The sequence below is a fragment of the Colwellia sp. MB02u-9 genome (assembly GCF_014077085.1).
Classification (GTDB): Bacteria; Pseudomonadota; Gammaproteobacteria; order Enterobacterales; family Alteromonadaceae; genus Cognaticolwellia.
This window is the reverse complement of record NZ_JACGVF010000069.1, coordinates 57,672-115,342: the sequence shown is the minus strand read 5'-3', so window position 1 is coordinate 115,342 and position 57,671 is coordinate 57,672. Positions and strand designations below refer to the sequence as shown.

The following is a 57,671-nucleotide window of genomic DNA, read 5'->3' as shown; positions in this document are numbered from 1 at the left end:
TTATAGTGACAAAACGCGTTTTCAACAACTGACTTTTACCAAAAGAAATATGGGCCCTGAAGAAGGCAGCATTATTAACTTTTATTTAAATGGCCGCTTACAGTTCTCATCCTCAGATGAATTTATTTACCACAGTTATCTTGTTAGCCCAGTATTAGCCGGCTCAGCACGCCATGACAACATTCTCATTATTGGTGGCGGTGATGGCCTAGCATTAAGAGATGTTTTACAGTGGCAACCTAAAAAGGTCACCTTAGTGGATTTAGATGCGCAACTCATTGAATTATTTAAAAATCCACATGAGAAATTACCTCTGAGGCTGGCTAATGCCATTGAAGACTTAAACGCAGTAAGTTTGCGCGATGAGCGTGTTGAAATTATTGCCGCTGATGCTTTTATCGCTATCGACCAACTATTGCAAAGCCATCAAACCTTTGACGCGATTATTGTTGACCTACCCGACCCCAGCCATCCAGATTTAAATAAACTTTATTCAGTTAATTTTTATGCCAGATTAAAGCAACTACTGGCGGGCGATGGCTTAATTGGCATTCAATCGGCCAGTCCTTATCATGCTAAAGACGCCTTTATTGCTATTGGTAAAACGGTGCAAGCCGCCGGATATTCAACGGTTCAGCAATATCATGACAACGTACCTAGTTTCGGCGAATGGGGTTGGACTATTGCCAGTAAAATGGGCGCAGCGCCTTTAACAAGATTAAAACGCTTACCTCAATTGCCTGTTGCTCACCATTGGCTAACCTTACCTATGGTGACTAATGCCTTTGAATTTTCTCGAGATTTTTATCAAGACAGTGAAACCGTACCAATTAATTATCTTGGCAGTCATGCAATTTATCAATTACATCAAAAAGCATGGCAAGATCAACAAGGCTTGAACAATGCTCATTTACAGTGAGCACAATGAATACAGATAAACTGCAACGGCATTATTGATCTTTTATTTAGCACCAAGACGTTTGGTATAGCTTAAGCTAAGATAAAATAAGAAAAATGAAATAAGCACTTGACATAATATGTCATGATGCTAAATTAACCCAATACGACATATTATGTCGTTAAGTAAAACAGTATCACTGATTTTACGCTACTTATTCGAGCATGAGGAATAACATGAATATTCATAAAATAGCTGACTACCTAAATACCTTGGCTGATGATTCAGATACTGGGATGGTGTTTGATTGCCAACCCATTTCAGGTGAAGTCGATGTATTACAAATTTCGGTATTCGGCCGTGAAGAGTTACCTATTTTTGTGTCGGTAACGGATGATCAAATTCTTTGTATCACCTACCTCTGGGGTGAAGAAGAAGTTAAATCAGACAAGATAAATGAAATGCATGTCAGTATGTTAGAAATGAACATACCTATGCCATTATCTTCATTTTCAAAAATTGGTGATAAATATGTCATTTTTGGTGCGCTAGCGATTAGCTCAACATTTGATGATATCGAACACGAACTAGCGGTATTGAGCAATAATGCGCTAGAAATTATTGATGACATGAGTGATTACTTAATTTAAGCAACCACCTTAGGAGTATTATAATGAGTATTTTTAAAAAAATTATGACCGCTATTCGCGGCGGCGCAACTGAAGTCGGTGAAAACATTATTGACTCAAATGCAACCCGTATTTTTGAACAAGAAATTCGTGACGCAGAAAATCACCTCACTAAAGCTAAACGTGACCTAACCGGTGTTATGGCACAACAAATGTCGTCTAGCCGTGACGTTGAGCGCATTAAGCGTGAAGTTACTGAGCATGAAGGTTATGCCGTTCAAGCCCTAGAAAAAGGTGACGACGAACTTGCTTTAGCCGTTGCTGAAAAGATATCAGCACTTGAAAATGAACTCGCCACACAGCAACAATCACTTGATAGCTTTCAAGGCAGTGCTGAACGCTTGAAAGAGTTAGTGAAAAAGAGTGAACGTCACGTAGCTGAATACAAACGTCAATTGTCTATGGTGAAAACCACAGAAAGCGTGCAAAAAGCCACCTCGGCAATTACCGATAACTTCTCATCAAGTAACTCTAAGCTATTAAGTGCCAAAGACTCATTAGAGCGCATTAAAGCTAAGCAACAGAAATTTGATGATCGCATGAAAGCCGCTGAAGTACTTGAGTCAGAAAACTCAGATAACTCACTTGAAGCTAAGCTTAAAGAAGCCGGCATTGGCGCTAGTGACAACAACGCAAATTCAGTATTAGAGCGTTTAAAAGCTAAAAAGAAGTAACTTACAAGTTACTACCACCGCTTTGTATCCATGATGCAAAGCGGTTTTTTAGTTTAATTAAATGCCAGTTTAGCCATTGATATTCGGAGCAAATAGTGAGCTTTTTTAAAAATATATTTAAGAAACCAACGCCAGAACGTAAACTCAATAATGTAAAAGAACTCACCCTAGGTGACATCATTGTGCTATCAGACAGTTTTGGTTTGCCCGCAGCACTAAGAGCGCAAGAATTTCAAGTAACGGCCGTTAACAGCTATGAATTTGAAAATAAAACTCAAGCAGAATGGGTTTTGCAGGGCGGTGACAATACAGAGTTGTATTTAACTTTGGACGTTGATGATAAAACCTATCTAAAATTTTCCCTGAAAATATTGCATCAAGATGTTGAAACACTGTTTGATCTTGAGCAATTTGCTGAAGTTTTCGATGAGCCGGGTCAAGCGCAATTAGAGCGCATAACAGACAGTAGCACCACGTCAGGCTGGAGCAGCGAAATATATCGACAAAGCAGTTATGCCCAAGTAGGTTACTTTCATCGCAAAGATTATCGAAAAGATGAACTCTCAGCTTACCAAGGCAAAGACAGTGGTGAGCAATTTGAGCTTTATTCGCTATTTGATGAAGATCAAGATAAAGGCGTCGATATTGAAGTATGGCAAGACGGCGATACCGAAGTATTTTTAACCTTATTTAAACCCACCACAGATATTGTTGATATGTATCCAGGGAGTTAATTGTGTCACGAAAAATTCCCGACAAATGGCAATCATCCGTAAAAGCGGTCAAAGCAGTGCAAGTTGCTTTTGATATGGATGAGAAAATTCAACTCGCCATTAGAAAGCAAGCGTTAGAGGCTGGTATCAGCCCGTCAGAGCAAATTCGAGATATTCTGGGCTTACCGATAAATAAGCGCCCTAAACGTCCAAGATTAACCGTAAGCTTGTCAGCTGACGATTATGCCTTACTGGCTGAAAAATATGCTTTATCATCAGAACAGCAACTTGAAATTAAGAAAAAATTAATGGATGATTTAATTAATTATGTCAATAATAGCCTTATTGACTAAAGCCGAGCTAAGTTTACCCCGATTAACTTGTTTCATAAAAGCCCATAGATAATGTAAGAGATTAAAATGATAGTCGTTCAAAAAGCAATGGAGAAAACTAATTTATACCGTGTTGATGACTTCGGCATAAAAAATTACAACTACGGCTTTATTGGCATTGCCTCTTTCCTCTTATTTTTAACCTTAAACTTATCCTTGGGCTATATTACTTATCAAGCTGAGTATGGGCTTGAAGGCTCAAACATAAAAAGCTATAGCGATGCTATTTGGCTAATGGTGATGTCTTCTACCACGATTGGTTTTGGTGACGTTTACCCCATCACTTTTATTGGTCGAGCGTCTGTTTTTATTATGTTTATACTCGGCGTAGGTATACTGGGTGCTATGGGGGCGATGTTTATCAACAAAATATTTGGTTTTGCCGATACCAACATTAAAAACAGAGAGCTGAGAATGCAAAATGCGCAAATTATTACTCAAAATACCGCCATCACTGAAAAGCTAACGCAATTAGAAGAAAAACTTGAGTTCTTAGCCAAAAAGCTTAAGTAATTTACGCTGAGTTTAAGGTTAAAGCCTTTAAAAATCTCATTTCTGCTAAAAATTTCGCGTATCCACCGCTTAATTATCACCATAAAGAAGTTGACCAGACCAAGGTTAAGCTAGAGTTATGACCGTAAATATTGAGTTAGCCCTTGGCTGATAAATTAATTTTTCAACAGCTTGCCCTTATCTACCCTCCACTTTATTTTTAGGGCTAATAGCCCGTTAAACTTGATAACGACCTGATAACGACTTGATAACGAAAAGTGTAGACTTAAAAAAAATTAGCGTTGCATAATCCCCTTACCTGCTGCCACTAAGACAAAACATGATTAAAAACACCTCTGACTAAACAAGAAAAACGATCATAAAAACTACCGTGAAAATATTAACCCATTGTTTTATAATAACTTATAAGCTTATACATCCTATTAACCATTACGTGTAATTTTTATCTCAATAATGCTAATCAAGATTTTAACCGTTAAATTAATTTGATAAAAAAATTTGATTAATAACCGCAAAATAATTCACTTTCCAATTTTAAATTAACGGCCCATTATCAGCTTGAAAACACAAATATGATTTTTTATAAGGTAAAGAAATGAACATTGATACATATGCAGATACTGATATAGATGTTGATGATGATTCAAATTTTGATACGGGTATTGCTAGTTTTGAAATTGACTCTGGCTCAACCAATAAAAAAGCAATTAGAAAAACAGCGAAACAAAATTATCAAATCAGACAAAGGTTAGATTCATTAAATGAAAAAAGATTTCTTGATAGAGAGCTTAATTCTTTAAGTGACTATTGGGACATGTAATGAAACATCAACGAGATTCAATATGAAAAAATTAATTTTAGCATTAGCTGTACTGACATTAACCTCAAATTTAGCATTTGGCCAAGAAGATGAAACCGAATTAATGGCAGCACCTTCAGAATATGTCGTCAGCCTTTTAGCAGAATGTAAAAATGACGCTGTAGAAGATGAAATTACTACATCAGACATGAACAGTTACTTATTAAACTGTATCAATGATGAGCTAGAAGCTAGCTATTATATGGCGATTAAAGTTCTACCTGAAGAGAACTGAAATTTATAATTTATGATTTAGAGTCTTTAACGTTAAGTCACTCAAATTACTTAGGCCATTTAATATAGTGGGTTGGTTAATTTGAGTGTGCTTATTTAATCAAATTCGTATTACTTCTCTCAATACTAAATTATTCACTTCAGCTGCTGTTAGCTCATAGCCGTTTTATCACCTTTGGTCACTAGCGTGTCACTTAATACAACTAACTCAAGCAAACACTCACCATCTTGCCACTGCCCTGCATAAAGCCGACATAAGTAAAATAATGTTTAAATGCTGAGCAAGGCTAGCATTTATTTTTCGCTATTGATTAGCGTAAAATTGTATTTTTTGAAACAATGAATTCGCCACACTGTAATCACCACGATTAATATCTCCATCATCAACTTTATTATAATATTTGATTAATGATAAAGGGTTTGCTTAACTCGAACGATTACATTAGATTGACTAAGATGCAATCGATCAGCACTAATGGATGTTAACCTCATGAATAGGGATTAAATTAGCTTGCTAGATACAAATAATGTACTTATTAGAAATAATGTTAAATTAATTGGCCAAGGCAGTAAAACCCTGTTTCTTGCCCATGGATTTGGCTGCGATCAAAATATGTGGCGCTTTTTAACGCCAGAATTGTCCAAGCACTTCACTATTGTATTATTTGATTATGTTGGCTCAGGTGCTTCTGATATATCTCAATACAGTAAAAAACGTTACAGTAAACTTGAAGGATATGCTGACGATATTATAGAAATCTGTGACACTTTAGAACTATCTGATGCTACTTTCATCGGACACTCAGTCAGCTGTATGATTGGTGGGATTGTTAGCATCCAACGACCTGAGTTATTCTCTAAGTTAATAATGATCTGTCCTACGCCCTGTTTTTTAAATTTTCCTCCTGAATATTTTGGTGGTTTTGATAAAGAAGATCTAAAAGAATTACTAAACCTTATGGATAAAAACTATATTGGCTGGGCTAATTATTTAGCGCCATTAGTGATGGGCACAACTAATTCAGATGATCTTATTGGCGAGCTATCCGGCAGCTTTTGTTCTACCGACCCAGTTATTGCCAGAAATTTTGCTGAAGTAACATTTTACTCTGATTATCGTCATCTTTTAAAAGCGATTAAACAGCCATCCTTAATTTTACAAAGTGAAAATGACGCACTGGCTGCAATTTCTATTGGTGAGTTCATGGCTCGTGAAATGCCTGATAGTAACCTTAAAGTGATAGCCGCTGATGGCCATTGCCTACATATGACTCACCCTGAAGCTATTATGAATTCGATAATAGAATATGCCAAATGATTAAGGTGGAGAAAAATCACATTGAGCATAACAAGGTAGTAAATTACTCTCTTGATAGCTTTCCATGTGGTGCTTTAGTCACTAATTCCTCAAGAGTTATTACCTATATTAATTCATACTTTACCAAGCAACTATTGTGGCAGCCGAATGATCTTATTGGTAAAAGTGTCGATGTTCTGTTTACTCAATCCTCAAAAATATTTTTTCAAAGTTATTTAATTCCGACACTTTTACACGAAAAAGTGTGTGAGGAAATGCAGCTCATTATATTTCATGCCGATGGACGACGTATTCCTATCACAGTGAATGCTAGTTTGAGTGCTGATGGTGGTATTTATTGGAGTTTATTCAATGCTTCTAAACGAGATAAACTCTATGAGGAGCTGATAAAAACCAGAGAAACACTTGAGATACAAGCTGAGAAATTGAAATTACTGGCCTCAACTGATGAGTTAACCGAGTTATTAAATAGAAGAGAAATGAAATATCGAAGTAGCTTAATGCTAGAACAAGCAGCAAGATCTCATTACTCAGTAAGTTTATTAATGCTAGATGTCGATCATTTTAAAAAAATAAATGACACTATGGGCCATTTAGAAGGTGACCGAGTACTGAAAAAACTCGGACAGTTATTACAAGGATTTGGCCGAAAAACAGATCTTATCTCCCGTTTTGGCGGAGAAGAATTTTTGATCATGTTACCCGATACCAACAAAAGTGATACCTTATTACTATGCCGTAGACTACATAAGTTAATCGCTGAAATTAAAGTAGGCGACAGTTCGCTGACCGTAAGTATTGGCGTGAGCATTTGTGATGAGCAAATATCATTTATCGATTTATTTACTCAAGCGGATAATGCGGTATATAAAGCGAAATCGCGGGGAAGAAATAGAACCGAAGTTCATCTGAACAATAGTTAAACAAGAGCTAAACACATCAATGCTTGAGCTAAACCTCAAATACCTCAGATCAATGATGTGATAACAAGTATTTAAAATTCGCCACTTCCCTATTTAAACACTCGCTGCCTTTGTAACTTTCGCGCAATAATATAACCAGCACAATGCGTGTTAGTGGTTACCCTGATGTCTGAGTTATTTAAACCAAACTTTGCCACCAATAAATTTATAAGCAGGTAAACCGCGGATCAAAGTATCTCGGGCAAAAGGTTTATAGCATTTTGGGCAAAGGCAAGGTTCAACCGTATAATCTTGGCTGATCCGTTCTTTAAAGCTTTTTACTAAGGCTCCTTTGCCGCCCTTTCGGTATTTAAATAACAAGGTATTACAGCCCGCACAAAAAATATCGATGGTTTTTGTTGGGCCTTTTTTATTCGGTTTTGCCATAAATTATGTCAGCGTACTTAGTCATTTTTAGTCTGTAAATCACATGAATATTTCATGCTAATGGTTATATTTTATAACAATAAAAAGCTACTATCTAAACTTAATAAGCTAGTTAGCTCACCATAACAGAAATGAGCCTGTTTTATACCTGCTCGACATAATTACCTAATAACCTTTTGTATCAAGCTACTTGCAGATAGATAACAGATGTCAAATCAATGCCCTCTTATTCCGGTCAATTCCCATTAACTTAAGCTAACTCAATTGGACCAGAGTAAAGAGTACAAAAGTACAGCCTTCGCTTTCCATCGCTGGCGGTTGGTAGGTTAACCCCAAAATAAATCATCATTATTTGCAGATACCCTCAAGGCTGAATAACCTCAAATAATAAACCAAAACTGCGCAATGGCTTTTATCAGTAAGCGCTTGCTCATTGAGAAAATAAACGATAGCGTAAAGTATAAATATTATTTTACCCTTTAATATAACCTTCAACCCTAGATAGCATTTTTATACTGGGTTATAGACAGGAATAAGACATGAACATCAGTAAAAGAACTTTTTTAAAAGCCAGTGGTGCAAGTATTGCCACCCTGTCTATTGCTGGGCAAACCCTGACGTCATCTGCCCTTGCTGCTTCAGTAAATAATCAGCCTGATATCAAGGGCCAAAGGAAAGGCCAAAGGCCAGCACTTAAATCGATTACAGGTACGGTAACAGGCATTAATCCAGTCGAGCGATTGGAGCGTATAGCCAAAGCACAAAAATTAATGCAACAACTTGAAATATCAGCCTTGATACTTGAACCCGGCGCCGCGATGGATTATTTCTCAGGTATACAATGGCGGCGCAGTGAACGCTTAACGGCGGTTATTATCCCACGTGAAGGTGAAATTTCTGTTGTTTGCCCTTTTTTTGAAGCGCCAAGCGTACGCGAGAGTTTAGCGGTGGGTGATGACATTCGTGTTTGGCAAGAGCATGAAAGTCCATTCGTTTTAATTAAACAAATACTGAAAGACTCAGGATTAAATAAAGGCAAAGTCGCCTTTGAAAATTCAGTGCGTTATTTTGTTATGAGTGGCGTTATGGCCCAACTTTCTACTATGCAGCATGTTAGTGCCGAGCCAGTAACGCTGGGTTGTCGTATGTATAAAAGCCAACATGAGCTTGAGTTAATGCACAAAGCTAATGAAGTGACTTTACTTGCCTACGCTCATGTTTTCGCTCAACTAAAATTAGGCATGAGCCAAAGTGATGTAAAATTATTAATGCACACAGCCCAAGGGCAATTAGGCGGCAAAGGCGCATGGAATATGGCGCTATTTAATCAAGCCAGTGCTTACCCGCATGGCACTAAACAAAAGCAAATACTAACTGAAGGTTCGGTGGTATTAATGGATTGCGGCTGCAATGTTTATGGTTATCAATCTGATATCAGTCGTACTTTTGTTTTCGGTGAAGCAAGTAAGCGCCAGCGTGAAGTTTGGCAAACGGTTAGACAAGGTCAAGAAATTGCTTTTGAACAAGCAAAAATTGGTACACAAGCGGGCTTAGTTGACGATGCCGTGCGTAAATTTTATCAAAGCAAAGGTTTTGGTCCTGGCTATAAATTGCCCGGATTGTCGCACAGAACCGGGCACGGTATCGGTATGGAAGGACATGAAAGTGTCAACTTTGTTCATGGCGAAACTGAACGTTTAAAACCAGGCATGTGCTTTTCTAATGAGCCAGGTATTTATATTCAAGGTGAATTTGGTGTGCGACTTGAAGACTGTATTTACCTGACCAAAAATGGCCCACAATGGTTTACTATGCCGCCAGCATCCTTGGACGATCCGATTGGAAAGTTAATTCAGCTGCAAACGCTTTAGCTTTTAATATACTAATGTCCGCTCTACCCCATAAGAGTCGTTCAGTTAGAGATAGCTAGTGAGCTTTTCACCCCAAGTCCCTACGCTATAGTGACTTAGGGTGATTTTTTATCCGTCAAAGACCTCCTCCCGTCCCGCTATTGATTTGGTGTAATCCAGTCTAATGTAGGCCTCATCACATGAGCTAAGGTGCTGCCATATTTAACCAAGGTGATTTTGGCTCTGACCAATAAAGCGGCTTAATCATTTTATTGGTGTTTTTGTGTAAATTTTCTGTGAATTTCTGTGAATTTCTGTTAATTTCTGTGAATTTCTGTGAATTTCTGTATGCAAGGTGCAAAATCAATGTATTATAAATAATATACAAGAGTGCAGTACATATTATAGTCACAGTGTAATATAAGAACCCACAGGGAATTGTCCTAAATGTGGAAAGGATTTGTATCTAAAAATGCCCATTATAAAGCATATCAAAAAGCTAAAGCTGCTGCTCAAAGATGCTAAGGCCAGCACAAACCAATTGCCGAGCAAGTTAGTAGTATTACCCGCCAAAGATAAACTTCTGCACGAACTCCAAGTACACCAAATTACATTGCAGATGCAGAACGAAGAGCTACAACGTACACATGCTGAATTAGAAAATGCCAAACAACGTTATGCAGATTTGTATGAATTTTCCCCCGTTAGTTATCTCACAGTAAACCACGAAAGGGTAATCACCGCAGCGAATATTTCTAGTGCAGAGTTGCTGTGTGAACCTAGGCAGAAATTGCTTGGTCGTCCCTTATCCCACTATATTAGCCGCGAAGACCGCGACCGTTTGCATCTACGTATTATGGTTGCGTTTAAAACAGGTGAATCGTTGCATTGTGAACTTAAAATGCAGCGTGCAGACAATTCTATTTCCCATGTTCTCTTAGAATCTAAAAGCAATGAGATTGATGACAAGACGAGCTTACTCATTACGCTGACTGACTTCACTGAGCGTAAACAAGCAGAAGAAGCGACCCAAGCCGCCTTGCAATATTCTCGTAGCCTGATTGAAGCCAGCTTAGACCCATTAGTCACCATCAGTGCCGAAGGTAAGATTACTGACGTGAACACCGCGACTGAGAAGGTGACGGGTGCAGAGCGTGCCAGCCTCATTGGCAGTGACTTTGCTGATTACTTCACCGATCCTAAAGAAGCCCGTAAAGGTTACGAGCAAGTATTCTCAAAAGGCTATGTCACCGACTATCCGCTAGCGATACGTCATGTATCAGGCAAGCTCACCGACGTACTCTATAACGCCAGTGTATACAAAGATCTCGAAGGCAATGTGCGGGGGGTTTTTGCCTCGGCACGCGATGTGACTGAGCGTAAACAAGCAGAAGAAGCGACCCAAACCGCCTCGCAATATTCTCGTAGCCTGATTGAAGCCAGCTTAGATCCATTGGTCACCATCAGTGCCGAAGGTAAGATTACTGACGTGAACACCGCGACTGAGAAGGTGACGGGTGCAGAGCGTGCCAGCCTCATTGGCAGTGACTTTGCTGATTACTTCACCGATCCTGAAGAAGCCCGTAACGGTTACGAGCAAGTATTCTCGCAAGGCTATGTCACAGACTATCCGCTAGCAATACGTCATGTATCAGGCAAGGTCACCGACGTAATCTATAACGCCAGTGTGTACTACAATGCAAAGGGTGAGGTTGCAGGCGTTTTTGCCGCGGCACGCGATGCAGAACTGGCCTTAACTGCCACCATTTTCGAGTCTCAAGAAGGCATGTTTATCACTGATGCCAATGCCGTGATCCGACGCGTTAATAAAGCCTTTACCGATATTACGAGTTACACAGCTGAAGATGCTATAGGCCAAAAATTTGAGATGCTTAGGTCAGATTTTCATGATGAAGCTTTCTACACCAATAAGTGGGATATTATCAATAACACCGGCATGTGGACAGGTGAAACTATGGGTAAGCGTAAGAATGATGAAGTCTATCCACAGCATCTAAGCATTACGGCAGTGAAGGATATTAAGGGTATTGTCACTAATTATGTGGCCACGTTGACCGATATTACCAAGAGCAGAGCCGCCTCCGATGAAATCAAGAATCTGGCGTTCTATGACACATTGACACACCTACCTAATCGTCGCATGTTAATGGATAGACTGAAAAAAACCTTGGCTGCTAGAAGCAGAAGCGGCGCTGTACTGTTTTTGGATCTTGACCAATTTAAATCTCTCAATGACACATTGGGACATGACATGGGTGATGTTCTGCTACAACAGGTGGCAAGTCGCCTCAGCAACTGCTTACGAGATGGCGATACCGTAGCACGTTTAGGTGGCGATGAATTTGTCGTTTTAATAGAAGACGTAAGTGAACAGCCCATTGAGGCGGCAGCACAAACCGAAATGATTGCTAAAAAATTACTGAACGCACTGAACCTACCTTATCAACTGGGTACGTATGAGCATCGCAGCACCGCGAGTATAGGGGCCACACTATTTAGTGATCATGAAACAGGGTTAGATACCATCATCAAGCAAGCCGATATTGCTATGTATCAAGCAAAAACGGATGGAGGTAATACCATGCGTTTCTACGACCCAAAAATGCAAGAGGCCATTTCCGACCGCGTTGATATGGAACGTGATTTACGCCAAGCTATAGAGCAACAGCAGTTTCAGCTGTATTACCAAATACAGGTAGATAGCTCGGGTCATCCATTGGGAGCAGAAGCCTTAATCCGGTGGAAGCATCCTGAACGCAATATGATTTCACCTCTACAATTCATTCCGTTAGCAGAAGAAACAGGACTGATTTTACCGATTGGACAATGGGTGTTAGAGACGGCTTGCGCTCAACTCGCCGTCTGGCAGAAAAATGCTCATAGCAAACACTTGGTACTCTCGATCAACGTTAGCGCCAAACAGCTGCATCAAGCAAACTTTGTGACACAAGTACAGGAAACGATACAGCATCACGGAATTGACTCAACAAAACTCAAGCTAGAACTGACGGAGAGTATGTTGGTTAAAGATATTGATAGCATTATTAATAAGATGAATGTACTCAGCAAGATAGGTGTTCGGTTCTCATTGGATGACTTTGGTACCGGCTACTCATCACTGCTATATCTGAAAAAACTGCCTTTATCTCAATTGAAAATAGATCAGTCATTTGTGCGCGAAATTGTTGTCGACGAAAACGACCTCACCATAGTAAGTACGATTATCGCCATGGCGCATAGTTTGAATTTGGGGGTGATTGCTGAAGGGGTTGAGACCGAGGAGCAAAGACAACTACTTATGAACAATGATTGTTTGCAATTTCAAGGCTATTTGTTCGGTAGGCCAATGCCGATTGATGCATTTGAGGCTTTGCTTAGTTTAAGTTGATTGGTATCGATGGTCGGATAAAAGGGCTTAGGTACAGATTTTAAACGTATTACACCTCTACTTAACGGCCTAGTTATGTGCCTAGTTATGGGCCTAGTTATGGGCCTCTAAAGAGGTTTAGCTTGCTATCACGACTAAATACTTTAATAACTTGTTAAGACTGATATTTAATGGCTCATTGATGGGTACTATACCCGTGAGCAATGAAGGTGCTTGATTTAGTCTGATTTGAGGATTAGACGTACACATGATTGATATTTCCCTCACACCCGAGTAAAAATCGGCGCTAGAAGCACCCATACGAAAGCACGTGATAAACGTCAGGTAACCGTATTAAAGCGGTGTTGTTACGTAGTGAAGGGGAAAATTGCACAAGCACTACGTAAAAGTGAAGCCAGTATTACACGGCATACCTGTAATTATGCCTAAAACCTAAAGCTCAAGCCTGCGGGTGGTGGCTCTGCCAGACATTTAAATACTGAGCAAACCCAGCAATTAGTTGCACACTTGTCAGATATCACTTACTTGCACACCCATCAAGTATAGTCTACATCCAAAAGACGTGGAAGGTTACCTATACTCCGACACCTTTCCTTTTAATAACGTAAAAATCTATCGGGGAAGCGTTTACCAATCACTGCTTCACCAAAAATTGATAAGTGATCTCCATCATCCCACAATATTTTTGTGCAGCTCATAAAGTTTTGAGGGAATTTATACTTTGACATCTGATTTTGATAATAATAAAGCCAATGTCCGTACATTAAGTATCAGGTATGAGCTTCAGCGCTATACCTATCTCAAAAACCGATCCACCTTCATTAGAAAGGGTCTAGCTCTATATTGTAATGATCATGATCACATTGCAATACATGGTTTTCATACTTTATCTTTGCAACCGACCTGTCGGTCGGTTAAACTAAGGCTATTATGTTGTAAGATATTTTAAGGTAAGCCCATGAGAGACCCAGAGCAAACCCGGCAAAAAATACTAGAAGTTAGCGCTGATGAAATTCATCGAAAGGGTTTCAACGCCACTAGCTTGTCTTGTATTTTAGCTCGCTGTGAAATATCTAAAGGGGCGTTATATCATCATTTTACTAATAAAATGGAACTTGGCTATGCGGTATTTGAGGAAGTTTATGCCCCCGCTTTTATTGCGCTTTGGCAACCGCCCGTAGAGGCTGAAGATCCCATTCAAGGCTTATCTGATTTTTTCAGTTCCATGTCTAAAGAGATGAGTTGTGATGAACTAGTCTGTGGATGCCCTTTAAACAACCTATGTCAGGAAATGTCAGGCGTAGATGAAGGCTTTCGTATTCGCATACTGGCGATGCAACAACAGTTAAACTTATTAATTGCCACTAACCTATCGCGGGTTAGCAGCCAGTTACAACCAGGCCTTGATTTTAGCCAGATCGCTTACTTTATTGTCTCAACCTTTCATGGCTCTTCCAGTTTAAGTAAAAGCTCATTAAACAAAGAGCTGTTTGACAAAGTCATCAAAGAGCTTTGCCGATACATGGGCCAATTAAAACGTTAATGCTAAATTAACGCCTCACTGAGTTAACATTTTTTAACACTTTATCTTCTATCTTAAGCCTAAAAAGCATTTACATACCGCACGGTCGGTATGTATAATGACTGCAATTAAAATTAACTATATCTTACAGGGTCATCATGAAAAAGCTCTTAATGCTGTTGGTGTTATTCACTAGTTTTGTCCAAAACAGTATGGCAGTTGAAGCTACGCCATCAGTTTCTCCTTATCAAGTCATCGCTGTAACAGGTAATAACCTATTTACTAAAATTGCCAACAATCAAGATGCTTTGAAAAAATTTCCAGATCTGATGCGAGATATTGTTGAAGAAGAATTAATGCCATCTATTGATTATCAATATGCTGCGTTTAAAATTTTAGGTAAACATTTGCGACAAACAACGTCAGAGCAAAGAGTAAAATTTATTACTGCCATGCGTGCTTATTTGGTTCGCACTTATGCCAACGCTTTAACGCAATACAGTAATCAGAAAGTGTTATTTGAACCAGAAAGTCAACTGAGGGCGAATGTGAGATCAGCTTCTGTTGATGTCAAAATTATCGACACGGGTAAACCAGATATAAATATTACCTTTCAAATGCGCAAAGACACCAAGTCGCAAGAATGGAAAGCCTACGACATGATTGTTGAAGGTATATCGTTAATTAGTAGCAAACAATCTGAAATTAATCGTAGAATATCAGATTTAGGCTTAGATCAAGTGACCTTAGAGCTTGCTTCAATCACCAGCTAACTTTGCTCACTGATGCTATTAGCGCTAATAAACAGCCAGCATAACCTTTAAGGTTACTGCTGGCTTTTTTTTACAACGCGCTAATTGTTTACTCTGGAGCAGAACTAATCGTCATTTCAGAGACTTTATTAGCTTCAATATCCGCTTGGGTAAAGCGCAAAGGTCTCAATTGTGGTTGTTGTGAATAGAGCAAGGTTTGGTCTATGCTATGATCGCTGCCATATTCATGAGATTGAGAATAACTCAATAAACCTCTAGCAACTGGGCCATCATCGGTAAAGTTCACTACTGTCATCCAGCTGCTACCATAATTAATATGATAACCACCACCTTCAGCACTTAGTATAGAATCGCTATTTTGTGCCGGATAAACATGGCGAGGCAACAATGAACCGTCATTACCTGTGCGGGTATCAAAGACATTAAAGCCTCCTTCTATATTGTGAGAGCCTGCCCAAGGAATTTTGATACCTGAGGCACTGCCATCAGCTAAACTGCGCTCAACAAACTGCACTGAACCCAATGTAGCATCTAATGCTAACCCCGCTGATTCAACATTAAGCTGAGCTTGGGCAAACTGTTCCAGTGTTGTGGCATTATTTATTAAGCCACTAGGTGTGGTCAGCACATTATCTGCAGAAAAACTGTGTTGCCACTGCGGTTTTTGATTAAATAAAAAGGCAAACTCTCGAAATAAATGTGCCGCACTACTATTTTTATTAAAAGTACCATCCCAAAGCGCTAATGCCGCACAACCGTCACTGATATCAACGTCCTGTGTTTCAAGGCTAACCACTGTACTGCCTTGTGCTTGGCAAATGCTTAAAAGATCAGTCAGAATATTTTCAGCCAAATAGCTGCGATTACTTAATAAGGCTTGTTCGACCTCTGCCGGATTAAATAAACCATCACTACCGGCACTATCTACCAATAACTTCTGTGCCAAGCGAGAACGCAAAGACTGCTGATTATCTACCGCACCATATAAAGGTGAAACACCTGTTATAGGCGCATTAATATTGGTAAGCCAATAGCTATCATTTGAATTTTGTACAGAGTCGGTGCCAGAGTACTGGGGTGCATTTTCATAGGGTACAGCGCGGTCAAAATCAAATGCGGATAAAAATCCCGGTAAAATAGTAAAGCCCGCAGCTTGCTTAGCACCAACAAGCAATGGATTTGTGGTCATTTCATTAATTGCGGTAGCGGTTAAATTGGGCACCGTTGAGTCATCAATATAGAAAACATTACCGTCACTATCTGCTGACATAGTATTGTTAAAAATCACCCCATCATAATCAACAAAGGCTTGTTTAAATTCAGCGATATTACCCGCTAAATTCATCGCTAACCAGTGGTCGATAATATCAACATTACCCAAGTTAGCATCTTTTATGGCAAAGGCACTGCCACCAGGGCCCCATGCAAAATTTCCCGGTACAACAACCATAGGGCCATGATGGGTTGAGTAAGTCATTTTTGCGAGTTTAATCGTTTGGCCTGGCCCCACAGCCACATCAATGGCGATTTCTTTACCTGTGATTAAACGGTTTGCTCCGTCAATCACTTGCGACATTTGTGCCGGATCGTTTGGATTTAATGTCAACTGATAAACCACAAAGTGCTCAGCTGATGAAAAAGTATGGGTCCAAGCGACATTTTCATTAAAACCAATATTTACGACTCCTGGCATGCCGGTAAGCGAACTCCCCATAACATTCAAATGCTCAGGAATAGTAATATGGAATTGCCAAAAGCGTAAATTTCCCGTATGTGGAAAGTGCGGATTCGCTAACACCATGCCTTTACCGTTTTCAGTTTTATCTTTACCTAAGCCCCAACCGTTTGAACCCAAATCACTTGGGTTCTTTTTAGGGAGTGTAACAACCGGATTTGAATTAACTTTATACTGATTAACATCAGCACTTTGTGGGTAAGGTGCGAAACTTTCTCCTGGAGGAGCGGCTAAAAACATCGGGCCAAGAAAGTTTGCGGCTCCTGGTAACAAAGCAATACCGAGTGTGTAAGTCAGCATATCAATATCACTAATCGGCTGTACCCAAGGCATGTTGGCACATGAGCCATCAATATTAGCAACACCCGTATCGGCTAAGTATTTATTATAACCTTGTGCATAGCCTGACAATAAAGCTTGGCTATTGCTTGAAAGTGACTTTATATTTTGTGCTGCATGCGCTCTAATTCCTAAGGTTAAAAAACCAAAGTCATTAATTAAATGCGCTGAGTCACCTGAACTAGGCACGATATCAGGGCCGTAATACTTTGCGCGTTGTGAGTTATATTTTAGGATTTGATCGGCAAGCATACAAATATTATCTTTAGCGAATGCATAACCCACGCCATACGACATACTTTCTAAGTTGTCGGCGGTAATGTGCGGTACACCATAATCTGTCCAACGAATATTTGCTGATAATACGCCATCGCCATCAAATGAAGGTACAGGTGTAACGACAACTGGCGGCGTAATCGGCTCTGGTGTTTCAGGTTCTGGCGTACCAATATAGGTGTAGTCACCACCCCCACATGCTGATAACATTGAAAATAATCCTATGATTGACATAGGTTTTATTATATTTTTAATTGAATAATTCAAAACAAACTCCTTTTTAGTTCTATTATTTTTTATCATACCTAAACTATTTTCCCCCTATCATATTTGCACAATAAACAACCAACCTCAAACCCTTATTAGCAAAATCGCTGTAGTGAAATACTACAAAAAAGTCTTTTTTATTAATTTCAGTCAATAAAAAGTAAAAGCATTTTTCTTTCACTATTAAATAGCACTATACTCACTAAGTGGTCATCAATTTGCGTATAAATAATGCTTGCACCTAGTCTACCAAAAAATGAAAAATGTCGATTAGCGTCGTTAGATGCTCTGAACATATTAGATACTGATCCTGATGAGCGATTTGATCGTGTTACTCGCCTAGCTAAAAAACTATTTAATGTGCCTATTGCACTGGTTACTTTAGTTGATAAAGAGCGCCAGTGGTTTAAATCTTCAATTGGCTTAGACGCCAAAGAAACCCCCAGAGATATTTCTTTTTGTGGCCATGCAATTCACCAAAACAATACATTTATTATTGAAGATGCCTTACAAGACGTGCGTTTTTTTGATAATCCTTTGGTTGTCGACCTACCTGATATACGTTTTTACGCTGGTCATCCCATTGCCTCACCAAGCGGTGAAAACATAGGAACCTTATGTATTATAGACACAAAAACAAGAACCTTAAGCGAGGATGAAATTGCTTCGTTAACAGAGTTGAGTGCCTTAATAACGGATGAGTTTATTTCATGGCATTGGGCTACTATGGACGAACTAACCAATATAACGAATAGAATAGGTTTCAAACGTTTAAGTCAACATTCTATTGATAAGGCTGTTAGACAAAACAATGACTGTCATCTGGCTTATTTTGATCTTAATGACTTTACATTACTCAATGACAATTATGGCCATATGATTGGCGATCAAGTATTAAAACTATTTGCTGAACAATTAAAAGTCAGCTTTAGAGTGTCTGATGTTTGTGCCCGAATAGGCGGTGATGAGTTTGTGGTATTGCTGAGCGATACAGAGCTTGAAACAGCTAAACAAGTGATAAAACGTTTTGCTTATAATTTAATTTCTGTCAGTAAACACCTAGATCTACCTTACCAAATATCTTTTGCGCATGGCATTGTATCTTTTGATCAAAAAAAGCATATTAATATTGAGCATCTGCTTAGTGATGCTGATCAGGTGATGGATGAAAAAAAAGCAAAAAATAAACATTATTAGCCCAACATCGTGGTACAAAAACCCAGTCACTGAACAGCGTTAAATTCATCATATTAATTTAACGCTTAACGGTATTTAAACAAAACCTTACACCAATTTACTCCCATCAAAAAATTTATCTCACACAACTTTTCTGATTTAACCTGATGTTTATATAGTATTTTCAAATAAATAAAATCATATGATGTTGATTAAATTATGCTGCTAATGGTGATGGTTTGTTGGCGATTAGCTTTACAAATCTATTATTGCTCGTCATCACTTAACAATATCCTTTAACCTTAATAACTTAAATTTGTACAACATAAGATTTTACGACATAGGCTTTTTAAATAATTTTTTGCCTTCGGTTAATAAATGTTGCACCCCTGGATGTTTTACTTTCCGTTCAGGGGATATTAAGTAGTAATGCTCGATAATATCGTTAGTTCTACCAATAATTTCAACGTCAAACTGCTCAACAACATGATTTTCAATCATAGTAGGCGCACAAAAAATACCGTATCCCGCCTGGCCAAAATATTTAGTTAACACTGAATCATCAAACTCGCCAATTACCTTGGGGGAAATATCTAATTCATTAAACCAAGACAAGACGTTTAAATGTTGGTTTGAGCCTTCGCCAGCGGTAAAAAAAGGCATACCATCAAGTGACATTGGAAAGTCGTCTGTTAATGATTGCGCTAATTTTTTGTCAGCAAAAAAACTTAAGCCACATTTACCTATCAAGTGACTATAGGCTTTTAATGGTGAACCTGTCGGCAGTGGAGTATCACTTAATACCGCGTCCAATTTATTCATCGCAAGCTCTCCAAGTAAAACATCTAAGCTAGTTTCCTTACACACCAGCTTGATAGAATTGTCTATGTCATAGATAGATTTCAATAAATTAAATGAAAAAACTTTCGCGATAACATCGGTGACGCCAATGGAAAAACGAAAAGAAAAGTCAGTTGAATGATTTTTTAATGAATGCAGCAGTTCATCGCCTAAACTAAATATCTCCTGGGTATAACGAAAAGAAATACGCCCCATGTCATTAAGGACCAAACGCTTACCTTTACGTTCAAATAAGCTATAGCCTAATTGTTCTTCTAATAAATTGAGTTGAGCGCTCAGGGTTTGTGGTGTGATATGCATAACCTTTGCCGCCTGAGCAATACTGCCATGTGTTGCTATTGCATGAAAATACTGTAAGTGATGATAATTAAGCTTAGCCATATAACCTCTTTAATTTCCCTGTCACTGTTTAGCCTTCTAGCACTATACCTTAGCAACTTTTTATTGATAAAAACACAGCTACAGTCGACTTTCATTGCGTTGAATTATTAGCTATAAATGTGTCATACAAGTTTAATTAATTTGCGGGGCTATTTTACACCTAGGGAAAATGACCAAATACAAGGCATTGATTTTAATAACGCGTTGTTCAGCACAATAGGCTCCTACATGGTCTAATCAGTTGTATACATGCAACGATAATTATTAAATAAATAACGCAGGAATGGCTGGTTTTAACCAGGTGAAATGAGCAGAAAATTAGTGATATTGGTATGAGCTAGATCAAAGGAGATTTTATGGCAGAAAACATTATTGTTCTACGTTGGAAACAATTTATCCAAACTGATGCGAGTTCTGGCATTATTTTAGTATTAGCCGCAGTACTGGCATTGATAATGGCTAACAGTTTTTTTAGTCAGAGTTACAATGACTTCCTTGAGTTCCCCGTGAGCATTACGTTAGGCACCTTTGCTATCAGTAAACCCTTAGTCTTGTGGGTCAACGATGGTTTAATGGCGTTATTTTTCTTTGTTGTTGGTTTAGAGATTAAGCGTGAATTATTTTACGGTCAGTTGTCACGTCCTGATCAGGTGGTATTACCCTTTTTGGCCGCTATTGCCGGTATTATTTGCCCGGCATTAATTTATGTGGCTTTTAATTATCAAGATGCGGTTGCTATGAATGGTTGGGCGATTCCTTCAGCAACAGATATCGCTTTTGCCTTAGGCATTTTTATTTTATTTGGCAAATACTTACCCCCTAGTTTAAAGCTGTTTCTGTTATCTGTTGCTATTATTGACGATATTGGTGCAATTATTATTATCGCCATATTTTACTCACAAGAGCTAGCCACCAACTCGCTTATTATCGCGGGTATAGGTTTAGTGACACTCTTTATTTTTAATCGACTTCAATTAGAGAACAAAGCGCCTTATATATTACTGTCAATTATCGTTTGGGCTGCGGTATTAAAATCAGGTGTACATGCAACTTTAGCCGGTTTTGCCGTCGCTTGGTTTATTCCTATCGCCCGTGAAAAGTCACAGTCTATGTCATATCAAATTGAACATGGCTTGCATCCATGGATAGCGTTTTTTGTGCTACCACTTTTTGCCTTTGCCAATGCGGGTGTGGGCTTAACCGGGGTTTCAGTTAATGAACTTTTCACACCCATATCCATAGGTATTATTGGTGGATTATTCATCGGTAAACAATTAGGTATATTCGCGGCTTGTGTTATTGCCGTGAAACTAAAACTATGTCGCTTGCCCAAAGACGCCACTTGGACACAATTATACGGCGTATGTTTACTTTGTGGCGTAGGCTTTACTATGAGTTTATTTATTGGCTCACTCGCCTTTGAAGAGCAGGGTTTGGCTTATCAAACCCAAGTAAAAGTTGGCGTGTTAGTTGGTTCATTAATATCAGCCGTTGCTGGTGCTTGGTTAATCAGTCGATCTTCAAACAAATTAACCGTAACAAAAGGACAAAAAAATGAAAAATTTAAAACTTCTAATACTTAATATGGCTGCAATTGGGCTATTGGCTATGTCTACAGTAGTAAAGGCTGACTTTAAGTCTGACATTATCAGTTCTTGTAAAGCTTACCAACAAGGTGACGACAAAAGTGAAATAAATGCCTGTAAGCTATATATAGATGGCTTTATTGACTCGTCATTACTCAACGATGATGGTGTGGTAAAACCCAAGGCAATGATTGAGCGCACAGCTCCTGAACAAAGCGATTTTTTAAAGCGAGCTTATCGAACACGCGTGTTAACAACATCTTCCATGTTGAGTAATGAAGAGGCGTACCAATTTTGTATTCCACGTGAGTATGACAGAAAAGAAATTGCTTCATCGATTGCTAAATCTATGGATATTAATCAATTAGCTGATAAGCAACTTAAACAGGTGATATTTGAAACTCTGATTGCTGACTTTCCTTGTTAGCACTATTGATATTGCTTTAATCCAACAGCAGATCTTGTTCACAACACCTTGTTATGAACAAGATAAATTCGATACTTTTCAAGCAAACATGAGTTATGTTTGCTATTTATACTCCAAATGGTAGACGGTTTTCAGGACCACTAGAAGCACTTCATCAAGTTGAAAAGTCTCAATTCGTTAACCATACCTGAAAACAACATGAGGTTGATGATACCCCACCTTTTGCCAAGAAATATTATGCATTGCCGCCTAAAGCGATCCATGCTTTTAGAGCGGCCATCAACCAACCGAAAAATCGTGGCTTAATGCTTAATGCCTATCAAGTTATCACAACTCCCGTGCAAGTAATTAGCCTCGACCCGCCTTTATCACTATGGGGTTAGTTAATATGCCACACGCACAGCAATGATTAAGCTATAAAACTAATCCTTTTGATTTATATATCTTATTTTTAATTACCCTTGATATAAATGCTCAAAATTTGGAATGTTACTTTCCCAAATAGGTGTGGTTTTACCAATATATTCTCGAACCGCATCAAAGAATAGTCGCGTTCTTACTGGCAGATCTCGATGAGGATATATCGCATACATGGCGCTATAATCTGACAATTGTATATCTGTCAGCAGGGGGACTAACTGTCCATCAGCAACTTCATTGCCAAGGGTCAACGCCGGCACTACCACAAATGCAGTGCCAGACAGCGCTTTTAATAACAATACCTCGGCATCATTCGCTCGAAAGATACTTTTTATAGTTTTTTCACGCCTATCGCCATGTTGATCAATCGTGCTAATACTCGTGACTCGTAGCGAATTACTGGTATAGCTTGCCGCTGGCAATAGTGCGAGTTCATCGATAGTTTTAGGCATGCCATAGGTCTGGATAAATTCGGGTGACGCCAAAATAATCATGCGATTACGGGCCAGTTTTCGGGCAATCAAGGTCGAGTCTTTAGGTTCGCCAATACGAAAAGCCAAGTCAAAACCTTCGGCAACAATATCCATCACACGATCGTCTAAACGTAGTTCCACTTCAACTTGCGGAAAACGTTTTTGAAAATCATTGATCACAGGTTGTAAGTATCGCTTAGCGATGATGGTTGGCGAGGTGATTTTTAATACCCCTCGTGGTTCTTGATGATAATTTTCCGCCAACCTAACGGTTTGTCCCAGTAACTCACGCAGCTCCCGAGATTTTTTTATCATTTCAGCACCCGCAGCAGTCAGTGAAAAAGACCGGGTTGTTCTATTTAATAGCCTGACACCCAAATCGTCTTCAAGTCGGCTAATTTGTTTTGAAATAACCGAGCGGTCAATGTTCCTGCTTTGCGCTGCGCTGGTAAATGAGCCAAGTTCGACCACATCTAACAACATTAATAACCGGCTTGTTGTATCCATTATTTATTCCGTATCACACCAATTGGTGCAATTTTGGCACTAATGTATTTAAAAATCTATACTTTTTGTCCACACATTAGTTACGTATCATGCACGCCATTATCCTAGAGTATTATTTTGAGCAAAACGAGAATCATGATGAGTAAAAATATTTTTATGGCCGCTATCCTCACCCTCAGCTTAGCAATAACCGGCTGTGCAGAAGAGCCAGAGCAAAAAAAAGCAGCACAACCTTTGCAAGCTATTGATGTTGCGGAGGTGTTGGTTAAACCTGTACAAAATTGGCATATTTATACTAGCCGTTTAGAATCTCCCCAAGACGTCGCTTTAATGCCACGAGTTTCAGGTGTTATTAACCACATCGCTTTTAAAGAAGGCGATGATGTCAAAGAAGGCGACTTATTATTTCAACTTGACGATCGCCCTTTTGCCGCCGTTGTTGCTAGTTTGGAGGCACAAATTCTCAGTGCAAAGGCCGCATTAGGTCAAGCGAAAAGTGAAGCCAAACGTGCAATACGCTTAACAGCGCAAAAAGCTATCTCTGAAGAGCAAGCTGAGTCTCGCACCTCGATTTTACACCAACGTGAAGCACAGCTAGCCGCATTGCAAGCACAACTTACTTCCGCAGAACTTGATTTAGCGTTTACCGCCATTCGATCACCTATTAATGGTGTAATTTCACGCGCGAATATCACCCGTGGTAATAACGTACTTGCCGGCCAAAGTATCCTCACGTCAATCGTATCTAATCATGAAATGTATGCTTATTTTGATATTGATGAACGCACTTGGAATAGTTCATTTGCTGATATCACTGCAGCAAGTAAACAACAAGTGGTAATGCAAAAACTCGGACAGAAACACTTTAGCCATGAGGGTTACATTAATTTTATTGATAATCGCATTAATCCGTCAACGGGTACATTAAGAGTGCGCGCCATTTTTGAAGGTAAACATAAGCAAGTAAACGATCAACTACGTGCGGGATCTTTTGCCCGCATTAAGCTCGCAGCTAATGCCATCACTAAGCAAATTATTATACCTGAACGTGCCATAGGTACAGATTTGAAAAATCGTTTTGTGCTTACGGTAGATAAAAATAACATTCTAGAGTACAAATTAGTTGAAATGGGTGAAGGTTACGGAAAGTTACGTGCCATTACCGCGGGTTTGAGCAAAGGGGATATTATCGCAGTTAACGGCCCAGCCCGTGTTGGACCTGGTATGCCAATCAAGCCAAGAACTGTTGCCATTGATACGAGCGATATCGCATTTACTTTGTCTGCAATGGGCGATGTTAGCCTTATTGCTAAATATTAAGAGCTTTTGATGAATTTTTCTCACTTTTTTATTCAACGGCCTATCTTCGCGGCCGTCTTGTCACTTATTATTTTGATCGGTGGCGGTATTTCATTATTTCAATTACCGATCAGTGAATACCCTGAAGTGGTACCTCCAACCGTTGTGGTCACCGCTAATTACCCTGGTGCTAACCCAACCGTTATTGCACAAACAGTAGCAACACCGCTTGAGCAAGAAATAAATGGTACTGAAAACATGTTGTATATGTTTTCGCAAGCCACTAGTGATGGTCGTATGACATTAACCGTTACTTTTGCCTTGGGTACCGATTTAGATCGCGCACAAGTACAAATACAAAACCGTGTTAACAGTGCTTTGCCACGTTTACCAGAAGAAGTACAACGCCTTGGCGTAGTGGCAGAAAAGTCATCTCCGGACCTGACTATGGTGGTGCATCTTTATTCGCCCGAAAAAACGCATGATACAACTTATTTATCTAACTATGCTGATTTGTATGTTAAAGACGAAATTGCTCGCTTACCCGGTGTCGGTGATGTGAAATTATTTGGTGGCGGTCAATATGCGATGCGAGTGTGGTTAAATCCAGATGCATTAGCTGCCCGTAAATTAACCGCAATGGATGTGATAAGTGCATTACGCTCGCAAAACCAACAAGTGGCCGCCGGTAGCTTAGGTGCACAACCTGCATCTAACGATAGCCAATTTCAAATTCTACTCAATGTTAAAGGTCGTTTAAATAGTATCGAAGAGTTTGACCAAGTCATTATTAAAGTGGGCGAGCAAGGTCAGTTGATCCGCCTTAAAGATGTTGCTCGGTTAGAGCTAGGTCAAAATAATTATGCATTAAGAGCCCTGCTAGATGGCCAACCTGCCCTGGCTATGCCTATTTTTCAGCGCCCGGGTTCAAATGCCATTGAGTTATCCGACCAAGTACGTGCAACCATGGCACGGTTATCAGAGAAATTTCCTGCTGGGGTTGAGTATGACATTGTTTATGACCCTACCGTTTTTGTTCGTGACTCTATTGATGCGGTGATTACCACCTTATTAGAAGCTATTGCCCTAGTCGTGATTGTTGTGGTGGTATTTTTACAAACTTGGCGTGCCTCAATTATTCCATTAATTGCCGTGCCGGTATCATTAATCGGTACTTTTGCTGTTATGCAATGGCTGGGAATTTCTATTAATACCTTGTCGTTATTTGGTCTGGTATTAGCCATAGGTATCGTCGTTGATGATGCCATCGTAGTGGTAGAAAATGTTGAACGTAATATCGAGAAAGGTTTATCGCCTTTAGAAGCCACCCGTGTTGCTATGACTGAGGTTACCGGTCCTATTATTGCCATTGCCTTAGTATTATTAGCGGTATTTATTCCTACGGCCTTTATCTCTGGTTTATCGGGGCAGTTTTATAAACAATTTGCTTTAACGATTACTATTTCAACCGTGATTTCAGCCTTTAACTCACTGACATTATCGCCAGCATTAGCTGCGCTATTATTGAAATCGCATGACAGTAAACCCGACGCCTTAACACGCTTTTTAAATGCTATTTTTGGCCGCTGGTTGTTTAAACCTTTTAATCGCTTGTTTGACCGTGGCGCAAAGGGTTACCAAAAATTAGTGCAAAAGCTAATACGTATGAGCATAGTTGTGCTCGTCGCTTATGTCGCTTTATTAGGTGGCACAGTGACCTTATTTGATGCTGTACCTGGCGGGTTTATTCCTGCGCAAGATAAAAAATATTTAGTGGCTATCGCTCAGTTACCCGATGCGGCGAGTCTTGATCGTACCCAAGACGTTGTACAAGAAATGGAAGCCATTGCCCATACCATTGATGGCGTTGCCCATACGGTAGCATTTCCTGGTTTATCAGTGAATGGTTTTACTAACAGCCCTAATAGCGCGATTGTTTTTGTCACCTTAGACGCTTTTGAAAAACGTGAAGATGTTAGCTTGTCAGCTATGGCTATTGCCGGACAACTTAATCAACGATTTAGTGTGATTGATGCGGCCTATGTTGCTGTATTTCCACCACCACCTATTCAAGGCTTAGGTACAACCGGTGGTTTTAAACTGCAAATTGAAGACCGAGATAACAAAGGTTTTGAGGCGCTATTTAATAGCTTGCAAAAAGTCATTGCAAAAGCACAACAAGACCCTGCCCTCGTTGGCTTGTATTCAAGTTTTCGTATTCAAACACCACAAATGGATATTGATATTGACCGTGAACAAGCCTTGATACAAGGCATTGCATTAGATGAAGTATTCAACGCCTTGCAGATTTACTTAGGGTCAGTTTATGTCAATGATTTCAATTTATTTGGTCGTACTTATCAAGTTAAAGCACAAGCAGATGCTGAATTTCGCAAAGATCCTGAACAAATCTTGAATCTAAAAGTACGTAACAACTTAGGTAATATGGTGCCACTAGGCTCAGTATTAATGGTTACACCGACCACAGGCCCTGATCGCGTAATGCATTACAATGGTTACCCAAGTGCCGAGCTCAATGGCAGTCCTGCGCCCGGTTATAGCACGGATCAGGCTCAGCAAGCCATTGAGCTGATACTGGCCAATACGCTACCTCAAGGCATTGCTTATGAATGGACCGATGTAACCTTCCAGCAAATTATTGCTGGCAATACCATGATATATATATTCCCCTTAGTCGTATTGTTAGTTTTTATGGTACTTGCTGCACAATATGAAAGCTTACGCTTACCTTTGGCTATTATTCTGATTGTGCCCATGACCATATTTTCAGCATTGTTAGGGGTTTGGTATGTCGGTTCAGACAACAATATTTTCACTCAAATTGCCTTAATAGTATTGGTCGCCTTAGCCTCGAAAAATGCGATTTTAATGGTGGAGTTTGCCAAAGATCAAAACCAACACGGCATGTCTCATTTTGACGCTATTATGGCGGCATGTCGTATGCGCCTTCGGCCAATTTTAATGACCTCAATTGCTTTTACTGCAGGCGTAATACCCTTAGTATTAGCCACAGGTGCTGGGGCAGAAATGCGCCATGCCATGGGTAATGCCGTATTTTCTGGCATGGTAGGCGTTACTTTCTTTGGTCTATTGTTTACGCCAGTGTTTTATATCTTAGTGACTAAAGGCAGTAATGAGAAAAAAGTGCCGACATTAAAATAATATCAGCGCAGTATTATGCTGGCTAGAACCTTAAGGTAGCCGTTGGAACATCCTGGCGATTAGGCACAAAGCAAGGTAGCTAAGAACACTGCGCTAAAGCGCGTTATTCATAGCTTATCAATGCTTTTTGCCTGCAGGTGCTATAGAGCAAGTAGGCCAAAGGCTTGACTTGGCGTTGTTAGATGCTCGACAGAATGCTTTAATAGTCCAAGAGAATGCTGTAGACGCAGTTATTGCGTCATTGCTGGCAAAAGTTAATTTATATCATGGCTTTAATGCTTGCTGGAGTGATGCTTTAACCCGCTTTTAATGATTGAGTTTACCTATGTTTGATACTGAATTTTCACCACAAAAAGATATTTCAAAAACAATGCAAGCTATTGTTTTACGCGAAGCTAACGAAGAAATTCGCTTGGAGAATATTGAGCTTAGTGTGCCTAAATGCAACGATAACGAACTCTTAATAAAAGTAGAATATGTTGGCCTGAATCCCTTAGATGCAGAATATGCCAAAACAGGGTTTTGTCATTGGCAGTACCCACATATACTGGGTTTAGATGCGGTAGGCATAGTTGTTAAAGCGCCAAAAGGAGTTTATCCCAATATAGGCGCACGTGTTATGTGGCATGCCAGCATGGGCGCACAAGGCGTACTGAGTGAGTACGCCAAAGTAGCAAACTATGCGGTTTCTGTTGTACCTGAAAGCGTCAGTCCCGAACAAGCGGCTGCACTGCCTTGTGCGGGTATGACAGCGTTAATTGCACTCGACCGATTACAACTTGTTGAGGGTGATACTTTATTGATTGAAGCGGGCGCAGGTGCCGTTGGTCAAATTGCTATTCAATTTGCTAAACAACGCGGCGTAGATGTATTTACCACAGCAGCAAAACATAATCATAAATTAGTCAAATCGTTAGGGGCTGATGCGGTATTTGATTATCAGGATAAAAAACTTTGTGAGAAAATTCGCCGTGAATTAGGTCCGCAAGGTTTTGACGCGGTACTTGACTCCATTGGCGGTGATGTCACGGTGCGCAATATTGAATTAATGCGTTTTTGTGGTCGTATTGCCTGTTTAAAACCATTACCTAGCTTTGAGCAAGAACTGCTGTTTAGAAAGGCACCTAACATTAGCATTGTATCGCTTGCTGGTGCTTGGCTAGCTAATAGTTTGTGTGCACAGCAACGTATGAGTTTTATGAGTAATTTATTGCTTGATAGTGTAGAAAAAGGTGATTTAATTGTACCTAAAGTTAACCTAGTTAACTTTAGCGCAGCGAATGTTTCCACCGCGCTAAACAAACAGTTAGCCGGCGGTTTTACCGGTAAACAGGTGGTGAAACTTAATACGGCTTAACGATATTGCTTAAAGCTATTACTTAAAGGTGTGGTTTAAAGATATTGCTTAAAAATATTGATAGCCTAGCTAGATACTTGCCTAGCGTTAACTTAAGTTAGCTGTATCGGCATTAAGCGATTTAAAGTTAATTGCCCCTGTTTAAAAGAAAACGTTTAAAGTCAGTATCCAGTAGCGGTTTTGCAATATAATAGCCTTGTCCTAAATCACAACCGATTTCTTTAAGCTTTTGATATTGCGCTTTAGTTTCAATACCCTCTGCTGTGGTTTTTATTTTCAATGCTTTAGCTAAATTAACCACAGCGTCTAATATCAAGACCTTACTGCTCACTTCATTGATGTCATCAACAAAGCTTTTATCTATTTTCAAATAATTTAAAGAAAATTGATGTAAATAACTCAGCGACGAAAAACCCGTACCAAAGTCATCTAAGGCGACTGAAATATTAAGACTTTTCAAAATATCTAGATGTTTTTTCACGGCATCAGCATTTAGAATTAGACTTGCTTCAGTAATTTCTACGCATAATCGTTCAGTAACACCTGCAGACTCAAGGTGTTGTTCTTGCAAATAATTAATAAAATCTTGTGACGCAAAACCTGATGTTGAGACATTAACATTGAGCTTAAATTTTTCTGGCAGCCAATCTGCCCAAAGCTTGAGGTTGTTCACCGCCAACTTCAGCATATAAAGATCAAGCTGCACTATTTGCCCTGATCTTTCTAAAATAGGAATAAAAATATCTGGAAATAACAGGCCTAATTTAGGATGCTGCCAACGTACCAAAATTTCAGCACCAATAACATCACCGGTATCAAAATCAATTAGCGGTTGATAATTGCCGATAAACTCAAGATTTTTAACGGCATGATCGAAATCGTACTCAACTTTAACATTGGTTGATTTATTTTGTTCTTCAAGTGCTTCAAAAAAGACATACTGATTACGGCCTTTGAGCTTAGCTTTGTACATAGCATGATCAGCATCAATCAATAATTGATCAGCACTCTCACTCGCATCACTGTAAGTGGCGATGCCAATACTGACACTACTAGAAATATTCAAACCATCGATAGTGAAAGCCCCGGATGTCGCCTCGATAATACTTTCTGTTACCCGACAAATGGTCTCATAATCAATCTTACCATCAAGCAGTATGGCAAATTCATCGCCACCTAAACGTGCCAATGTATCGGTGTTTCTTAAAGTTGTCGTTATTGATTTTACAATAGCAATAAGTAACTTATCACCAACATGGTGACCATAAGTGTCGTTAACTTGCTTAAATCTATCTACATCGATAAACAGTATGGCTAAATTGTCTTGGCGATTATTCTGACAATGTAAAAACGCGTGTTGCATTCTATCTTTAAAAAGCGATCTATTAGGTAAGTCTGTCAAAGGATCATGTAATGCTAAAAACTGCAACTTCTGCTGAGCTGCCATTCTTTCAATGGCGTTATGGATGTGCTTCGCGACAAAAGATAATAGTTGTTTGTCTTTTTCTTGGAATAAAAAGTCAGTGCTATAACTTTGTACAACGACAATACCTTTATTATCACCGCGACCAAAAGGCACGCCTAACCAAGCTTTTGCTATGCTGCCTAAAATATAGAGCTCTTTGTTATCCAGCATTTTTTGAATATCTTTTTCATATAATAGAAAAGGTTTATCTTTTAACAGGGCATAGCCTGTAATACTTAAATGTTGTGGATCAATAGCTACTTGTTCGAAAATCTTTCCTTGATCTAACTCGTCAACAATATCGTGGTCAAGTTCGTCTACCGCATAAGGAAATTCGATGGTTTTTCCGTCATCTTTAAGTAAGGCAACAAAAAAGTTTTTTGCAAAAGTAATACGGCCAATACATTGATGTAAACTCCGATAAAAATCACCCATAGTGCTAGTGGTAAAGGTAAGTTCAGCAATCTCAAATAGGGCATCTTGAATTTTATTGGCATATTCTAAATTTTCAATCACCTCTTCCAGGCCATCAACTTTGATGATTTGAGATATTTTCATTGCGGTAAGAGAAGCTAATGCAGTCAGTGTTCTCAGGTGATATTCAGTGTAAAAATCAACCCGTGCATGTTCGCTGTCAATAACACCTAATAATTGCTCTTTAAATAAAATAGGAACCGCTAACTCTGATAACGTGGTTTCATCTTCAACAATATAGCCTTCAAATTTTCGAATATCTTTGACTAATAGCGCTTGCTTAGTTGCCGCAACCTTACCAATAACACCTTCATTAAAAGGAATAACTATCGAGTTAGACGAAGTATTTCTTATTTCAATATTACTACTTTTATCATGGTTAAAGGAGGTTTTCTTTTCAAAGCCCGACATGCGACTTAAGGTTTCCCCCCCAGCATCTAAAGTGTAAATAACGGCATCGTCAAAACCAAGCTTTTCAACAATATTTTGGGCTAAATACTGCCAAATTTCATTTGGGGTGTTTAATAACAAAATATCAGTAGCAAACTGATTAGTGATGATTAAACTTTTTATCGTTTGTGATTTAGATAGTACTGACAAATTTATGATGCCTAGAAGTTATTTAAAATATAGGTATCCGTTCCTTGGGTTATAAAGCGCTCTCAACGCAAAAAACTTGAACCTTGATTAAAGCAAATTTTTAATCACGTGTCTATTTAGCTATGTCATATAAATGCGAATAGCTAATACGCTAATAAAGTAAATTTTCATTAATAATATATCTTGTAGGTGGTGAGTATGTGTCATCCTTCACACTGACATTTACACAATTTAAGTATGACTTAAAGAATAACCATCAGCGATAATTAAAGCTTACTGTGCTCGATGTCAAGTGCGTTAGTAATGTAATCCTTGCTCACTATTGTCAAAATAATTAACTAAAGTCCCTGCTAAAGGTGAGTTCAATCAGCCAATAGGCTTGATCAAAAAAGGGCAATAACATCACGGTTACTACCCTTTTTTATCTGCTACCGACAGAGAAACTAGTGGGTTTCAGAGACCATATTAACGGTATACTTAGGAATTTCTACTACTAAGTCTTCGTCGCCTACTAATGCTTGGCAACCAAGGCGTGATTCAGGCTCTAAACCCCAAGCTTTATCTAACATATCTTCTTCGAGTTCATCGCCCTCTTTGATAGAGTCAAAACCTTCACGGATAATCATATGACACGTGGTACAAGCACACACTTTCTCACATGCATGCTCAACACCAATATCATTTCTCAGTGCTACGTCTAATACGCTCTCGCCTTTTTCGGCTTCTACTACTGCGCCTTCTGGGCAAAGATCTGCGTTGGGTAAAAATATAATTTGTGGCATTTGACTAAACCTCGTCTACTGAATGGCCAGATAATGCTGTTCTTATAGATGAATCCATCCTACGTTCAGCAAATGTGGCGGTGCTATTATTTAATATCGCTATTGCCGCTTCAACTTCATCGGCATTACCTGTTTGGCTTATTTTTTTCAGTGCAGAAATAGCGCTATCTATTTTGCTGATTTCTGCTGCATTTAATAAAGCGCTATCCGCAAGAAGCGCCGCTTGAATCGACTCAATCACTTGTGACGCTTCAACTTGCTGCTCTTTCAACATCCTTACTTGCATGTCTTGCTCAGCATTTACCATGGAGTCTTTTAGCATGTTAGTGATTTCATCTGCTTCTAAACCAAAACTTGGTTTAACCGTGATACTCGACTCAACACCGGTTGATTTTTCCATCGCTGATACTTCTAACAGGCCGTCTGCATCTACTTTAAAGGTGACACGAATATGTGCAGCACCAGCGGTCATTGCCGGAATGCCACGAAGTTCAAAACGTGCTAATGAACGACAATCATCAACTAACTCACGCTCGCCTTGTAATACATGTAAAGCCATCGCCGTTTGACCATCTTTAAAGGTGGTAAATTCTTGCGCTTTAGCCACTGGAATGGTGGTGTTGCGCGAAATAACCTTCTCAACTAGCCCACCCATGGTTTCCAAACCTAATGATAAAGGAATAACATCAAGTAGCAAGATATCGCTATCTGGCTTATTACCCGCCAAAATGTCAGCTTGAATGGCTGCACCTAAAGCAACGACTTTATCAGGGTCAATTGAGGTTAAAGGTTGTCGTTTGAAAAAATCTTCAACCTCTTGACGCACTAAGGGTACACGGGTAGAACCACCGACCATGACCACTTCAATAATATCACTGATCTCTAGCTCTGCGTCTTTAACAGCTCGACGACATGCTCGCAGTGTTTTCTTTACTAATGGCGCGATCAACTGCTCAAACTCAACGCGGGTAAAACTGCTGGTCCAAGTTTCATCATTGGCAAGTGTTAGTGATATTTCAACACTGTCACTGTTTGACAATTGCTCTTTAGCAAAACAAGCTTGCTGGGTTAATTGTCGTTCCATTGAAGCAGACAAAGGGCGAACTAAGCCAGCTTTATTGATCAGATGTTCAACCAGCATGCCATCAAAGTCATCACCACCAAGCGCGGAATCACCACCGGTAGCTAACACTTCAAATACACCTTTATTAAGGCGTAATATGGAAATATCAAAGGTGCCGCCGCCTAAATCATAAACTGCAACAACTCCTTCTTGTTTTCCTTGATGTTCAGTGTCTAAACCATAAGCAACTGCGGCCGCTGTCGGTTCGTTAAGTAAACGTAAGACATTGACACCGGCTAGTTTTGCCGCATCTTTCGTGCTATGGCGTTGTGCATCATCAAAATAAGCCGGCACGGTAATAACCACACCGGTTAGTTCGCCGCCTAGCGATAATTCAGCTCGTTTCACTAAAGTTTTAAGTATTTCGGCCGACACTTGTACCGGATTCACTTCGCCGGTGCGAGTTGCTATTGAGGGATGGTTTTCATCACCAGAAAAAGCATACGGCAGTGAGGCATATTTTGTCGTTATATCAGCTTTAGAGCGACCAATTAGGCGCTTTGCTGACACGATAGTATTTTCAGGGTCACTCACGGCTAACGCTTTTGCGTCATGGCCGACAAGTATACCCTTGCTTTGATAACTGACCACTGACGGTAAAATATCAGCCCCATTATCATCAACAATAGTTTCCGCTAGGCCACTTTTTACGCTAGCAATTAAAGAGTTTGTCGTACCAAGATCAATACCCGCCGCAAGGCGGTGGGCGTGAGGAACTGTACTTTGCCCTGGTTCAGCGATTTGTAATAATGCCATTGTAAAAGCTCGTTAGGTGATAGTTTTACGAATTTTGTATTAACCACTACATTGTTTTTTCATAGAAAAATCAATGTAGTTGTTAACGTCTTAATTTTTTATGCTCAGCCGTCTAGCAATAACTCTTCGAGCTTATCTAGCTCAATATTAAGCTTTTGATAAAACTTAAGTTTTCTTAAGTTATCGCAAGCTAAGCTATTAGAGTCTGGCGTGTTTTCTGCCAATTGACTTTGCAGCTGATTAAAGAGTTGCTGGAATTCTGCTTCAAACACTTGTGAGGCGTCAAACACAGCTGCATCAACATCATCAGCATGCTTAACTTCGTCTAGCATTTCTCGCAGTTCCATTTGATGCATTAAAAAACTTACATCACCAAAAGAAGCTTGCTCGTTAGGCATGCTAATACCGCGCAATTCTAAGAGATATTGCGCGCGTTTTAGTGGTTTTTTTAGCGTTTGGTAGGCATCGTTAATCAAGGTTGATTTTTTAACGGCTAGCATTTGCTCTTGGTTTGAACCATGAGCAAAACGATCAGGATGTACTTTTTTTTGTAATGTTTGATAAAGTGTTGAAAGCTTATCCAAGTCAATAGTAAACTGAATTTCTAAACCAAATAACTGAAAATAATTCACAACAACTCCAGTGAAATTAATCGCTCATTAAACATTAAAACTTTCACCACAACCACATTCGCCTTTGGCATTTGGGTTGGTGAATTTAAAGCCTTCGTTCAAACCTTCTTTAATAAAATCAAGTTCGATACCATCAAGATAAACCAGGCTTTTACCGTCAATAATGATATTAACATCATTAATGGAAAACATTGAGTCGTCGTCATTTAGATCATCTACAAATTCAAGTACATAAGCTAAACCAGAGCAACCCGTTGTTTTAATACCTAATCGTAGACCGAGGCCCTTGCCTCGGTTTTCGATAAACGATTTGATCCTGTCAGATGCAGCAGGTGTCATCGTTACACTCATATTGTGTCTCCAGCTTAACCTTTATGCTTACTGCGGTAATCTTCGATTGCCGCTTTAATTGCGTCTTCCGCTAAGATTGAACAATGAATTTTCACTGGCGGTAATGCAAGTTCTTCAGCAATCGCCGTGTTTTTGATTAGACCGGCTTCATCAATTGACTTACCTTTAACCCACTCTGTTACCAATGAGCTTGAGGCAATCGCAGAGCCACAGCCGTAAGTTTTAAATTTCGCATCTTCAATAATGCCGTCCGCTGAAATTTTAAGTTGTAACTTCATTACGTCACCACATGCAGGTGCGCCAACCATACCCGTAGCAACTAGTGGATCATTCTTATCAAAAGAACCAACGTTGCGTGGATTTTCATAATGATCAATTACTTTTTCGCTATAAGCCATAATATTTCTCCTGGTGCTCTAGTGAGCAGCCCACTCTATTGAATCTAAATCGATACCGTCTTTGAACATTTCCCAAAGCGGTGACATGTCACGTAAATGGCCAATTGCCTTTTTAATCAGGTCAATGGCATAATCTATTTCTTCTTCTGTAGTAAAACGACCAAAGCTAAAACGAATTGAGCTGTGCGCCATTTCATCATTTAGCCCTAAAGCTCGAAGTACGTACGATGGTTCTAAACTTGCAGAAGTACAGGCTGAACCTGAAGATACTGCTAAATCTTTTAACGCCATGATAAGCGATTCACCTTCAACAAAGTTGAAACTGATATTTAAGTTACCTGGATAACGTTGGTCAAAATCGCCGTTAACAAAAACTTGTTCCATGTCGTTTAAACCAGCCCATAAACGATCACGCATTTTAGTTACGTGTATTGCGTCTTGTGCTAGTTCTTCTTTTCCAAGTCTAAATGCTTCACCCATACCCACAATTTGGTGAGTGGCTAGTGTACCTGAGCGCATACCACGTTCATGGCCGCCACCGTGCATTTGTGATTCAAGACGCACACGAGGTTTACGACTAACATAAAGTGCACCTATGCCTTTTGGACCATAAATTTTATGGGCAGAAAATGACATTAAATCCACTTTTAAAACTTGTAAATCAATTTCAATTTTACCGGCACTTTGCGCCGCATCAACATGAAAAATAATTTTACGTTCGCGACACATTTCGCCAATAGCAGCAATATCTTGAATGACACCAATTTCGTTATTAAGGTGCATGATACTAACAAGAACAGTGTCTTCACGCATGGCATCTTTTAATTTGTCTAAATCAATTAAACCATTGCTTTCAGGATCAAGGTAAGTGACTTCGAAACCTTGACGTTCTAATTCACGACAAGTATCTAGTACGGCTTTATGTTCTGTTTTACAGGTAATAATATGCTTACCTTTTTTACTGTAAAACTTAGCGGCACCTTTAATACCTAAGTTATTAGACTCTGTTGCACCTGAGGTAATAACAATTTCGCGTGGGTCGGCGTTAATCAAATCAGCAATTTGATTACGAGCGATATCAACCGCTTCTTCAGCTTGCCAGCCGAATTTGTGTGAACGTGATGCTGGGTTTCCAAAAAAACCATCAGTAGTCATATATTGCATCATTTTTTCAGCAACACGTTTGTCTACCGGTGTTGTCGATGAATAATCAAAATAAATGGGAAGCTTCATTAATTAATAATCTCCAGTTGAACCAGCTATTAATGCCAGTCATTCATAATATTGCGGGTAGTAATTAAGGTCTCTAACGAAGGGGATTTGCGAGCTTTCGCTGTCGCTTTATCTTGTCGTTGTGACACTATTTTTACATTTCGTTGCTCGACGAGCTCGGCAAGTGAAATGCCTTTTAAAAAATCTTCAATTCTATCGCTTAAATCGGTCCATAAATAATGCGTTAAGCATTGCTGACCGTCTTGACAATTACCTGTACCACCACATTTAGTTGCATTGATACTTTCGTCAACAGCGTTGATAACATCAGCAATGGTAATTTGCGCTGAACATTGTCCTAACCGGTAACCGCCACCTGGCCCACGAACACTATTGACTAGTCCGTATTTTCTCAGCCGTGAAAAAAGTTGCTCTAGATATGATAGTGAGATGCCTTGGCGCTCAGAAATATCAGCCAGTGGAACAGGTCCTGTTACCGCATGAATAGCTACATCAAGCATTGCTGTTACTGCATATCGGCCTTTAGACGTCAATTTCATTTATTACCCCTATCAATTCGTTGGCAATTTTACATATCCCTACGAATTTACATGTCCCTACAATATAGTCAACTAAATACCCGACTGATTTACTCAAGTATTATACTCGCCTTTAATAGTTAGTCAATACGAAGGAAGAAACATTAAAGTTTACATCACTCTAATGTTTAATAACCTCTAAATGAAGTAAAGCTGGGGTAGAAATTTAGTATCAATAGCTAGGCTAAATGTTCGCTTGCAGCAAGCATAATCTCTAGCTGCAAATAAACAATGACTAAATTGCTGGGTCAAAAGATTCTGTTACGCTTTCTCGACGTTTTGCTGCCGCTTTCTCATCTTCGTCAAATTCACCGACCCTTAATTCAGGCAGCGCTTCTTGACAAACATGACCACCAAGCTGATTAACCTCTCGACATAAATCAGAAACTTTATTTTCCATTAAATGCATATGGTCAAGTAAACGACCTATCGCTTTAGCGACGGGATCTGGATTGTCAGTAGCCACCGCATAAGCATCAAAGCCATATTTTTTTGCTACTTTCTCACGTTTTTCAGCGGCACTATCATCCTTTTTAGCGTTAACAATGCGAGCGGGAATACCAACAGCTGTGCCGTTTTCAGGCACATCTTTTACCACCACGGAGTTAGAACCTACCTTGCCGTTCTTTCCAATGGTAATTGGACCTAAAATTTTAGCACCGGCACCAATAACAACATTATTCATTAAGGTTGGATGGCGCTTGCCTTCTTTCCAACTTGTGCCGCCTAACGTAACCCCTTGGTATAAAGTGACATCGTCACCTATTTCAGCGGTACCACCGATGACCACACCCATACCATGGTCAATAAAAAATCGCCGACCAATAGTCGCACCCGGGTGGATCTCAATACCCGTTAACCAACGAGAAAATGTTGATAGTGTTCGCGCTAACCATTTCCAATTACATTTCCACAAACGATGACTTAAACGATGAAACCACACGGCGTGGAGGCCAGGATAATTGGTTAAAATTTCAAAAACATTACGTGCGGCAGGATCTCGGTCAAATACACTATTGATGTCTTCTTTCATGCGGTTAAACATACCACGTTCCTTAATTCTCTATGCTGTAATCAGAATTAGTCACTGAGTTAAGTGACTAACTAACGCTATAATTAATCTTTGTTTTTTTCAATATTAGAGGCTTTTGCAGTGCGTTCAACTGAGGCTAAAATACCACGCATCATTTTCAATTCTTTTACATCGGGTCGTGCACGGTTAAACAAACGGCGCAGCTTAGTCATCACTAAACCTGGGTGACTTGGCATAATAAAGCCCGTTGCTTTTAGTGAATTTTCAAAATGTTGATAAAAGCGCTCTGTTTCCTCAGCAAGCGGATATTCTTCATTTTCATTCAGAGTAAAGGCTTGTTGTTGATGGATTAGGAAGCTTGTACGCACTTCATAACTTAAGGTTTGTACTGCCATAGCCAAATTCAATGAGCTGTATTCTGGATTTGCTGGAATTTGCACATGAAAGTTACATAACTGAAGTTCTTCATTCGTTAAGCCACTACTCTCACGGCCAAAGACTAATGCCACAGGATATTCTTCTGCTTCTGTGATCAGTTTTTCGCCACAACCTCTAGGCTCTAGCATGGGCCAAGGTAACGTGCGCGACCGAGCACTTGTCCCAACGACTAAACCACAATCTTTAATGGCTTCTTCGAGTGTTGCCACGACTTTGGCATTTTTTAAGACATCGGTTGCACCAGCAGCTAAAGCTTGTGCTTGACCATTGGGCATTTCAATAGGATCAACTAAAATGAGATCAGTTAAACCCATGGTTTTCATGGCGCGAGCGGCTGAGCCGATATTACGACAATCTGAGGTATTAACAAGAACGATACGAACCTTACTTAATAAAGAATCTGACATTATCTACACTTACTTAATTCGAGGGCAATAATTAGTTAACATGACTGTAATTAGCTAACAACACTACCTATCTAGACGGCTAAAATTGCCGATAATGTTAACACAGAACATTATCCTTGTACTGAGAAAAAATCACGGCTTTTATATTAGTTTTATAGTGTTTATCAATATGGCCTAGCTCTTTTGCTTATAAGACGAAGAAAATAGGGTAAGTTTTACCTTATTCGTTATGACTTTATCTGACCTAACGGATATCAGTTCATTAATGATAAATAAGAGTGTCGCAAAGTAATAATTATTTTGCTATAATTCGCGCGCTTAATTTTAGGGGTTCATCATCGTATGGCGCTTAAGGTTAACCTCGTTCTTTTACATAGCTGTTTATGACATTTTACAACATATAGGGTAGTCGATAATGCATCCGATGCTAAATATTGCCGTGCGCTCTGCGCGTGCTGCGGGCAAAGTAGTTTTGCGCGCTTTTGAACAAGTAGATAAGATTGAAATTGAATCTAAGGGTACGAACGATATCGTTACTAATGTTGATATAAGTGCTGAACTAGCTATTGTTGAAACAATTCAAAAATCTTACCCTAATCACACTATTATTGGTGAAGAGTGTGGATTAATTGAAGGTAAAGACAACGACTATCAGTGGATTATTGACCCGCTTGACGGAACGCCTAACTTTGTTAAAGGTATTCCACACTTTGCCGTGTCAATTGCTTTAAAAGTTAAAGGCAAATTAGACCAGTCAGTTATTTACGATCCCATTCGTGGTGAGTTATTTACCGCAAGTCGTGGTAAAGGTGCTCAACTAAACGGTTTCCGTATTCGCGTAAAACAATCTAAAGAACTTAAAGGTTCTATTTTAGCGACCGGCTTCCCGTTTAAACATAAGCAACACACTGATGCTTATTTACAAATGTTTAAAACACTCTTTGGTAAAACATCTGATATGCGTCATGCTGGCTGTGTCGCTCTAGATTTAGCTTACGTGGCTGCTGGCCGTGTTGACGGTTACTTTGAAATTGGTTTAAAACCTTGGAATAGCGCCGCAGGTGAATTAATGGTCATTGAAGCGGGTGGTTTAGTCACTGACTTTGTTGGTGGCCATAATCACGGTAACTCAGGCAATATTGTCGCAAGTAGCCCGCGCTTAGCAAAAGAAATTTTAAAAGATATTCGACCTCATTTAGGTGATGCGCTAAGTAAGTAAATACTTGCATTAGACATGACGATCAAAAGCGCCTTCTGGCGCTTTTTTTTTTACCTGAAATAACATAACCTAGCTCTGACTCTGGCTCTACAATTTAGGTTATATGATTTACTAGCATTGACACCATAGCTAGGTGATTAGTCTATTGCTGTCCTGAAAATAATGACTCTGTCGTATTAACCTACACTTTCATCAATGAATGAAGCTTATTAGCGTATATACGGGAGCAATTATCAAGAGAGGCTAATATCGTATGACATCAATGGCTAAGAACAGCTATATAGCCATGATATTGCCAACACGGATGCAGTACTTAGGTTATTAGCCTGTCCCTACATAAACGCAGCGACTAGAGTTGGATAGGGAACTTATATCCCTAGCCAGACAAACTTTGGTTCTTGGGTTATGTCAGAACATAAAAAAGCCAGCAAATGCTGGCTTTTTAGATAAATTATAGCGCTATAAATTAGCTTAAAGCACGCCACGTTCTATCTGGTTAAGTTCGATTGACTTAAATAAAGCGGTGAAGTTACCTTCGCCAAAACCTTGGTCATCAACACGTTGGATCATTTCAATAAAAATAGGTCCAAAAATATTCTTAGTGAATATCTGTAACAAGTATGAATTTTCGTTTTGGCTATCGACTAATACCTGGTGATCACGAATGCGCTGGTGATCTTCTTTTACCCAAGGAATACGATCAAACACATCATCATAATATTCAGGTACGATATTTAAGGTATCAATGATGTTTTTATCTAATTGATCTAAAGAGCCCAATAAATCATCTGAAATAAAAGCTAAGTGTTGTACACCTGGACCATTATACTCATTTAAATATTCGTCTATTTGGTTATTGCTGGTACCTTTCCCTTCATTAATAGGAATACAGAAAGTGCCACAAGGCGATTGTAAAGCGTATGAAACCAACGCCGATTTTGCCCCTTTAATATCAAAGTAGCGAATATCAGTAAAACCAAAGATGTTTTTATAAAAATTAGCCCAATGCTCCATTGTGCCTTGGTAAACGTTATTAGTTAAATGATCAACGGCTTTAAAGCCTTTATCTTTTACTAATACAGGTTCAGCAATATCTTCGAAATCATCTTCATATATTGAGCCTTTAGCGCCAAATTTCTCAATGAAGTAAATTAAGCTATCACCAATACCAAAAATAGCGGGGTAAGGTAATTTATTATCAACGTCTTGCGCTGACTTTGCACCACGAACAACCGCTTGTTCAAAGGCAAAATCGGCATTTTCTACTCGCCAACCCATTGAACAAATTGCTGGGCCGTGGCTTTTAGCAAACTCTTTAGAAAAACCCGCTTGTTCATGATTTAATAAAAAATGAATATCGTTCTGATTAAAATAATCGATATCGCGGCCTGTGAATTTTTTTGTTTTTGAAAAGCCAAAACCATAAAACGCATTTTCCATAAAGTCAGAATCTGGCGATGCATATTCAATAAATTCGATACCACGTAAATTAAGTGGGTTTGTTAATTCTGTCTTTGTTAATTCTGTCATAGTTGTTTCTCTCATTGTAGCAATGAGGCGATTATCACCGTGAATTCATCGCAGAGGAAGTGAATGAAAAAACTGACATTTTTTGAGGCGTAAATCTATTTTTACGTGCAAGACAGATGAATTGTGAGTGATGAGGATCTAAGCTATAGCTAGCAACACCCACAGATGTAACTATATATTTACAGCCAGTTTAAGGCTCGACAATTCGTTCAGTTAACCGTCAAAAAATCTTCAATAAATTAAGAGACTCGTTATACCAATTTCACTAATTTTCTGATCATTTTACCTGTCTATAAAGTAGACCCGATAATTAATGAAACTGCTATTAAAAGAACCTGTGCTTGAACTGAATGCTACAGGCAAAAAAAAACGCCAATTCTAGTGAAGAATTAGCGCTTTAAGCATGCTATTTATACTAATGAACTAGCTGCTAGTGTGTTGCTCTTTACGTGGACGCTCAGACGATGCTGCTGGTGTCTGAGTATCAGAAACCGTAATCTCTAATGCTTGACGACGAACACGAACACGCTTTAATTGCGTAAATGACTTGTCAGGCATACCTTTAGGTAATTGCACAAAACTATGTTTGTCGTGTAAGTTAATCGCGCCAATGTAGCTGCTGTCTAATGAAATTTCATTAGCAATAGCGCCAACGATATCACCAGGACGTGCACCATGCTCTTTACCTACTTCTAGGCGGTAAGTCTGCCAATCTACATCTGAACGTGCAACTTTCGCTTTACGAGGAGCGCGCTCTGGACGGTTCTCATTACGACTATCACCACGGGCTTCACTGCGACCGCCACGGGCTTCATTACGACCGCCACGGCTGTCATTACGAGCACCACGACTTTCACCACCTTTGCTGTCACGATCATTTCTTTCACGTGCATCACGACGAGGCTTTGGATCTTCTTTCGGCTGTAGAGGCTGCTTTAACTGTTTGTGATAAAGTAACGCTGCAGCTAAATCTGTCATTGAAAGTTCTGACTCACTCGCCATAGTTTCAATAATTTCGCGCATTGCCGTTAACTCTTTATCAGCAACAATACTCGCTAACTCAGTACAAGTGCGCTCAATACGTGCCTTACCAATTTCTTGAATATTTGGTAAGTCGTACATAGCAATCGTACCAGAAGTTAAACGTTCATAATGACGTAAAGAATACATTTCGCGTGGACGAACAAATGAAATTGCTGTACCACTACGTCCTGCACGGCCAGTACGGCCAATACGGTGAACATAAGCTTCGTTGTCACCTGGTAAATCATAGTTAATAACTAATGAAAGACGAGGAATATCAAGACCACGAGCAACAACATCAGTTGCTACAAGAATTGATGACGCACCTGATTTAAGTTGGTCAACAGTACGTTCACGCTGTGCTTGGTTCATGTCACCGTTTAAGGCAACAGAAGCATAACCTGCACGTTCTAATTTTTCAGCAACGTCAATGGTATCATTACGAGTACGTACGAAAATTAGCATCGCATCGTATTCAACAGTTTCAGCAATACGCTCCAAAGCTGTCATTTTGTTAATGCCGCTAACTTTCCATGCATATTGAGTAATATTGGCTTTTTCTTTTTTCACTGCCGCAATTTTAATATGCTCAGGATTTTTCAAAAAGCGATTCGCTACTTTGCGAATTTGCGCTGGCATAGTTGCAGAAAACAATGCCATTTGTGTTTCTTTTGGTAAGTGCTCAAGGATCCACTCAATGTCTTCTAAAAAGCCCATGTTTAACATTTCATCAGCTTCATCAAGCACACAAAATGATAAGTTATCTAGTTTAAGGCTCTTACGACGTAAGTGATCCATCAAACGACCAGGAGTACCAACAACAACTTGTGCACCACGTTCTAGTTGTTGAAATTGTGGCTGGTACGATTGACCACCATATAAAGTAGCAACACGTAAACCTTTCATGTGTTGTGCAAATGTTTCAATTGCTTCTGCTACTTGAATCGCTAACTCACGCGTTGGCGCTAAAACCATTAATTGTGGTTTACGAATAGTTACGTCAATTTTTGCTAGTGCAGGCAAACCAAATGCAGCCGTTTTACCGGTACCTGTTTGCGCTTCACCAAGGACGTCTTTACCAGCAAGTAAAGGGGGAATTGTTTGCGCTTGAATTGCAGTAGATGATTCAAAACCTAGTGCTTTTACAGCAGATACTAAGTTTTCAGGCAAACCAAGGGCGTCAAAGCCTACAGAGGCGTTGTTAAGATCAGTCATATAATTTTTGTCTTCTCATGGTAGAAACTGGCTATGCGCCAAAATTCCTACGTACATATACGAGGAAACCACCAGGAAGACTTAAGGCACATTCTTACGTTAACGTTGAAAGGTTAACTGGGCAAGTCTATGGGCGGATATACCCCACTCATTTTAAGTTTCTATAATTCGCTAAGTTTCACTTGGAAACTTTTTTGATTGACGATTACAGAGGCGCGCATTATACGGATGTTGTTAATTTATACAAGCTATAATGTGTATTAAACGCTATTAAACAGTAAAAAAAGCATAAAAACCTAAAAATGGCACTTTACGCTGTGCTGAACATTCTACAATAATTTAAACGAATCTTACTTAACTCTCGATTTCAAAGCCGGATTTTACCTTTTTAATCCGTAAACCACCTGAGCCACTTGCCAGGATTTTTAACCCGCTAGCTTGCTCTATCTCGAGATCACCAAAGCCATCGTCAATAGTGATCTCGCCATCTACTTTTTTAACCCTTAAGTCACCTGAGCCATGTTCAAAAGTGCCCTGCCTGACAGACCTTTTAAAAAAAGGTCGCCTGAACTAATATTGCCTGAACTATGGTCAATATCAAAATTACCATCGAGGGCATTAATCTCTATTGCTTGTGAGCCGTCAATAATAGATACACAAATTCGATATATTTGCTAAAAATGACCATCAATTAGCGAGCTTGCTCACAATAGCTAGGAAGCGATAAGTTGATTAATCACTTCAGGTAAGATGCCAAAGACCAAGCCAAAGGCAATAAAGCTGTACACTAATACTTGCTCAATAATATGCCCTCTAAGCGCTTTAACGTTACCGTTAATTTTTTGCGTATCGGATAGCGCATCAGATGGCGCATCGGCAAAAATTTTAAATATCATCGGCAAATAGTAAGCTAAACTGATACCACTAGCGACAATAAGCGTGGCAATTAACCACCAAGCATGAGCAATAGTTGCCTGACTTAAGATATAGAATTTACCAATAAAACCCATGGTTAAAGGAATGCCCGCTAAACTCAGCAAGCCAAGTAACATCAACAAACCATAACTCGGTACGCGCCAAAATAAACCTTGTAAGTCTGCTAATAAAATATCTTCTTTAAAAGCCGCGCGGGTATTTTGCTGCTGAATTAAGGCAATAACGATAAAAATTGATAGGTTAGCCAGGGTATAGGCCGCTAAATAAAATAACGCACTTTGCCAAGTAAACGCCAAACTTTGCGCTGAACTCACAATGATAACAATCAGTAAGTAGCCCATATGGGCAATCGATGAATAAGCCAATAAGCGTTTTAAATGTTGCTGTTTAAGTGCCATCACATTACCTAGCAACATGGAAATCACCGCAAATGACATCAAAAATAATTGAAAGCTGTCGTGTAACCAATAGCGCTGAGCAATAATGCACTTAAGCAAAACAACGAACATAGCGACTTTTGATATGGTGGCCATCAACATAGTGATTGGTGTTGGTGCTCCTTGATAAACATCAGGTGTCCAGAAATGAAACGGCGCAATTGATAATTTAAAGGCGATGCCAGAAACGAATAACAACAGCCCTAGCTGAAAAAACATGCCTAAATCTTGCTGATGGTATATTGCAGAAGCTGTCGTGGCGTTAAAGCTCATATCCCCGGTAACGCTATAAATAAAGGCAATACCCAAGAGCATAAAACTCGATGCGGTGGCGCTTAATACCAGATATTTAAAAGCACTTTCAACACTGTAATGACTCTCTCGATGATAACCCACTAGCCCGACCAAACTTAGGCTTAGCAGCTCAAAGCCTAAAAATAAACTGGCAAAATGGTCGCTAGTAACCAAAACGCCCGCCCCAAGTACGAGTAGCAATAACAATAAATAATATTCATCATGCACTTCTATATGCGCTTTAAGAAAACTATGGCTCATACGTAAAGCCACCAAGGCTGAAATCAGTATCAAGCTAAAAGCAAAGCGACTGTAACCATCAGCTTTTAACAATTGCGTTACTTGGGTTGTTGGCATGGCTAGCAAGCTAACATTGGCTATCAAGGCGGTAAAAAGTATCAAAGAGGAGAATACCGCGATGGTGCGTTGTGATCTTTTCCAAGCCACCAGCAATAACGCTAAGGTGATGCCAAAAGCGATAATGAGTTGGGGCAAAATTGCGCCGGCCATGGTCATGGTAAGTAAAGGTGGTGAGTTACTTGTTATAGACATCATCACTTAGGCTCCAAATGAGAATTTAAGCAATAGCCTTGGATATAAACCAATGGCTAAGAGCATCAATAATAATGAGCCACAAATAATCAGCTCCCTAGGCTGTAAATCAATAATGTCTTGTCTTGGCGTACCTTGAAAACTTGATTGAAACAGCACCATGCCATAAATAGCTGAGCCAATAAGCCCAAGAGCAGCAATAATGGCAAATTCAGGCAAGACTTGAAACACACCCACTAGACTGAAAAATTCACCGATAAAATTAGCTAAACCCGGTAAACCAAAAGCAGCACCCGCAAAGGCCAAAGCAAATCCCCCCATACGAGGTGCACTTTGCCAAAAGCCGCCCATATCGGCCAAATCTCGACTATGAATACGTTGATAAATCATGCCTGCGAGCGCGAATAAAGCAGCGCTACTAAGGCCATGTGCTACCATAGTCACAATAGCCCCTTGATAAGCCACACTATTAAAAGCAAAAAGTGCCAACATGACAAAGCCCATATGGCTAATACTGCTATAAGCCACTAAACGTTTAAAATCTTGTTGGGCAAAGGCCATTTTTGCACCATACACAATACTTACCACCGCCAATGTCGCGGCAATAGGGGCAAATTGCGTACTGGCTTGTGGGAACAAAAAAATAACAAAACGTATTAAGCCATAAGCGCCCGTTTTTAATAATACGCCGGCAAGTAATACGCTGCCCGCGGTTGGCGCTTGGGTATGCGCGTCAGGTAGCCAACTGTGCAACGGCACAGAAGGTAACTTAACCGCAAAAGCAATAAAAAAACCTAACATTAAATATTGACTCATGGACAGCGGTATATCCAACATCAACCAATCTAGGTAATAAAAACTTAACTGCCCCGTTTGTAATAAATGAAAATAGCCGGTGGCAATAATAGCCACTAGCATCAGCAAACTACTGACTTGGGTAAAAATGAAAAATTTCAACGCAGCAAAGTGTCTTTTTTCATGGCCCCAAATAGCAATAATAGCGGTCATCGGCAGTAACATGACTTCCCAAAAAAAGAAGAAAAGAAACATATCAACCGCAACAAAAACCCCAATAATGCCAGCAATAGTTAACAGTAAATTAAAATAGTAAAAACCAACATGGTGCTTAATTTCATGCCAAGAAACTAACACACAAATAATCGCTAACAGCCAGGTCAGCGCTATTAATACAATACTCAACTGATCAAGCGCTATACTATATTGAATATTAAAGGTTTGAATCCAATTTACTCGGCTCAATACCTGTAACTGCGCAAAGTCATTATTGTGGTTAATAGCGTAGTCGATAACAAAGACCGCAAAAACTGTGGCTAATAAAGCTAAGCTAATTAGCGCTAGCCATTTAGCACTACCTTGCCAGTATGTTTCAGCTCGCCAGGCCAATGCACCCGCAATAACTAATGCCAGCATAATTAAAGTTACTGTCATAAAAAACTCACTCCTAACAGCAAGATTATCGCTAGTCCAAAAGCAGCTAAATACCAGCGTAAACTACCATTTTGCACTAGAATCAAACTATCGTGCCATAATCCAACATACCAAGCATTGAGCATAATAATTTGGTCAAAAATATCGCGTTTATTTACTTGGGCAAGCCACTGATAAGGCTTAACTAACAGCCCATTATAAAACGCATCAAAACCTAAACCTTGACGACAGAACAGCACAAATTTACCTTCACTCGCCTCAATATGTTGCTCAGTACCTTTAAGCGGCGAACGACGATAATTTTTGAAATAAAACCAAGAAAACAACATACCGATAAATGGCGTTATTATGGCAAGGCTATGTAACCAAGTAGGCTCAATCAACTGTACTAAAGGTCTTTGAATAGCCGCTGAAAACACCAACGTAAGATCAAGCGGAATAAGTCCACCAAATAAAGATAACAAGGCCAAAATAATCAATGCACTACGCAGTAATACATTCTTTTCAGCCTGGGGTTTTTCAGTGCAGCGTTCCGTACCCAGAAAAGCCAGAAAAAATAACCGACAACTATAAATACTGGTTAATAACGCCCCTAGAATAGCGCACCACCATAACATCGGCCCTGCCGTATTGGACGACCAAAGCTGGGCAATAATCGCTTCTTTAGAGAAAAAACCAGAAGTACCAGGTAGCGCCATCAAACAAATTAAACCCACCACAAATAAACTCGTTTCAAAGGGTAGCTGCTTCCATAAACCGCCCATTTTAAAAAGATTTTGTTGATGATGTAGCGCATAAATAACCGCACCTGCCGTTAAGAACAACAGCGCTTTAAAAAAAGCATGGGTCATTAAATGAAAAACGCCAGCAGACCACGCACCCGCTCCGAGCGCCAGCATCATATAACCAATTTGGCTCATGGTTGAATAGGCCAAAACTCGTTTAATATCAGTTTGCGCGAGTGCAGCAACGCCGGCGAGTAATAAGGTCAGTGCCCCCAACCAAGCGATATAATTCATGACTTCAGGTGCTAATAAAAAAATGCCATGCATACGGGCAATTAAATACACCCCTGCCGTGACCATAGTCGCGGCATGTATTAGGGCGCTCACCGGCGTTGGCCCTGCCATAGCATCAGGTAACCAAGTTTGCAGTGGCAATTGCGCTGATTTACCCACAGCGCCGCCAAGTAATAATAAGGCAATCCAATAAATATTGTTGGCTTGCTCTGCACTAGAAACAGAATTAGGGCCAGTAACCATATTGGCTTGTTGAGCCAGTGTTGTTACCGCGGCTATATTTAATTCGCCAAAGGTATTAAACATTAACAGCAAGCCTATCGCCATCGAGGTATCACCAATACGGGTAACAATAAAAGCTTTACGCGCAGCTAAAACATTGTTTTTTTCTTGATACCAAAAGCCAATCAATAAAAAGCTACATAAACCCACACCTTCCCAGCCCAAATAGAGCAGCACTAAATTATCCGCTAAGACCAATATCAACATAGCGACAATAAATAGGTTCATATACGCCATAAAACGTGAGAAATTCGCATCAGCTTTCATGTAAATAGCAGCAAATAAATGAATAAGAAAACCCACACCGCTAACAACACTGATCATAACAGCGGATAAGCCATCAAGGTAAAAGCGCACGTTAACTTCACCCGTCCCCAGTTGACTAGATAAATCAAACCAATGCCAGAGGTTGACGCTTAGCACTTGGTTTTGGCTAGTGGATAATTCAAACAATAATATCGCGCTAACTAATACCGTCAGTGCCATGCTACTGACACTCATGATAGCCGCAAGCTGCCATGACAGTCTTTTGCTAAAGGCAATTAACACTAAGAAGCTCACTAAGGGATAAAAAGGTAAACTCGCTAATAACACTGTTATTACCCCTTCATCTGATTTAACAAATCAATATCTAAAGAGTGGTATTTCTTCTGCATACGGATTAATAACGCCAAGCCTACGGCGACTTCAGCAGCGGCAAGCGTTAAAATTAAAATGAACATCACCTGTCCATCCGCTTGTTGCCAAACGCTGCCCGCACCAATAAAGGCAACGCCAACAGCATTTAGCATAATTTCTAAACTCATCAACATAAATAGTGTGTTTTTTCTTGCCACCACACCAACAAAGCCAATGGCAAACAATAGACTTGATAAAATAAGCACATGAAACAAGGGAATAGTGGTCATAATGGCCCGCCAGTAACATCAGGTTTTGCATAGTGATAACCGGCGAGTAAACCGGATAAGAGTAGAAAGGAAGCAATTTCAACGGCAAGTAAATAGGGGCCATACAACATAATTCCCACCGTTTTTGAACTAATAACCGTAGCTTGTAAGTTTTGTTGCATATCGGCATTATTAATAATAACGATAATTTCTACTAACAGCGCAAACGCCAACAACATCGCGCCCAGCATATTAGCTAAACCTTTATGCTTAGGTGCGTTTGTTGTTTCATCTTTACCTAAGCCAAACATCAGTACGGCAAAAACAAATAACACTAAGATTGCGCCTGCATAAACAATCACTTCTAATCCAGCAGCAAACGGCGCTCCCATTAAATAAAAGCAAACCGCAACAGCTAATAACGACACCACTAAATACAACAAGGCGTGCACGGTATTATGGCCAGTAACCACCTTTAAACTAGCAATAACAGCGACCAAACCAGCAAGGTAAAATAAGCTTTCAATTGAGGTTAAATTAGCTAACATTTTCTCTCTCCTTGCCACTATTTTTAGCTTTATATAACATAAAGAGTTCGCAATTCATGGCATTAATCCTTTAATATCAATGGGTGGCCTTTCCTGCTCTGCTTGTCCCTTGCCTTTACCTGCAATCGCAATACCTGATTGTTGATAAAAACTATAATCTGGATATTTACCTGGACCATTAATCAGTAGGTGCTGTTTTTCATAAACTAAGTTTTGCCTATCGTATTCTGCCAATTCCACATCTGGGGTTAACTGAATGGCATAAGTCGGACAAGCTTCTTCACAAAAACCACATAAAATACAACGTGAAAAGTTAATACGAAAAAAATCAGCACGTTTACGGCCATCGTCATCAACCACTTGTTGCAAGGCAATACAATCAACCGGACAAGCCACCGCACAAAGGTTACAGGCCACGCAGCGCTCTTCGCCATCAGGGTCTCGGGTCAGCACAATGCGACCTCGGTATCTGGGTGCTAAATAAGATTTTTCTTCTGGATACTGGACCGTATCGGCTTTGGTAAATGTGTGTTTAAGCACTAACCAAATGGTTCGAAGTTGACTAAACATTTTCGCCCCCGTTTGCCTTAAAAGTAACTGTATAAGTTTGCCGATAATTAATCATAGTTATAGCACTCCCGTTAAGCGCAATACTGCGGTGACCAAAAGGTTTAATAACGCTAAAGGCAACATAACAACCCAGCCAAACTTGAGTAGTTGGTCAAAACGTGGTCGTGGCAGCGATGTTCTAAGCAGAATAAAAAACATCACAAAAAACATAATTTTAATAATAAACCACAGCAATGGAGGCAACCATGAAGCAAGCGGCTCTGGCATTAACCAACCGCCAAAAAACAGTACCACTGACATGGCTGATATTAAGGTAACGCTTAAATACTCACCGAGAAAAAACAAGGCAAATTTCAGCCCAGAATATTCGGTATGAAAACCCGCGGTGAGTTCAGTTTCAGCTTCTGGCAAATCAAAAGGCAGTCGATGACTTTCAGCAATACCAGCCACTAAGAAAATAAAAAAGCCAACAAATTGTGATTGAATAAGCCAGCCATCGGTTTGTGCCAACACGATTTCACGCAAATTAAAGCTACCTGTAAGTAGCACCACGCCCATTACAGACAAGCCCATAAACACTTCATAGCTAACAGTTTGAGCCGCCGCTCTCATGCCGCCTAACAAAGCATACTTAGAGTTTGACGCCCAACCTGCCAACACCACGCTGTAAACAGCGAGAGAAGCCATAGCGAGAAAAAATAGTAAGCCAATGTTTAAATCAGAAACGCCAATGCTTGGAGAGAAAGGGACTACGGCGAAACTCATTAAGACGCACATAGCACCAATCACGGGTGCTAGCACAAAGACTAAACGATCACTAAAAGGCGGGATCCAATCTTCTTTACCCAGAATTTTCAATAAATCTGCCAATGATTGTAAAACACCAAATGGCCCAACGCGATTTGGACCACAACGGTCTTGCCATATACCTATCATTCGGCGCTCAACCCATACCAACATCGCGGCTATAGGGATAAGCAAGGCGATAATAGTGGTTATTTCAAATAGCTTCCAAAGCATGTCAGCCATCATTCAACCCTCCTGAAAACAGTCGAATAGGAATGGTTTGATCCTTTATTTTCAAGCTCTCAAGTATGTTTTCTTTACTTTTTTTCGCCGCTATTAACGCATCATTAAATTGAGCAAGATAATCAGTAACTTCTTGCTCACACGCTAAGGATATTGTCATTTCTAGTTGATGATGCAGCGACTGACAGAGGGCGAAGTTGCCAAAAACTAAAGTGTCAGGCAAATCATTAACAATAAAAATTTGACTGATGACTGTTTGATTAACCAATAGCATTTTTTCGTTTGTCGCTAAAAAAATAATTTTACCCCACTGGCCTTTTGTAACCTCGGCTTGCTGAGCTGTCTTAGCATTAATATAGATTCGATTACTTTGTCGCAGCATTTGAAATTCAGCGGTGAGCGATGCTTGCCACTCACTGAAATAAACATTTTTTTGTTGAACATAAATTAAGTGATTAGCCGTTTTATTTTTAGCGACCGTACTGTCAGCAGCCTCACTTTTAAAAGTACTATTTTTAATACTCTTAGTTAATCGCCAGCAAGGGTTGTTGGCTAATGCACTTGATAGTGGGATAAATACCGCAGCGCTTGCCTTCAATAAAGCACCATTAATTTCTGTTTGAAATTGGCCAATCGCTTGATTTGAATTCCACCCTGGCGCCCAAGTAAAGGGCATGTCGCTACTTTGTCCAGTTGCTTTACCTTCCATTGAAAAAGTAAAGTTATCATCAATTTTTTGGGTGGTTTTTGCTTCATGAACTGTGATATTAGCCATTTGAGCTGTTCGGCCACTGGCTCGGTGACTCATTCTCGCAATGGCTTTTTGCTGGCTCTTATCACGCTGTGTTTTATCTCCCTTTTTTGTTATTAACTTTGGCCATTGAGCATAAGTATCAAGAAAAAATTGATGCAACTGCGTCAGTGATTCATAGCGAGTTTTTTTAGCGACAACTTGAGTATAGTAATTTGACTCAAGGTCAGCTGCGTCTGAGGCTTTACTGGTCACTTTTATACCGACAATATCGGCTATATTATCTAACCAACGCCAGCTTTCTTGTATGGGTAAAACAGGAGGATGCACTTGAAAAAACTCTTGGGCTCGGCCTTGGTAATTAACATAATGACCATCTCCTTCGCTAACCGCCGCAACAGGTAAAACAATATCGGCGATACTTGAAAGTCGGTGCGCTGAATGATCTAGCACAATCAGGGTTTGCGCTGATTTTCGTAACTGCGTGATTTGAACCGCTGAGAGATTTGCCAGTTCTTGCTCGAGTAAAATCAGTCCTTGATAGCTTTTATCTGGGTCATTAAGCTGCGCTAAGACTTGCTCAATAGATAATGATTTTTCATCTAAAATCGATAATAACCCAACACTATTACTGCACGGCGGCACAATAATTAACCCTGGTGCTATCAGCTTATTTTGTGCTGTAAACGCCGACATTAAATTGGCAATATTACTCAGTACGTTGGCACAAACACCACTGGTACCTGAAATAAATAACGGCTTAGTGGCTTTACGCAAGGCTTTATAAACTGAAACAATAAAACCTTGTTCAGTGACGCTCAACTGATCTTGCTCAGCTAAGTGATTAACGGCTTTTGCTAAAGCTTGGTCATGGTTAATCGTTTGAGCATTGCCCAGTTGTAAAAGCTTTTCCAGTGTCGCTAAACATTTTGATATTTGCTCTACAGGTAAAAGTAATGCTTGCTGACAAACATCATCGAGTTTAGTACTGGTACTTTGCAGGGAAAATAACGGTGACAGTAACTTACCGCCAATGGTTCGCACCGCGCTGTCTTGCCATGATGCAATACCTATTTTTTCGGCTTTAGTCTTAGCAGCATTACGCAATGCTTGGCGCACCGACAAGGCCATTCTTGGCGCGGTTTGGCTAATATCTTCTGCAATAATAAAAATAAAGTCACTGTCTTCAATCTCAGCAAGGCTAGGTGCTTTGTTTGAGGTCAGTAATTGCGCATGTTGTGCCGCCACTTTCATTTCTTCATCGTTATAGCCTGGGCTAAATTGCTCAGCCCCGACAATATTTTTTAAATAAAAGTTCGCTTCTAATGAGGCACGAGCAGAGCCAATACCGAGAAATTGTTTTTTTCTAAAATGCGAGAAAGCTTTAGCAACATCTAATCTAGTTAAGGCTGCAGGTGACTGCTGCGCAATACCTTTAGCTTGTCTGATACGCTGTTCGCCATTAACAAAGCCGATACCATAGCGACCTCGGTCACAGATAAAATAGCCATTAATATCAACATTGTAGCGATTCATCACTCGACGCACCGAACCGTAGCGTTCGCCAATACTTAAGTTACAACCAACAGAGCAATGACTACAAACCGACGGGGCAGATTGCAAATCCCATTTTCGGGTATAGTGTGATGAAAAAACTTTATTGGTAAACACGCCAGTTGGGCAAACTTCCACTAAGTTACCGCTAAATTCACTTTCCAAAGCACCATCAGACTGGCGACCAAAATACACTTGGTTTTTTGAACCATAAACCCCAAAGTCCTTACCGCCCGCATAGTCATTGTAGAAACGTGTACAGCGATAACAGGTAATACAACGGTTCATTTCGTGACCTACCAAGTCACCTAAATATTGATTAGTGAATGTGCGTTTTGTGCCTTGATATGCTCGTACGCTGTGGCCGGTCATTACCGTCATATCTTGTAAATGGCACTCGCCCCCCTCAGCACAAACAGGACAATCATGAGGATGATTAGTCATCATCGCCGCAATAACTTGTTCGCGAAACTCACCAGCTGCTTTATTTTTAATACTAATACGCATACCGTCAGTAACTGGCGTAATACAAGCCATAACAATGCGGCCCTGTTGATCCGCTTGATCTTGAAACTGCGTAACAGCGCACTGACGACAAGCGCCAACCGAGCCCATAGCCGGATGCCAACAGAAATAAGGCAAGTTTAATTTTTGTGATAACACCCCAGCCAACAAATTGTCTTCAGTGCTGAGCTGATAAGGCATGTCATCAATGAAAATAGTGACTTTCTTTTCACTCATATTATTGCCCTACTTTTGGAGATTGAGGTGACTGAGGTGATTTAACTGACTGATGTTTTTTAATATTTGTTACTTGAGCTTGCGATACTTTAGTGCGTTTAGCGCTCATTGACGGATTATAATGACAACAGCCATGCTCAATATGCTGCAAAAAATCATCATGAAAATATTTTAAAGCGCTTCTTAACGGCTCTACTGCTCCCGGAGCCAAGGCGCAATGGGTTTTACCTATCCACATAAAATCGCAGAGTTTAGCTAAGGTGTCTAAATCTTGTATTTTACCTTGGCCTTGCTCAATACGTGTTAACACTTCAACAGCCCAGGGCGTGCCATCTCGACAAGGCGTGCACCAACCACAAGACTCTTGGGCAAAAAAGCGCATTAGATTTAATACCATAGCCACAGGACAGTTTTTATCATCTAAAACAATCAAGCCACCCGTGCCTAAACGACTACCAACGTTAGCGATAGAGTCAAAATCCATTGGTGTATCTAAATGCTCTGCCACTAGAAAGTCAGTTGATGCACCACCCGGTAGTAGACCTCTAAATTTCAAGCCATCTTGCATACCACCGGCATAGTCATATAACACCTCTCCCAAGGTTGGCCCCATAGGAAGTTCCCACAAGCCCGGATTGTTCACTCGCCCACAAGCACTGTAAATTTTACTACCGGCATCACTGTTAGGAGAAATAGCCTGAAACCATGCAATGCCATTTTTTAAAATGTGCGGTAGATTACATAAGGTCTCAACATTATTGACTATGGTAGGTTTGCCAAATAAACCACTGACTTGTGGAAACGGCGGCTTAGCTCGAGGGATTGCACGCTTACCTTCTAGCGCATTTATCAGCGCGGTTTCTTCACCACAAATATAGCGACCAGCACTACAATGGATGTATAAATCCATTGAATATGAGCTGCCTTGAATTTTTTCACCAAGCCAATTATTTTGGTACGCTTCATCAATCGCATCTTGTAAGCGCTTTGCCGCTAAGTAATATTCACCGCGCAGAAAAATATAAGCTTTGTTCGCACCTATGGTGTAAGCCGCGATAATCATAGCTTCAACCAACTGGTGCGGCACACCTTCAAGTAATAACCTATCTTTAAATGTCCCGGGCTCCATTTCATCGGCATTGGCGACTAAATATTTATTATCCGGCGCCTCTTCATCACCGTCAGTAAACATAGGCACAAAACTCCATTTCATACCCGTAGGGAAACCAGCACCTCCCCGCCCTTTTAAACCTGAGTTTTTAACGATCTCTAATACGTCGTTTGGCGAATGTTCTAGCGCTACTTTTGCTCCTTGATAACCACCCGCTTGGCAATATGCATCAAATGACAACGGCTGCTGTAGATTCACCCATTGGGTTAACGGCTTGATGTTATTATTAGATATCGACTCAGCCATTTACTTCTCTCTTAACCGCAAGTTTTTGTAGAATATCAACCGCGATTTCTGGACTTAAATACTGATAATGTTCGTTGCCAATCATCATCGCGGGCGCTTTATCACAACTGCCTAAACACGCATTAGAAAGTAGCGTGAATTTACCGTCTGCTGTGGTTTGGCCGTATTCGATATTTAAATGTTGCTTAATCGCAGCAAGTACAGAGTCTGCGCCAGTTAAATGACAAGCAATGCTGTCGCACAAGTGGATAACATTTTGACCAACAGGTTGTCGGTAAATTAAATTATAGAAAGTCGCCACACCCTCTAGTTGGGCAACGGGAATAGCTAGCAGGTCACTAATGGCAAATAAGCTTTCATCACTGATCCAACCACGGTGTGCTTGCACCACTTTAAGTGCCTCAATACCCGCAGCTTCACGCGTTTCCATAATACTGGCCTCATGCTCAATAGCAGCAATTTCAGTTG

Annotated in this window: 48 protein-coding genes (2 of these 48 cut by a window edge); 22 read left to right on the top strand and 26 right to left on the bottom strand. The window is 39.9% G+C overall.

The features are described 5' to 3' along the window. From H4J65_RS03100 to H4J65_RS03055, 10 genes are all read left to right on the top strand, one after another. Positions 1–919: the 3' portion of a polyamine aminopropyltransferase gene (locus tag H4J65_RS03100; RefSeq protein WP_182195360.1), read on the top strand. It extends 788 nt beyond the left edge of the window; 919 of the gene's 1,707 nt are visible here — the last part of the coding sequence; its start codon lies beyond the left edge, outside the window; the stop codon is at positions 917–919. 215 nt (positions 920–1,134) lie between these two features. Continuing rightward, entirely contained in the window at positions 1,135–1,548 is a 414-nt protein-coding gene (locus H4J65_RS03095) for a YjfI family protein (RefSeq protein WP_182138351.1), read from the top strand. A 23-nt stretch (positions 1,549–1,571) separates the two neighbouring features. Then, the gene (locus H4J65_RS03090; protein WP_182138393.1) at positions 1,572–2,261 is read left to right on the top strand and encodes a PspA/IM30 family protein; all 690 of its coding nucleotides are present in this window, start codon (positions 1,572–1,574) and stop codon (positions 2,259–2,261) included. Between the two features lie 95 nt (positions 2,262–2,356). After that, the gene (locus H4J65_RS03085; protein ID WP_182195356.1) at positions 2,357–2,995 is read left to right on the top strand and encodes a hypothetical protein; all 639 of its coding nucleotides are present in this window, start codon (positions 2,357–2,359) and stop codon (positions 2,993–2,995) included. Between the two features lie 2 nt (positions 2,996–2,997). Beyond that, positions 2,998–3,327: a hypothetical protein gene (locus H4J65_RS03080; RefSeq protein ID WP_182138349.1), complete on the top strand. Its 330-nt coding sequence runs from the start codon at positions 2,998–3,000 to the stop codon at positions 3,325–3,327. A 66-nt stretch (positions 3,328–3,393) separates the two neighbouring features. Then, positions 3,394–3,879, top strand: a complete 486-nt coding sequence (locus tag H4J65_RS03075; protein ID WP_259367493.1) for a potassium channel family protein — start codon at positions 3,394–3,396, stop codon at positions 3,877–3,879. 595 nt (positions 3,880–4,474) lie between these two features. After that, positions 4,475–4,699 (top strand): hypothetical protein, encoded by a 225-nt coding sequence (locus H4J65_RS03070; RefSeq protein WP_182138348.1) that lies wholly within the window; start codon positions 4,475–4,477, stop codon positions 4,697–4,699. Positions 4,700–4,721: 22 nt separating this feature from the next. Further along, a complete protein-coding gene (locus tag H4J65_RS03065) occupies positions 4,722–4,973 on the top strand; it encodes a hypothetical protein (RefSeq protein ID WP_182195352.1) in 252 nt (83 codons plus the stop codon). Positions 4,974–5,483: 510 nt separating this feature from the next. Further along, a complete protein-coding gene (locus tag H4J65_RS03060; RefSeq protein WP_182195348.1) occupies positions 5,484–6,290 on the top strand; it encodes an alpha/beta fold hydrolase in 807 nt (268 codons plus the stop codon). Between the two features lie 5 nt (positions 6,291–6,295). After that, on the top strand, positions 6,296–7,213 hold the full coding sequence (locus H4J65_RS03055) for a diguanylate cyclase (RefSeq protein WP_310649912.1): 918 nt from the start codon (positions 6,296–6,298) through the stop codon (positions 7,211–7,213). 174 nt (positions 7,214–7,387) lie between these two features. Here H4J65_RS03055 and H4J65_RS03050 read toward each other — a convergent pair whose 3' ends face one another. Beyond that, positions 7,388–7,639 (bottom strand): hypothetical protein, encoded by a 252-nt coding sequence (locus H4J65_RS03050; RefSeq protein ID WP_182195327.1) that lies wholly within the window; start codon positions 7,637–7,639, stop codon positions 7,388–7,390. Positions 7,640–8,178: 539 nt separating this feature from the next. Between H4J65_RS03050 and H4J65_RS03045 the strand changes: the two genes are divergently transcribed. The 4 genes from H4J65_RS03045 to H4J65_RS03030 all read left to right on the top strand — a co-directional run bounded on the left by H4J65_RS03045 (position 8,179) and on the right by H4J65_RS03030 (position 15,193). Then, positions 8,179–9,510: a Xaa-Pro peptidase family protein gene (locus tag H4J65_RS03045; RefSeq protein ID WP_182195323.1), complete on the top strand. Its 1,332-nt coding sequence runs from the start codon at positions 8,179–8,181 to the stop codon at positions 9,508–9,510. A 451-nt stretch (positions 9,511–9,961) separates the two neighbouring features. Beyond that, entirely contained in the window at positions 9,962–12,898 is a 2,937-nt protein-coding gene (locus H4J65_RS03040; protein WP_182195319.1) for an EAL domain-containing protein, read from the top strand. Between the two features lie 958 nt (positions 12,899–13,856). Next, positions 13,857–14,441 carry a TetR/AcrR family transcriptional regulator gene (locus tag H4J65_RS03035; RefSeq protein ID WP_182195315.1) on the top strand — a complete coding sequence of 195 codons (585 nt, stop codon included), beginning with the start codon at positions 13,857–13,859 and terminating at the stop codon, positions 14,439–14,441. Positions 14,442–14,578: 137 nt separating this feature from the next. Continuing rightward, positions 14,579–15,193: a phospholipid-binding protein MlaC gene (locus tag H4J65_RS03030; RefSeq protein ID WP_182184451.1), complete on the top strand. Its 615-nt coding sequence runs from the start codon at positions 14,579–14,581 to the stop codon at positions 15,191–15,193. 88 nt (positions 15,194–15,281) lie between these two features. Here the strand turns inward: H4J65_RS03030 and H4J65_RS03025 are convergent, their stop codons facing one another. Continuing rightward, positions 15,282–17,777, bottom strand: coding sequence for an acylase (locus H4J65_RS03025; protein ID WP_182195607.1), 2,496 nt, complete (start codon positions 17,775–17,777; stop codon positions 15,282–15,284). 264 nt (positions 17,778–18,041) lie between these two features. Between H4J65_RS03025 and H4J65_RS03020 the strand changes: the two genes are divergently transcribed. Next, the gene (locus H4J65_RS03020) at positions 18,042–19,007 is read left to right on the top strand and encodes a sensor domain-containing diguanylate cyclase (protein WP_182195311.1); all 966 of its coding nucleotides are present in this window, start codon (positions 18,042–18,044) and stop codon (positions 19,005–19,007) included. A gap of 312 nt (positions 19,008–19,319) precedes the next feature. Here H4J65_RS03020 and nhaR read toward each other — a convergent pair whose 3' ends face one another. Beyond that, positions 19,320–20,228 (bottom strand): transcriptional activator NhaR, encoded by a 909-nt coding sequence (nhaR, locus tag H4J65_RS03015; RefSeq protein WP_182195307.1) that lies wholly within the window; start codon positions 20,226–20,228, stop codon positions 19,320–19,322. A gap of 356 nt (positions 20,229–20,584) precedes the next feature. Here nhaR and nhaA point away from each other — a divergent pair, with 356 nt between their 5' ends. Further along, positions 20,585–21,811, top strand: coding sequence for a Na+/H+ antiporter NhaA (gene nhaA / locus H4J65_RS03010; protein ID WP_182195304.1), 1,227 nt, complete (start codon positions 20,585–20,587; stop codon positions 21,809–21,811). 25 nt (positions 21,812–21,836) lie between these two features. Continuing rightward, a complete protein-coding gene (locus H4J65_RS03005; protein ID WP_182184455.1) occupies positions 21,837–22,241 on the top strand; it encodes a Rap1a/Tai family immunity protein in 405 nt (134 codons plus the stop codon). Between the two features lie 455 nt (positions 22,242–22,696). On the opposite strand, the gene H4J65_RS03000 is transcribed toward H4J65_RS03005, so the two are convergent. Beyond that, positions 22,697–23,641, bottom strand: coding sequence for a LysR family transcriptional regulator (locus H4J65_RS03000; RefSeq protein WP_182195300.1), 945 nt, complete (start codon positions 23,639–23,641; stop codon positions 22,697–22,699). A gap of 138 nt (positions 23,642–23,779) precedes the next feature. Between H4J65_RS03000 and H4J65_RS02995 the strand changes: the two genes are divergently transcribed. The 4 genes from H4J65_RS02995 (at position 23,780) to H4J65_RS02980 (ending at position 29,480) form a co-directional block, all read left to right on the top strand. Beyond that, positions 23,780–24,961 carry an efflux RND transporter periplasmic adaptor subunit gene (locus H4J65_RS02995; protein ID WP_182195602.1) on the top strand — a complete coding sequence of 394 codons (1,182 nt, stop codon included), beginning with the start codon at positions 23,780–23,782 and terminating at the stop codon, positions 24,959–24,961. Positions 24,962–24,970: 9 nt separating this feature from the next. Continuing rightward, positions 24,971–28,123, top strand: coding sequence for an efflux RND transporter permease subunit (locus H4J65_RS02990; protein ID WP_182195296.1), 3,153 nt, complete (start codon positions 24,971–24,973; stop codon positions 28,121–28,123). A 127-nt stretch (positions 28,124–28,250) separates the two neighbouring features. Then, entirely contained in the window at positions 28,251–28,433 is a 183-nt protein-coding gene (locus H4J65_RS02985) for a hypothetical protein (protein WP_182195293.1), read from the top strand. 15 nt (positions 28,434–28,448) lie between these two features. Beyond that, positions 28,449–29,480, top strand: coding sequence for a zinc-binding dehydrogenase (locus H4J65_RS02980; protein ID WP_182195290.1), 1,032 nt, complete (start codon positions 28,449–28,451; stop codon positions 29,478–29,480). A 127-nt stretch (positions 29,481–29,607) separates the two neighbouring features. Here H4J65_RS02980 and H4J65_RS02975 read toward each other — a convergent pair whose 3' ends face one another. From H4J65_RS02975 to trmJ, 10 genes are all read right to left on the bottom strand, one after another. Beyond that, entirely contained in the window at positions 29,608–32,019 is a 2,412-nt protein-coding gene (locus H4J65_RS02975) for an EAL domain-containing protein (protein WP_182195287.1), read from the bottom strand. Between the two features lie 443 nt (positions 32,020–32,462). Then, complete coding sequence (gene fdx / locus H4J65_RS02970; protein ID WP_182138331.1) at positions 32,463–32,801, bottom strand: ISC system 2Fe-2S type ferredoxin; 339 nt, start codon at positions 32,799–32,801, stop codon at positions 32,463–32,465. Positions 32,802–32,805: 4 nt separating this feature from the next. Continuing rightward, positions 32,806–34,680 (bottom strand): Fe-S protein assembly chaperone HscA, encoded by a 1,875-nt coding sequence (hscA, locus tag H4J65_RS02965; RefSeq protein ID WP_182195284.1) that lies wholly within the window; start codon positions 34,678–34,680, stop codon positions 32,806–32,808. 104 nt (positions 34,681–34,784) lie between these two features. Further along, positions 34,785–35,312, bottom strand: a complete 528-nt coding sequence (hscB, locus tag H4J65_RS02960) for a co-chaperone HscB (protein WP_182195281.1) — start codon at positions 35,310–35,312, stop codon at positions 34,785–34,787. A 27-nt stretch (positions 35,313–35,339) separates the two neighbouring features. Then, complete coding sequence (gene iscA, locus H4J65_RS02955) at positions 35,340–35,663, bottom strand: iron-sulfur cluster assembly protein IscA (protein ID WP_182138328.1); 324 nt, start codon at positions 35,661–35,663, stop codon at positions 35,340–35,342. Between the two features lie 14 nt (positions 35,664–35,677). After that, on the bottom strand, positions 35,678–36,061 hold the full coding sequence (gene iscU, locus H4J65_RS02950) for a Fe-S cluster assembly scaffold IscU (protein WP_182184463.1): 384 nt from the start codon (positions 36,059–36,061) through the stop codon (positions 35,678–35,680). A gap of 18 nt (positions 36,062–36,079) precedes the next feature. Continuing rightward, on the bottom strand, positions 36,080–37,294 hold the full coding sequence (locus H4J65_RS02945; RefSeq protein WP_182138326.1) for an IscS subfamily cysteine desulfurase: 1,215 nt from the start codon (positions 37,292–37,294) through the stop codon (positions 36,080–36,082). A gap of 29 nt (positions 37,295–37,323) precedes the next feature. Further along, the gene (iscR, locus tag H4J65_RS02940) at positions 37,324–37,833 is read right to left on the bottom strand and encodes a Fe-S cluster assembly transcriptional regulator IscR (protein WP_182138325.1); all 510 of its coding nucleotides are present in this window, start codon (positions 37,831–37,833) and stop codon (positions 37,324–37,326) included. Between the two features lie 274 nt (positions 37,834–38,107). Next, complete coding sequence (cysE, locus tag H4J65_RS02935; protein ID WP_182138324.1) at positions 38,108–38,917, bottom strand: serine O-acetyltransferase; 810 nt, start codon at positions 38,915–38,917, stop codon at positions 38,108–38,110. 71 nt (positions 38,918–38,988) lie between these two features. Next, entirely contained in the window at positions 38,989–39,750 is a 762-nt protein-coding gene (trmJ, locus tag H4J65_RS02930) for a tRNA (cytosine(32)/uridine(32)-2'-O)-methyltransferase TrmJ (RefSeq protein WP_182138323.1), read from the bottom strand. A 415-nt stretch (positions 39,751–40,165) separates the two neighbouring features. Here trmJ and suhB point away from each other — a divergent pair, with 415 nt between their 5' ends. After that, positions 40,166–40,969 carry an inositol-1-monophosphatase gene (gene suhB, locus H4J65_RS02925; RefSeq protein WP_182184465.1) on the top strand — a complete coding sequence of 268 codons (804 nt, stop codon included), beginning with the start codon at positions 40,166–40,168 and terminating at the stop codon, positions 40,967–40,969. Positions 40,970–41,440: 471 nt separating this feature from the next. Here the strand turns inward: suhB and hppD are convergent, their stop codons facing one another. The 12 genes from hppD to nuoE form a co-directional block, all read right to left on the bottom strand. Then, a complete protein-coding gene (gene hppD, locus H4J65_RS02920) occupies positions 41,441–42,499 on the bottom strand; it encodes a 4-hydroxyphenylpyruvate dioxygenase (RefSeq protein WP_182138321.1) in 1,059 nt (352 codons plus the stop codon). 423 nt (positions 42,500–42,922) lie between these two features. Beyond that, complete coding sequence (locus H4J65_RS02915; RefSeq protein WP_182138320.1) at positions 42,923–44,737, bottom strand: DEAD/DEAH box helicase; 1,815 nt, start codon at positions 44,735–44,737, stop codon at positions 42,923–42,925. A gap of 713 nt (positions 44,738–45,450) precedes the next feature. Beyond that, the gene (locus tag H4J65_RS02910; RefSeq protein ID WP_182195278.1) at positions 45,451–46,959 is read right to left on the bottom strand and encodes an NADH-quinone oxidoreductase subunit N; all 1,509 of its coding nucleotides are present in this window, start codon (positions 46,957–46,959) and stop codon (positions 45,451–45,453) included. A gap of 3 nt (positions 46,960–46,962) precedes the next feature. After that, complete coding sequence (locus H4J65_RS02905; RefSeq protein WP_182195275.1) at positions 46,963–48,405, bottom strand: NuoM family protein; 1,443 nt, start codon at positions 48,403–48,405, stop codon at positions 46,963–46,965. Beyond that, complete coding sequence (gene nuoL, locus H4J65_RS02900; protein WP_310649911.1) at positions 48,402–50,300, bottom strand: NADH-quinone oxidoreductase subunit L; 1,899 nt, start codon at positions 50,298–50,300, stop codon at positions 48,402–48,404. Before nuoL ends, H4J65_RS02905 begins: the two co-directional genes overlap by 4 nt. A 5-nt stretch (positions 50,301–50,305) precedes the next feature. Then, on the bottom strand, positions 50,306–50,614 hold the full coding sequence (gene nuoK / locus H4J65_RS02895) for an NADH-quinone oxidoreductase subunit NuoK (RefSeq protein WP_182138317.1): 309 nt from the start codon (positions 50,612–50,614) through the stop codon (positions 50,306–50,308). Next, entirely contained in the window at positions 50,611–51,141 is a 531-nt protein-coding gene (gene nuoJ, locus H4J65_RS02890) for an NADH-quinone oxidoreductase subunit J (RefSeq protein WP_220460935.1), read from the bottom strand. Before nuoJ ends, nuoK begins: the two co-directional genes overlap by 4 nt. A gap of 54 nt (positions 51,142–51,195) precedes the next feature. Beyond that, complete coding sequence (nuoI, locus tag H4J65_RS02885; protein WP_404851934.1) at positions 51,196–51,756, bottom strand: NADH-quinone oxidoreductase subunit NuoI; 561 nt, start codon at positions 51,754–51,756, stop codon at positions 51,196–51,198. A 12-nt stretch (positions 51,757–51,768) separates the two neighbouring features. Further along, positions 51,769–52,743 carry an NADH-quinone oxidoreductase subunit NuoH gene (gene nuoH / locus H4J65_RS02880; RefSeq protein ID WP_310649839.1) on the bottom strand — a complete coding sequence of 325 codons (975 nt, stop codon included), beginning with the start codon at positions 52,741–52,743 and terminating at the stop codon, positions 51,769–51,771. Continuing rightward, positions 52,733–55,786, bottom strand: coding sequence for an NADH-quinone oxidoreductase subunit NuoG (gene nuoG / locus H4J65_RS02875; protein WP_182195268.1), 3,054 nt, complete (start codon positions 55,784–55,786; stop codon positions 52,733–52,735). The genes nuoH and nuoG overlap by 11 nt, the downstream gene beginning before the upstream one ends. A 1-nt stretch (position 55,787) precedes the next feature. Then, positions 55,788–57,203: an NADH-quinone oxidoreductase subunit NuoF gene (nuoF, locus tag H4J65_RS02870; RefSeq protein ID WP_182195264.1), complete on the bottom strand. Its 1,416-nt coding sequence runs from the start codon at positions 57,201–57,203 to the stop codon at positions 55,788–55,790. Beyond that, positions 57,196–57,671, bottom strand: partial view of an NADH-quinone oxidoreductase subunit NuoE gene (nuoE, locus tag H4J65_RS02865; RefSeq protein ID WP_404851933.1) — the 3' portion only. Its footprint extends 40 nt past the window's final position; the window shows 476 of its 516 coding nt (coding positions 41–516); the start codon falls outside the window, past its right edge; the stop codon is at positions 57,196–57,198. The genes nuoF and nuoE overlap by 8 nt, the downstream gene beginning before the upstream one ends.

What these genes read in the sequence shown, in the direction of transcription:
- iscU (WP_182184463.1), bottom strand. Translation starts at nt 36,061, where the DNA reads ATGGCTTATAGCGAAAAAGTAATTGATCATTATGAAAATCCACGCAAC.
- H4J65_RS03075 (WP_259367493.1), top strand. Translation starts at nt 3,394, where the DNA reads ATGATAGTCGTTCAAAAAGCAATGGAGAAAACTAATTTATACCGTGTT.
- H4J65_RS02990 (WP_182195296.1), top strand. Translation starts at nt 24,971, where the DNA reads ATGAATTTTTCTCACTTTTTTATTCAACGGCCTATCTTCGCGGCCGTC.
- nhaA (WP_182195304.1), top strand. Translation starts at nt 20,585, where the DNA reads ATGGCAGAAAACATTATTGTTCTACGTTGGAAACAATTTATCCAAACT.
- H4J65_RS02995 (WP_182195602.1), top strand. Translation starts at nt 23,780, where the DNA reads ATGAGTAAAAATATTTTTATGGCCGCTATCCTCACCCTCAGCTTAGCA.
- iscA (WP_182138328.1), bottom strand. Translation starts at nt 35,663, where the DNA reads ATGAGTGTAACGATGACACCTGCTGCATCTGACAGGATCAAATCGTTT.
- H4J65_RS02945 (WP_182138326.1), bottom strand. Translation starts at nt 37,294, where the DNA reads ATGAAGCTTCCCATTTATTTTGATTATTCATCGACAACACCGGTAGAC.
- H4J65_RS03035 (WP_182195315.1), top strand. Translation starts at nt 13,857, where the DNA reads ATGAGAGACCCAGAGCAAACCCGGCAAAAAATACTAGAAGTTAGCGCT.
- fdx (WP_182138331.1), bottom strand. Translation starts at nt 32,801, where the DNA reads ATGCCACAAATTATATTTTTACCCAACGCAGATCTTTGCCCAGAAGGC.
- H4J65_RS03000 (WP_182195300.1), bottom strand. Translation starts at nt 23,641, where the DNA reads ATGGATACAACAAGCCGGTTATTAATGTTGTTAGATGTGGTCGAACTT.
- nuoH (WP_310649839.1), bottom strand. Translation starts at nt 52,743, where the DNA reads ATGATGGCTGACATGCTTTGGAAGCTATTTGAAATAACCACTATTATC.
- H4J65_RS03030 (WP_182184451.1), top strand. Translation starts at nt 14,579, where the DNA reads ATGAAAAAGCTCTTAATGCTGTTGGTGTTATTCACTAGTTTTGTCCAA.
- H4J65_RS03095 (WP_182138351.1), top strand. Translation starts at nt 1,135, where the DNA reads ATGAATATTCATAAAATAGCTGACTACCTAAATACCTTGGCTGATGAT.
- H4J65_RS02980 (WP_182195290.1), top strand. Translation starts at nt 28,449, where the DNA reads ATGTTTGATACTGAATTTTCACCACAAAAAGATATTTCAAAAACAATG.
- H4J65_RS02905 (WP_182195275.1), bottom strand. Translation starts at nt 48,405, where the DNA reads ATGACAGTAACTTTAATTATGCTGGCATTAGTTATTGCGGGTGCATTG.
- nhaR (WP_182195307.1), bottom strand. Translation starts at nt 20,228, where the DNA reads ATGGCTAAGCTTAATTATCATCACTTACAGTATTTTCATGCAATAGCA.
- H4J65_RS03065 (WP_182195352.1), top strand. Translation starts at nt 4,722, where the DNA reads ATGAAAAAATTAATTTTAGCATTAGCTGTACTGACATTAACCTCAAAT.
- cysE (WP_182138324.1), bottom strand. Translation starts at nt 38,917, where the DNA reads ATGTTTAACCGCATGAAAGAAGACATCAATAGTGTATTTGACCGAGAT.
- H4J65_RS03040 (WP_182195319.1), top strand. Translation starts at nt 9,962, where the DNA reads ATGCCCATTATAAAGCATATCAAAAAGCTAAAGCTGCTGCTCAAAGAT.
- H4J65_RS02915 (WP_182138320.1), bottom strand. Translation starts at nt 44,737, where the DNA reads ATGACTGATCTTAACAACGCCTCTGTAGGCTTTGACGCCCTTGGTTTG.
- trmJ (WP_182138323.1), bottom strand. Translation starts at nt 39,750, where the DNA reads ATGTCAGATTCTTTATTAAGTAAGGTTCGTATCGTTCTTGTTAATACC.
- H4J65_RS03005 (WP_182184455.1), top strand. Translation starts at nt 21,837, where the DNA reads ATGTCTACAGTAGTAAAGGCTGACTTTAAGTCTGACATTATCAGTTCT.
- nuoG (WP_182195268.1), bottom strand. Translation starts at nt 55,786, where the DNA reads ATGAGTGAAAAGAAAGTCACTATTTTCATTGATGACATGCCTTATCAG.
- H4J65_RS03090 (WP_182138393.1), top strand. Translation starts at nt 1,572, where the DNA reads ATGAGTATTTTTAAAAAAATTATGACCGCTATTCGCGGCGGCGCAACT.
- H4J65_RS02910 (WP_182195278.1), bottom strand. Translation starts at nt 46,959, where the DNA reads ATGATGTCTATAACAAGTAACTCACCACCTTTACTTACCATGACCATG.
- H4J65_RS03025 (WP_182195607.1), bottom strand. Translation starts at nt 17,777, where the DNA reads ATGTCAATCATAGGATTATTTTCAATGTTATCAGCATGTGGGGGTGGT.
- iscR (WP_182138325.1), bottom strand. Translation starts at nt 37,833, where the DNA reads ATGAAATTGACGTCTAAAGGCCGATATGCAGTAACAGCAATGCTTGAT.
- hppD (WP_182138321.1), bottom strand. Translation starts at nt 42,499, where the DNA reads ATGACAGAATTAACAAAGACAGAATTAACAAACCCACTTAATTTACGT.
- H4J65_RS03045 (WP_182195323.1), top strand. Translation starts at nt 8,179, where the DNA reads ATGAACATCAGTAAAAGAACTTTTTTAAAAGCCAGTGGTGCAAGTATT.
- H4J65_RS03020 (WP_182195311.1), top strand. Translation starts at nt 18,042, where the DNA reads ATGCTTGCACCTAGTCTACCAAAAAATGAAAAATGTCGATTAGCGTCG.
- nuoF (WP_182195264.1), bottom strand. Translation starts at nt 57,203, where the DNA reads ATGGCTGAGTCGATATCTAATAATAACATCAAGCCGTTAACCCAATGG.
- hscA (WP_182195284.1), bottom strand. Translation starts at nt 34,680, where the DNA reads ATGGCATTATTACAAATCGCTGAACCAGGGCAAAGTACAGTTCCTCAC.
- H4J65_RS03070 (WP_182138348.1), top strand. Translation starts at nt 4,475, where the DNA reads ATGAACATTGATACATATGCAGATACTGATATAGATGTTGATGATGAT.
- nuoJ (WP_220460935.1), bottom strand. Translation starts at nt 51,141, where the DNA reads ATGTTAGCTAATTTAACCTCAATTGAAAGCTTATTTTACCTTGCTGGT.
- H4J65_RS03050 (WP_182195327.1), bottom strand. Translation starts at nt 7,639, where the DNA reads ATGGCAAAACCGAATAAAAAAGGCCCAACAAAAACCATCGATATTTTT.
- nuoK (WP_182138317.1), bottom strand. Translation starts at nt 50,614, where the DNA reads ATGACCACTATTCCCTTGTTTCATGTGCTTATTTTATCAAGTCTATTG.
- suhB (WP_182184465.1), top strand. Translation starts at nt 40,166, where the DNA reads ATGCATCCGATGCTAAATATTGCCGTGCGCTCTGCGCGTGCTGCGGGC.